Below are 41951 nucleotides of genomic sequence, written 5' to 3' on the forward strand. Positions count from 1 at the left end.
GCTGGTATTGTACGCCGTGCGAATCGTTTTACACTGAGCGGCAGCTTGTGGACGGCAACTGTCCGGACTGCGGCCGGCCTGTTGAGAAAGTGAAAGAAGAGTCCTATTTCTTCCGGATGAGCAAATATGTCGACCGCTTGTTGCAATATTACGAAGAAAATCCCGATTTTATCCAACCGGAATCGCGGAAAAATGAGATGATCAACAACTTCATTAAGCCGGGGCTTGAGGATTTGGCTGTGTCCCGGACGACGTTCGATTGGGGCATTAAAGTGCCAGGCAATCCGAAGCATGTCATCTATGTCTGGATCGACGCGCTTGCCAACTATATCACAGCGCTCGGCTACGGCACGGACAACGATGAAAAGTTCCGCAAATATTGGCCGGCGGACGTCCATTTGGTCGGCAAAGAAATCGTCCGTTTCCATACGATTTATTGGCCGATTATATTGATGGCGCTCGGCTTGCCGTTGCCGAAAAAAGTATTCGGCCATGGCTGGTTGCTGATGAAGGATGGAAAAATGTCCAAATCGAAAGGCAATGTCGTCGACCCAGTGACGCTCATCGACCGGTATGGGCTTGATGCGCTCCGCTATTATTTGCTGCGGGAAGTGCCGTTCGGCGCTGATGGCGTGTTTACGCCGGAAGGATTTATTGAGCGCATCAACTATGACTTGGCCAACGACTTAGGCAACTTGTTGCACCGTACCGTGGCGATGATCGAGAAATATTTCGACGGCGTTATTCCGCCATACCGCGGGCCGAAAACACCGTTTGACCAAGAGTTGGTGCAAACGGCGCGCGAAGTGGTGCGTCAATATGAAGAAGCGATGGAGGGAATGGAGTTTTCCGTCGCGCTCGCCGCTGTTTGGCAGTTGATTAGCCGGACGAACAAATATATCGATGAAACGCAGCCATGGGTATTGGCGAAAGACGAACAGAAACGGGATGAGCTTGCCGCCGTCATGACCCACTTGGCTGAATCGCTTCGCCATACGGCAGTGCTGCTCCAGCCGTTTTTGACGCGCACGCCGGAGCGCATGTTCGCTCAGCTCGGCATCACGGATCATTCATTAAAAGAATGGGATAGCTTGTACGATTTCGGCCTCATTCCGGAAGGGACAAAAGTGCAAAAGGGAGAACCGCTCTTCCCGCGCCTCGACATCGAAGCGGAAGTGGAGTACATTAAGGCGCATATGCAAGGGGGCAAACCGGCCGCCGAACCGGTAAAAGAGGAAAAAAAAAGCAGCGGAGGCGGCGGAAATTTCGATTGACGAGTTCGCCAAAGTCGATTTGCGCGTCGCTGAAGTCATCCATGCGGAACGTATGAAAAACGCCGATAAGCTGTTGAAGCTTCAGCTTGACCTTGGCGGCGAGAAGCGGCAAGTGATCTCCGGCATTGCTGAGTTTTACAAACCAGAAGAACTCGTCGGCAAAAAAGTCATTTGCGTCGCCAATTTAAAACCAGCCAAGCTTCGCGGCGAATGGTCGGAAGGCATGATTCTAGCCGGAGGCAGCGGCGGGGAATTTTCGCTGGCGACGGTTGATCAACACGTGCCGAATGGAACGAAAATCAAATAACGGTTTGCTTGGCAGGGGGGTGTTGCGCTTGACACCTCCTTGTCGCTATTTTGTAATGGAAATGTTAACGAAATGTGACGTATGTAACCAATTTCTATGCTACACTTAACATCAAGGTGGAAAAGAGGGCATTCGTATGCTGTTTGATACGCACGCACATTTGAATGCAGTCCAATACGAAGAAGATTTGGAACAAGTCATTGAACGCGCCCGCGATGAAGGGGTTTCACACATTGTCGTCGTCGGGTTTGACCGTCCGACGATCGATCGGGCGATCGAGCTGGCCGAGCGGTATCCGTTTATTTATGCGGCGGTTGGCTGGCATCCGGTTGATGCGATCGAGATGACGGACGATGATTTGCAGATGATTGAACAGCTCGCCGCTCACCCGAAAGTCGTGGCGCTCGGCGAGATGGGGCTTGACTACCATTGGGATAAATCGCCGAAAGACGTGCAACAAGAGGTGTTCCGGCAGCAAATCCGGCTGGCTAAAAAGGTGAAGTTGCCGATCATTATTCATAACCGTGAGGCGACGGCAGATATTTTAAAAATTTTGCAAGAGGAAAACGCCGCCGAAATCGGCGGGATTATGCATTGTTTCAGCGGCAGCGTCGAGGTGGCCAAACAGTGCATGGACATGAATTTTCTCATTTCCCTTGGCGGACCGGTCACGTTTAAAAATGCGAAAAAACCGAAGGAAGTGGCGAAGGAGATTCCACTCAGCCATTTATTGATCGAAACCGACTGTCCATATTTAACGCCTCACCCTTTCCGCGGCAAACGAAACGAGCCGAGCTATGTCAAATACGTTGCCGAAGCGATCGCACAGATCAAAAACATTTCTTTTGCCGAAGTAGCGGAAACAACGGCGGAAAATGCCAAAAAATTGTTCGCCATCGACCGCTAAAATTAGGCGTCGAACAGCGGGGAAGCTTGTCGAAGGTGCGGCGAAGACGATAAAATTCTACAAATTCAGCCGATATGAGCCAACCGCGTGTCGACAAGTCTTCCTTCCTTTTTCACTGAATTTTCTGCATAATAGAGTATGCTCGTGCGTACATGTTAAAGGGAGAGGGGAATTCCGTAGAAAAAGGAGGCGTTCATCTGATGTTGCCGAATGGGAGGAAATGGCTGGACTTATGGAGGAAAAACGTGACCGTCACAGCGGGCGGGTTTCTCGCCATCTCCGCGACGACAGGGGTTGCTGGATATGAGATGGCCAAAGACGATGTGACGCTGATCAAAAACGGAAACAAACAAGAAATTCGCACTCATGCGAAAACGGTGAAAGAGCTGCTTGCGGAGCAAAACATTCAGCCGCGCAAAGAAGATTATGTTTATCCGTCCTTGCATTCGCCGATCACCGACGATCTCCATATTGTTTGGGAAGCAAGCAAAGAAGTGACGCTGACAGTCAATGGAAAAAAGAAAAAGATATGGACGACAGCCGATACGGTCGCGGAGCTGCTCCGTTCGCAGCACGTGGCGGTCGGGGCGTATGACAAAGTGGCGCCGGCGCTTTCGGCGAAAATTCAAAAAGGCATGGACATCGGCGTTGAAAAGGCGTTTCCAGTCCACGTCAATGTCGGCGGTAAACAACAGCAGGTATGGACAACTTCGACTACGGTCGCTGACTTTTTGAAGCAGCAAGGGATTCAGCTAGGTCAACTCGATCGGATAGAGCCCTCCTTGCATGAAACGGTCAAAGAACAGATGACCATTCGCGTGATCCGAGTAAAAAAAGTCACCGATGTAGTGGAAGAACCCGTCGACTTTGCCGTGGTGACAAAACGGGATGACTCATTGCCGAAAGGAGAGCGGCGCGTCATTCAGCCTGGAGAAAAAGGGATGGTTCAAAAAACGTATGAGGTGACATTGGAAAACGGCAAAGAAACGGCGCGCAAACTAATCGCTGTGAAAACGCTAAAAGAAAGCAAGGCGCGCATTGTCGCCATCGGCACGAAAACGGTGCGCCAAGCTGCCGCGCCCGACCGCCCGTCCTCGCGCGGCTCGGACCATGCCGCGAAGGAATTTTACGTCACCGCCACCGCCTACACTGCCTATTGTGCAGGCTGTTCAGGCATAACAAGCACGGGCATCAACTTGCGCAAAAATCCTTCCGCTAAAGTGATTGCGGTCGACCCGTCCATCATCCCCCTTGGGTCGAGAGTGTATGTGGAAGGATACGGATATGCCATTGCCGCTGACACCGGCTCAGGCATCCGCGGATATAAAATTGATGTGTTTTTCCCGGAACGGTCGGATGCGTTTCGTTGGGGCAGAAAGCGCGTGAAAATACGGGTATTGCCATAGAGATGCGATGGGAGAACGAAGCGGAGGGTTTTTTCCCTCTGCTTTTTTTCGCTATAATGGCATTGTGCCGCGACAATGCGCGCCGCTTCTGCTAAATTAGACGATGCAAACGGAAAAAAAGTTTCAGCGAAATTCAAAAAATAATAAGGGAATGAAGCGGCTTTCGGCGATGATTCGCCTTACTTTTGATTTTACCGGAAAGGAGGCATTGCAGAAATAGGAAAAAGGGACGATTCCGTTGTTTCTGCAATGGGAGGATGAAGATCAAAGAAGTGATCGTTGTGGAAGGAAAAGATGATACGGCGGCGATCCGGCGCGCCGTCGATGCCGATACAATCGAGACAAACGGAGCAGCAGTGGGCGCGGATGTCATTGAGCGGATCAAGCTGGCGAAAGAGCGCCGCGGCGTGATCATTTTTACCGATCCCGATTTTCCCGGCGAAAAAATTCGCCGCACGATTGCCGAACAGGTGCCGGGGTGCAAGCATGCCTTTTTGCCGCGCGAGGCGGCCAAAGCGAAAAACGGCAAGGGCATCGGGGTTGAGCACGCGTCCCCTGACGAAATCCGTCGGGCGCTCGCCAACGTGTATGAAGAGGCGTCGGATTGGAAGGAAGAAATTACGTTTGCTGAACTGATCGAGGCTGGGTTGATCGGCGGCGCGATGGCGCGCCGGCGGCGGCAGCGTCTTGGCGAGGAGCTGAAAATCGGCTATGCGAACGGTCGGCAGTTTCATAAGCGGCTGCAAGTGTTCCGCATTTCCCGTGATGCTTTTTATGCCGCGTTAGCGCACGTGATGCAGGAGGAGGCGGACGATGTATAAAGATATTGCAACACCGGGGCGGACGAAAGAAATTTTGGAGCGATATGGCTTTTCGTTTAAAAAGAGCCTTGGGCAAAACTTTTTGATCGATGCGAACATTTTGCGGAAAATCGTGGATGTTGCCGACATCTCCCCTGATACAGGAGCGATTGAAATCGGACCAGGCATCGGAGCGTTGACGGAACAATTGGCGCGGCGGGCGAAAAAAGTCGTCGCTTTCGAAATCGACGGCCGACTGTTGCCCATTTTGGCCGACACGCTGTCTCCTTATGACAATGTGCGCATCTTTCACCAAGATGTATTAAAGGCCGACTTGCATGCCGTCATCGCCGAGGAATTGGCTGATGTAAGCGACCGGATGGTCGTCGCCAACTTACCTTATTATGTGACGACACCGATCATTATGAAGCTGCTTACCGAGCGGTTGCCGATCCGCGGCATGGTCGTCATGCTGCAAAAAGAAGTCGCCGACCGTCTTGCCGCTAAGCCAGGGACGAAAGATTACGGCTCGCTGACGATCGCTGTGCAGTATTATACCGAAGCGGAAGTCATCATGACGGTGCCGCGCACCGTCTTTATGCCGCAGCCGAACGTTGATTCTGCTGTCATCCGGCTCGTAAAGCGGCAGCATCCGCCTGTTGTTGTCGACGATGAGGGCGTGTTTTTCCAAGTGGTGCGGGCAAGCTTCGCCCAGCGCCGCAAAACGCTGTTCAACAACTTAACAAACAATTTGCCGGGAGGAAAAGAGAACAAAGAGCAAATTGAACGAGTGCTCGTTGCTTTGGGCATTGACCCGCGCCGACGCGGAGAGACGCTTGACATCGCTGAGTTTGCTTCATTAAGCAACGCGTTGGCACCGCTTTTCGGCAAATGAAGGAGTCGTAAAGAAAGCGCTCCTCTGGGGGGCAGCGGTCTTTTCGTCAACCAAAGCCGTCCAAACAGGCGTCTATCACCTATTGTCCGCACGTGCATATCGTATGGATGACAACGATTATGCAATGGAGTGAGCGGTGATGGACGTCATTAAAATCGGCGATATTGTCGCCCGCAAGTCTTACCAATGTGATTTATTGTTCCGAGTGATTGATATGAAAGAAAAAAACGGCGAGTGGGAAGCGATTTTGTATGGTGAAGATGTGCGCCTCGTCGCGGACGCTCCGTGCAGCGATTTAGTCGTCATCGATGAGCAGGAGCAACAGGAACGGAAAAAGCGGGAAATCGAGCTGATCGAACAATCGTATCGGCTTTTTCGCCAAGATTATCAGGCGATCAAGCAAAAAGTCGAATATCGGGCGACCGGCGGATACCGGGTGGAGAAAGATTTTTTTCAAATTCCGGGGCGCGTCCTCCATTTGGATGGCGACCCGTTATATTTGCGCAAATGTATGGATTTGTATGAGCGGATCGGCGTGCCGGTGCACGGCATTTACTGCGAGGAAAGCGAAATGCCGGAAAAAGTTGGCTACTGGATCGAGCAGTTTCGCCTGATATTTTAGTCATCACCGGGCATGATTCGTATTCGAAGTCAAAAGGAAAGGTGCATGAGTTAAAAGCGTACCGCCATTCGCGCCATTTTGTGCAAACGGTGAAAGAGGCGCGCAAAAAAGTGCCCCATTTGGACCAACTGATCATTTTCGCCGGCGCCTGCCAGTCGCACTTTGAGTCGCTCATCCGCGCTGGGGCGAATTTTGCCAGTTCACCAGCGCGGGTGAACATTCATGCTCTGGACCCCGTCTATATCGTTTCGCGCCTCAGCTTCACCCCGTTCACCGAAACGGTCGACGTATGGGATGTGTTGCGCAACACGTTAACCGGGGAAAAGGGGCTTGGTGGGGTGGAAACGAAAGGCGTGCTCCGCACCGGGATGCCGTTTCGCCTCATTGAGGATCGAGAGGAAAACCGCCGCAGTTGATGGGCGGTTTTTTCTATACGTCCGTCGCATTTTTTTACAAAAAAGTTCCACATCACACATAAAAAGAAGGATATTGTAGAAAAATATACATTGACAGAAATAAAAATGCCCTGATATAATTTTTATTTTTTGACTTTAGACATCATCTTTGTTATAATTACAAATAGTGAGGTGGATGATGAATGCCAAAGACTTTATCCGATATTAAAAAAACGCTGGATTCCAATATCGGGAAACGGTTGACGCTGCGGGCCAACGGCGGACGCAGAAAAATGATTGAGCGTTGTGGTATTTTGGCGGAAACATATCCATCCGTATTTGTCATTGAGCTGGATCAAAAAGAGAATTCGTTTGAACGCGTATCGTTCAGCTACGCCGACGTATTGACAGAGACGGTAAAGTTGACGTTTTGGGATGATGAGCAAGCAGGGGGGCAGTAGACAGATTTGTTTGCTGCTTTTTTGCTTTTTGTTTTTTGTTTTGTCATAAATAGGTGACGTGAACGACTCCCACTTCGCTTTGCTTGAAGCGGGAGTTTTCTTTCGGAACTATGATAAAACCGCCCCCTTTATTTCATACTAAAACTGCCGCAGCCGCCTTTTGCCCGGCCAAATGCAAAGCCGGCTTGTTGATGCGCCGGCGGGTTGCCAAACGTTTCATGCCATAGCGCCAATGAACATGGAAAGGGGTTGCTGACATTGGGTCGACGCCGCGGGATTATGTCGCAACGCTTGAAAGAAGAGCTGGCGAAAGAGTTGGGCTTTTACGATGTCGTGCAACGTGAGGGGTGGGGCGCCATCCGCGCGAAAGACGCAGGAAACATGGTCAGATTGGCGATTGAACGGGCGGAGCGGCAGCTGGCCGGAACAACGGAATAGCGCCGGCAGCGGGGCGTGTTGCGGCGAGGGTGTCCCGCGAACGGGGCGCCCTTTTTTTGCATACATATATTGTTTGGCGTCGTCGCCAGAACATGGTAATATGATAAAATGGGTTGACGAAAGAAAGGCGGATGAGACGGGGCAAAGACGGCGGAGACGGAAAGCAGCCGATGGATGCCGATCCGCTTATTCATGATTGCGCGTGGAAGTAGGTGAGGATGAGTGAGGTTGTCGATAAAAGCGCCGGCGAAAATCAATTTGTCACTCGACGTTCTTTATAAGCGCCCGGATGGTTACCATGAAGTGAAAATGGTGATGACGACGATCGATTTGGCCGATCGCATTGAGCTTGTCGCGTTGCCGGAGGAAGATGCGATCCGCATCGTTTCGCAAAACCGCTTTGTGCCCGATGATTGCCGCAACTTGGCGTATCAGGCGGCGAAGCTTCTTAAAGAGACGTTTTCGATCCGCCAAGGGGTGGCCATTTCGATTACGAAGCATATTCCGGTGGCCGCCGGATTGGCGGGAGGAAGCAGCGATGCGGCGGCGACGCTGCGCGGGTTGAACAAGCTTTGGCAACTCGGATTGACGCTCGATGAACTGGCAGAGCTTGGGGCGAAAATCGGCTCGGATGTCGCTTTTTGCGTCTACGGCGGAACCGCCTTGGCGACGGGGCGCGGGGAAGTCATCACTCCGATCGCTTCACCGCCGCCGTGCTGGGTTGTGCTGGCCAAGCCCCCGATCGGTGTATCGACGGCGGAAGTGTACCGAAACTTGGAACTTGAGCGTGTCAGCCATCCGGACGTCGATGCGATGGTGAGAGCGATCGAGCGGCAAGATTATGCGGCGATCTGCCGGTTGGTCGGCAATGTTCTTGAGGAAGTGACGTTGAAAAAATATCCGGAAGTCGCGCATATTAAAGAACAAATGAAGCGGTTTGGCGCTGATGCGGTGCTGATGAGCGGCAGCGGGCCGACCGTGTTTGGACTGATCGAGCACGATTCCAGAATGCAGCGGGTATACAATGGGTTGCGCGGCTTTTGTGACCAAGTGTTTGCGGTGAGAATGTTAGGAGAACGACATTCTCTTGATTAAACACGTACATTTTTGTTAAAATATATTTATAATATTCGGTTTCAGGAGGTCGGCTATGAAGCTAAGGCGAAGCGGCCGTTTAGTTGATATGACGCATTATCTTCTTGAACGGCCACATCAGCTCATTCCGCTGACATTTTTTGCCGAGCGGTACGAATCGGCCAAATCGTCGATCAGCGAAGATTTGGCCATCATTAAGCAGACGTTCGAGCAGCAAGGAATCGGAACCGTTCGGACGCTGCCCGGCGCTGCCGGCGGCGTGCAATACATTCCAAAAATGGATGCTGAGGAAGCGGAAGAAGTGGTTGCGTATTTGTGTGAACAACTGTCGCGTCCGGATCGGCTTCTTCCCGGCGGATATTTGTATATGACCGACATTCTTGGCGATCCCCGCATTATGAACAAAATCGGCCGCCTTTATGCGTCGATGTTTGCCGACCGTCCGGTGGATGTCGTCATGACGATCGCCACCAATGGGATTCCGTTCGCGTATGCCATCGCCAACTTTTTGTATGTGCCCGTTGTCATCGTCCGCCATGACAATAAAGTGACAGAAGGACCGATGGTAAGCATCAATTACGTATCCGGCTCGTCCAAACGCATCCAAACGATGGTCCTATCGAAGCGCAGCTTAGCGGAAGGAGCCAATGTGCTCATCGTTGACGATTTTATGAAGGCGGGGGGTACAATCAACGGCATGATCAGTTTGCTTCAGGAGTTTAACGGCAATGTCTCCGGCATTGGCGTGCTCGTGGAGTCGGAAGAGGCAAAAGAGCGATTGGTCGATGAATACATTTCGCTCGTCAAACTGTCCGAGGTGGATGTAAAAGAAAAGAGGATCTCTGTTAAGGAAGGCAATTACAAAGCGTTTTTGTAGCAGCTTGCTGCTTGACATAAAAATCAAGAAAGGAGACTGGCTCATGAGAAAAGTAGAGACAACGAAGGCGCCGCAAGCGATCGGCCCGTATTCGCAAGGCATCATCGTCAACAACATGTTTTACAGCTCGGGGCAAATCCCGCTCACCCCAGAAGGGGAACTGGTGAAAGGCGACATTCAGGCGCAGACGCATCAAGTGTTCCAAAACTTGAAAGCCGTATTGGAAGCGGCCGGAGCTTCGCTCGATACAGTGGTGAAAACGACCGTATTTTTAAAAAATATGGATGATTTTGCGGCGATGAATGAAGTGTACAGCCAATACTTCCCGAACCATAAGCCGGCGCGCTCATGCGTGGAAGTAGCCCGGCTGCCGAAAGATGTCCTTGTCGAAATTGAAGTCGTTGCCCTCGTTCCGTAATGATTAGCCCCACTTTTTCCCTACATAAAAATTTATAAAAAATTTTTCGAAAAAAGAAGGAAATGACTCGAACACGTGGAATTCATTACATCGAGTCTCATATAGGGGAAAAGGTGGTGAGCAAAATGGAAGTGACAGACGTAAGATTACGCCGCGTCAATACCGAAGGACGGATGAAAGCGATCGCCTCCATTACGTTGGACAACGAGTTCGTCGTCCATGACATCCGCGTCATCGACGGAAACAATGGGCTGTTTGTCGCGATGCCGAGCAAGCGCACACCAGATGGGGAGTTCCGTGATATCGCTCATCCGATCAATTCCGCACGCGCGGGAAAATCCAGGAGGCGATCCTCGCTGAATATCACCGCCTCGGGAAGTTGGAAGAAGAACTTGAAGAAGCTGGCGCTTCGTAAACATATGAAAGGGAGCTTAGGTGAAATTCACCAAGCTCTCTATTTTTTTGAAAGCCGTATTGTTTCCTTGAAAAGTGCCACTGATTCATATATATTCAATTATGGATAAAAGGGTAATTGGAGGCCTTTCACATGAAACGATATGCGGTCATTTTGGCGGCCGGACAAGGGACGAGGATGAAATCGAAGCGGTATAAAGTGCTTCATCCCATTTGCGGCAAGCCAATGGTTCAGCACGTCATCGACCAAGTGTCAAAGCTTGGGGTGGAAAAAGCGATTGCGGTAGTGGGATTTGGAGCGGAACAAGTGAAAGAACAGCTCGGCTCCCAGTGTGAATATGCCCTGCAGGAGGAGCAACTCGGGACGGCGCATGCAGTCATGCAGGCGGCTCCGCATTTGCGCGGTCTTGAAGGAGTGACGATTGTCGTCTGTGGGGATACGCCGCTCATCACCGCTGAGACGATGGAGATGCTCATCGAGCATCATATGGCCGCCAAGGCGAAGGCGACCGTGTTGACGGCCATCGCTGATGATCCGTCCGGATATGGCCGCATTGTCCGCAACGAGGCTGGCCATGTCGAGAAAATTGTCGAACATAAAGATGCGAGCGAGCAAGAGCGGAACATCCGCGAGATTAACACAGGAACGTACTGTTTTGACAATGAGACACTGTTTCAAGCGCTTACAAAGGTGACGAATCAAAACGCTCAAGGCGAATATTATTTAACGGATGTGATTGAAATTATCAAAGCGGACGGCGGCGTTGTATCCGCCTATCAGGCGCCGTCGTTTGAAGAAACGATCGGTGTAAACGACCGCATCGCTCTCGCTGAAGCGGAGCGGATCATGCGTGCTCGCATTTGCCGTCAACATATGAAAAACGGAGTCACGATCATCGATCCGGCTTCCACTTATATTTCCGCCGAGGCGGTGATCGGGCGTGACACAGTCATTTACCCCGGCACGGTGATTGAAGGCGAGACAGTGATCGGTGAGGATTGCGTCATTGGGCCCAATTCGGAAATTAAAAATTGCTATATCGGCCATCGCACATCGATTCGCCATTCGGTCGCCCATGACAGCGAGATTGGTTCGGATGTGACGATCGGCCCGTTCGCCCATATTCGTCCGCTGTCAAAAATCGACGATGAGGTGCGGATCGGCAATTTCGTCGAGGTGAAAAAATCGACGTTTGGCAAAGGAAGCAAGGCGTCGCACTTGAGTTATATCGGCGATGCTGAAGTCGGCGCCGATGTCAATCTTGGCTGCGGGTCGATTACGGTCAACTACGACGGCGTGAATAAGCATATGACCAAAATCGAAGACGGGGCGTTTATCGGTTGCAACGTCAATTTGATCGCCCCTGTTACGGTCGGTCAAGGCGCTTACGTCGCCGCGGGATCGACGATTACAGACGACGTTCCCGGCCGCGCACTTGCCATTGCCCGCGCCCGGCAAGTCAATAAAGAACATTATGTTGATCGCCTGCCAGGCAAGAAAAAATCTTAGCGGAGGTCTATCATGTCTGACTGTCAGCATCAATTAAAATTGTTCGCTCTGAACTCGAACATGAAGTTGGCGAAGGAAATTGCAGAAGTCATGGGAATCGAGCTCGGCAAATGTTCCGTTTCCCGTTTCAGCGACGGGGAAATTCAAATCAACATTGAAGAAAGCATCCGCGGCGACGATGTGTTCGTCATTCAATCGACGAGCGTGCCGGTCAATGAGCATTTGATGGAGCTGCTTATCATGATCGACGCGTTAAAGCGCGCCTCGGCCCGCACGATCAATATCGTGATGCCGTATTACGGCTATGCCCGTCAAGACCGGAAAGCGCGTTCGCGCGAACCGATTACAGCGAAGCTGGTCGCCAACTTGCTCGAGACGGCCGGGGCGTCGCGCGTCATCACGCTTGATTTGCATGCCCCTCAAATTCAAGGATTTTTCGATATTCCAATCGATCATTTGATGGGTGTGCCCATTTTGGCGGATTATTTCAAAAGCAAACAATTGGAGGATATTGTCGTCGTCTCTCCGGACCATGGCGGTGTCACAAGGGCGCGCAAGCTCGCTGACCGTTTGAAAGCACCGATCGCCATTATTGATAAGCGCCGGCCGAAGCCGAACGTGGCGGAAGTGATGAACATTGTCGGGCAAGTGGCGGGGAAAACGGCTATTTTGATTGATGACATTATCGATACGGCCGGCACGATTACCCTTGCAGCCAACGCCCTCGCCGAGAATGGGGCGAAAGAAGTGTATGCATGTTGCACCCATCCGGTGCTGTCCGGTCCGGCGATTGAGCGCATCCAAAATTCCAGAATCAAGGAGCTTGTCGTCACCAATTCAATTGCCTTGCCAGAAGAGAAAAAAATTGATAAAATTGTAGAGCTGTCGGTGGCGCCGCTCATTGCCGAGGCCATTAGCCGCGTGTATGAAATGAAGTCTGTCAGCGTCCTGTTCGACTAACGCAGGAAAACATGTTTAGCCCTTCTTGTTTTAGGATAAAGTAGACAATAGATTCTAATTCAGGAAGGTGAGGAAACATGGCGATTGTGTTGGAAGCGAAGGAACGCGCAGACAAAAAACGTTCAACATTGCACCGCATTCGTTCACAAGGCGGCATTCCAGCGATTTTGTACGGCAAAAAAGTCGAAAACAAAATGATTTTCGTCAGCACTGCAGAGCTGGAGAAAGCGCTTCGTGAGGGCGGGCGCACAAGCTTGCTGACGCTGAAAGTCGGCGGTGAGGAACATTCCGTGTTGTTGCGCGAACTGCAGCGCGACCCGTTGCGCGGTCATCTTCTTCACGCTGATTTTCAAGCGGTTGACATGTCAACGGAGGTCGATATTGATGTGGAAGTCCGCTTGGTGGGTGAAGCGCCTGGCGTGAAAGACGGCGGTGTGCTGCAGCAAAACTTGCATGAGCTGTCGATCCGCGTCTTGCCGGCGAACATCCCGCCAGTGATTGAAGTGGACATTTCCGGCCTGCAAGTGGGCGATACCGTCACCGTGGGCGATGTGAAAACGGACGGCAAATTTGAAATCAATCATGAACCTTCCGAGGTGATCGCCACGATCTTGCCGCCGCAACAAGAGGAAGAAATCGATAGCGGCGAACAGCAAGAGGTAGGACAGCCTGACGCTGCGGAAGGAAGAGAAACGACGCCAGAAGAGTGACAGACGTAACCGTTTCGGTTACGTCTTTTGTAGTATCATGCAAAGAGAGGAGCGCGAGGATTGAAGCTGTTTGTCGGGCTCGGCAATCCGGGCAAGGAGTATGAGCAAACAAGGCACAATGTCGGCTTTTTCGTCATCGACGAACTGGCGAAGCGCTGGAATGTATCGTTAAAAACCGCTAAATTTCGCGGCTTGTTTGGAACGGCGTCCGTTTCTGGCGAAAAAGTAGCATTATGCAAGCCGTTGACATATATGAATTTATCAGGAGAATGTGTTCGCCCACTTATGGATTACTACGACATTGCCATCGATGATGTCATCGTCATTTACGATGACCTCGATCTCCCGCCAGGGAAAATCCGCCTTCGCTTAAAAGGGAGTTCCGGCGGCCATAACGGCGTCAAATCGCTCATTCACCACCTTGGCACCGAGCAGTTTAAGCGCATCCGCATCGGCATCGGCCGGCCGGCCGGCGGTCAGCCGGTCACGGACTACGTGCTAGGCCGATTTACAGAAGAGGAGAAACCGGCGGTGGACAAAGCGGTGCTGCGGGCGGCCGATGCGTGTGAACAGGCGGTGAAGGCGCCATTTATTCAAGTGATGAATGATTTTAACGAGTGAATATTTTCCTCTGAACTGGTGCACAATGTGAGTACGGGAGGCGGCCGAAGCGTCGGCTTTTCCTGCCTTGTGGACGGAACAGCAGGTGCCCAGTGAGGAGGTTGGCTTGAATGGCGCTACATTACTATTGCCGCCATTGCGGTGCAAAAGTCGGAACGATTGAGCAAATGCCGATATACAGCGAGAAACTGGGATTCCACCACTTAACGGAAGAGGAACGGCTCGAGATGATTTCGTATGAACCGAACGGTGACATTCATGTGAAAACGATTTGCGAAGACTGTCAAGAGGCGTTGGCGCGAAACCCGGAATGGCATCAATACGAAAAATTCATCCATTAAGGGCGGCTTTGGGCGACCAAAGCGTTTTTGCGTTTGCGAAAGAATAGTGAGACGGAAAGAAACTGGCGTTGAGAGGAGGGAGAATAGGGGTGCTTTCGTTGCATCGCTATTTAGCTGAAAACCAAGATGTCCGTACGATCATTGAAGGGCTCCATGTCCGTTTGAAGGAACAGCTTGTCGCCGGGCTGTCCGGATCGGCCCGGTCTGTTTTTATTTCCACGCTTTACAAGGAGACAGGCCGGCCGCTGTTAGTCGTGTCTCACAATTTGTTTCAGGCGCAAAAAATGTATGACGATCTCGTTTCGTTGCTCGGGCCGGAAGACGTGTTCCTTTATTCAGTGAACGAAGTGATCGCCGCTGAGATGGCGGTCGCCAGCCCGGAGCTGAAGGCACAGCGCTTAGAGATTATGAACCATTGGGTGCAAGGCGGAAAAGGAGTCGTCGTCTGCCCGGTCGCCGGCTTGCGGCGTTTGTTGCCGCCGCCGTCGCTTTGGAAGCAGTATTTGTTCACCTTCTCCGTTGGACAAGAGTTCGATGTAGAACGTTGTAAACAGAAGTTTGTGCAAATGGGGTACAAACGGGTCGGCACCGTTTCCGCCCCCGGAGAGTTCAGCGTCCGCGGCGGCATCATCGACATTTATCCATTGACCGCTGAGCTTCCGTACCGCATCGAGCTGTTTGATACGGAAATCGAATCGATTCGGACGTTCACTCCTGACGACCAACGTTCGCAAGGGCAAATCGAGCGCATCATGATCGGGCCGGCCGATGAAATCATTCTCGATGGTGAGACGCGGCGCCGAGGAATCGAGCGGATTGAAGCGGGACTTGCGTCGAGTTTGGAGACGATGAAAGATGAGGCCGCCAAACAGCGGATGTATGAACATATTCACGCTGAGCTTGAGCAATTGCGCGAGGGGCAGGAAATCGAGCAACAATATAAATATATGTCCCTTTTTTATGAAAAGGTTGCGAGTTTGCTAGATTACCTGCCAGAAGACGGCGTGCTGCTCATGGATGAAATGAGCCGGCTGCAAGAGGCGGCGGAACGGTTGGACCGCGAAGAGGCGGAATGGTATACGAGTTTGCTTGACGGCGGGAAAATGATTCATGGCGTGCCGCTTTCGCATTCGTTTTCTGAATTATTGCAAAAACATCGATTCCAGCGGGTATACTTATCGTTGTTTTTGCGCCATGTTCCGTATGCCCACCCACAAAACGTCGTCAATATTACGTGCAAACAGATGCAAAACTTCCATGGGCAAATGGCGCTTCTTCAATCCGAAGTCGAGCGATGGACAAAGGCAAACTATGCGGTCGTGTTTTTGGCGCCAAATGCAGAGCGGGTGAAAAAGCTGCAATCATTGCTTCAAGATTATGAGATTGACGCGCTGCCGCTCGCGCGCGATGCGGCTTTGCTGCATGGCAAATGCCAGCTCCTTGAAGGAGATTTAAATACCGGGTTTGAATTGCCGTTGCAAAAAATTGCCGTCATCACAGAAGAAGAGCTGTTCAAAAAACGGGTCAAACGCCCGGTGCGCCGGCAAAAGCTGTCCAACGCCGAGCGGATCAAAAGCTACGCCGAATTGCAAGTCGGCGACTACGTCGTCCATGTCAACCATGGCATCGGGAAATATTTAGGCATCGAGACGTTAGAAATCAACGGGGTGCATAAAGACTATATTCATATCCAGTACCAAGGCGGCGATACGCTGTATGTTCCGGTCGACCAAATCGATCAAGTGCAAAAATACGTCGGCTCGGAAGGAAAAGAGCCAAAAATTTACAAACTCGGCGGTTCGGAATGGAAAAAGGTCAAAAGGAAAGTGGAATCATCCGTCCAGGATATTGCTGAAGATTTAATCAAGCTGTACGCCGAGCGTGAGGCAAGCAAAGGATATGCGTTTTCGCCGGACACCGAGATGCAGCGCGAATTTGAAGCGGCGTTTCCGTATCAAGAGACGGAAGATCAGCTTCGGTCGATTGAGGAAATTAAGCGTGATATGGAGAGCGACAAACCGATGGACCGCCTCCTTTGCGGCGATGTCGGCTACGGGAAGACGGAAGTGGCGTTGCGGGCGGCGTTTAAAGCCATTATGGACGGCAAACAAGTGGCCTTTCTTGTGCCGACGACGATCCTAGCCCAACAGCATTACGAAACGGTGCGCGAACGGTTTCAAGGGTTTCCGATCAAGGTTGGTCTGTTAAACCGATTTCGCACGAAAAAACAGCAAGCCGAGACAATCAAAGGGTTGAAGGACGGCACGATCGATATGGTCATCGGCACGCATCGGCTGCTGTCGAAAGACGTGAAGTTTAAAGATTTAGGCTTGCTCATTATCGACGAGGAGCAACGGTTTGGCGTGGCGCATAAAGAAAAAATCAAGCAGCTGAAGGCGAACATCGACGTGCTCACCTTAACGGCGACGCCGATTCCGCGTACGTTGCATATGTCGATGATCGGCGTGCGCGATTTGTCGATCATCGAGACGCCGCCTGAAAACCGATTCCCGGTGCAAACGTATGTCATGGAATATACGCCCGAACTCGTCAAAGAGACGATTGAACGTGAGCTCGCCCGCGACGGGCAGGTGTTTTTCCTTTACAACCATATTGAAGACATCGATTTGAAAGCGGAAGAAATCGCACAGCTTGTCCCGGAAGCGCGCGTCACTTACGTGCATGGCCGCATGTCGGAAACGGAGCTCGAATCGACCATTTTGGCGTTTTTGGAAGGGCAATACGATGTGCTGGTGACGACGACGATCATTGAAACGGGCATCGATATTCCGAATGTCAACACGCTCATCGTCTATGACGCCGACCGGATGGGATTGTCGCAGCTGTACCAGCTGCGCGGGCGCGTCGGCCGCTCCAACCGCGTCGCTTATGCGTATTTCACCTATCGGAAAGATAAAGTGCTCAATGAAGCGGCAGAAAAGCGGCTGCAAGCCATTAAAGAGTTTACCGAGCTCGGCTCTGGTTTTAAAATTGCCATGCGCGATTTGTCGATCCGCGGCGCGGGCAACATTCTCGGCGCCGAACAGCATGGCTTTATCGACTCGGTCGGATTCGATTTGTATTCGCAAATGTTGAAAGAAGCGATCGAGAAACGGCGCGGCATCAAGCGAGAAGACGAGCAGCCGGATGTCGTCATCGATGTCGAAGTCGACGCCTATATTCCGAGCACATACATTGCAGACGAATTGCAAAAGATCGAGATGTACAAGCGATTTAAGGCAGTGGAGACGCTCGAAGACATTGAGGAGCTGCGTGAGGAAATGGTCGACCGCTTCGGCGATTATCCAGATGAAGTTGCGTATTTGTTCCAAATTGCGGAGTTGAAGGTGTTGGCCAAGCAGCTTGGCGTCGAATCGATGAAGCAACATAAGCAGCAAATTGACATCTTGTTTACTGAACCGGCATCGAAAACGGTGGAAATCCAGCGTCTATCTGACATTGGACGCCGGCATGGCCGCTTATTCGGGTTTGGCATGGACGGAGCGAAGTTGAAAATTGTGCTCTATATCAAGGAAATGAAGCCGCACGAGTGGCTGATGATTTTAGAAGAGACGCTGCGGCGGCTGTCTGGGGTGGAAAAAGAGAAGTCGGTGACGGCATAATCAAGAAAAAGTTTTATGATGTTTATCGTTTCCTGCATGTGGCGATAATGAAGGATGGGCAATTTTATCTAAAATGGCCAAAATCACTTTCATCACGTATAGAACGTGGATTGTGAAGGATACTAATGACAACAATGGTGAATTCCCCATTGCAAGGGTTCATCGGAGTATCCTTCAAATCCTAGATGAAAGTGAGGGTATACAAGGCATGAAAGCAACCGGTATTGTTCGTCGCATTGATGATTTAGGGAGAGTTGTTATTCCGAAGGAAATTCGCAGAACGTTGCGCATTCGCGAAGGAGATCCGCTCGAAATATTTGTTGACCGCGATGGAGAAGTCATTTTGAAAAAATATTCGCCGATCAGTGAATTAGGCGACTTTGCCAAAGAGTACGCCGAAGCGCTGTTTGACAGCCTCGGCCAGCCTGTGCTCATTTGCGACCGCGATGTATACATCGCTGTCGCCGGCGTTTCGAAAAAAGAGTATATGAACAAAAGCGTCAGCCCGTTGGTGGAAAAAGCCATGGAAGACCGCAATTCCATCCTCCATACGGAGGAAGGGGAAGTCGAGCTCGTTGACGGGATGACGGAAACGTTGAAATCGTATACGATCGGCCCGATTGTCGCCAACGGCGATCCGATCGGAGCCGTCATCATTTTATCGCGGGAGAAAACGCTTGGTGAAGTGGAGCATAAAGCAGTAGAAACAGCCGCCAGCTTTTTGGCTCGACAAATGGAACAATAGGCGAAACAACAAGGCAGCTTCACAGGCTGCCTTTTTTTCCGCCCGGCAAATGGGGGCGAGATGCCTTGAATCCCGGAATCGCTTCCACATCCTGCTTTTTTCGTCCGCCTGGCTTGCGGAACAGCGCATGAAGCCGTGCGAGTTGACCATCACCTTTGTCCAACAGGCGGAAGTTGCGCTATAATATCGAGCGTAGCCATCATGGCGCTTGGCGGCTTCTATTGCCCTCCGGCGTCTAGGTTTGAGTGGGTTGTCTATGCGAGGGGAGAAACTGGATGGGAAACGTATGGAAAGGGGCGGCGATCTTAACGGCCGCCGCTTTGGCCGCAAAACTATTAAGCGCTTTGTACCGTGTTCCGTATCAAAATATGGTCGGGGACATTGGTTTTTATATTTACCAACAAGTATACCCGATTTATGGCATCGTCGTCGCACTCTCGCTGACCGGCTACCCGGTTGCCGTCTCGAAGCTTGTCGCCGAGCGGTTGGCGGGACAGGATGAAGCGGGCGCTGCCGCTAGTGTGCGCGTCGCCTTGTTGGTGTTAAGCGTCCTTGGCGTCATCCTGTTTGCTTCGCTGTATCTAGGGGCGGGGGTGATTGCCTCGGCGATGGGCGATGGACGGCTTACGCCGCTCGTGCGCTTGCTTTCATTTTCGTTTTTGCTGTTTCCGCCCATCGCGTTGTTGCGTGGCTATTTCCAAGGGCGGCATGATATGACGCCGACGGCGGCGTCCCAAGTTGGCGAGCAATTCGTGCGGGTGGCGGCGATTTTAGGGCTGTCGTATGGAGCGGTGCAGCGCGGCGCCGACGTCTATGCTTGCGGCATGGCAGCGGTCGCAGGGACGCTAATAGGCATGGCGGCGGCGCTTTTCATTTTGCTTTTCTTCCTGTCCCGGCGTCGGCGCCTAAAAACGTCGGGCCGCACGCCGCCAGCTTGGGATCGACAGGTGGGCCGGCGTTTATTGACGGCGGGGACGGTCATTTGCTTGACGAATATGGCGTTGACGCTGATTCCACTCGTCGATTCATTTTTATTCGTTCCGCTTCTACAGGAAGCGGGGGCAAGGCTCGATGAGGTGCAGCGGCTAAAAGGAGTGTACGACCGCGGTCAGCCGCTCATTCAGCTCGGCACGGTCGTCGGCACGTCGTTTTCATTGGCGCTTGTTCCACTTCTTTCCGGAGCGCGCCGCCAAGGTGCCGTTTTCGCCTATGGAGCGCTGTCCATCCGGCTTGCCGTTGTCATTGGGCTTGGTGCTTCGTTAGGGCTCATTTGCCTCATTCGACCGATCAATGCGATGTTGTTCGAGAATGACTACGGTTCGTCGGTTCTCGCCGTCTTGTCCTCCTCTGTCTTTTTTACTACGATCGCGTTGACCGCCTCTGCATTATTGCAAGGAATGGGGAGGGAATGGACGGCCGCTGCCGGCGTGGCGTTGGCAGTGGCGGGGAAGGCCGCGCTTATGCATTGGCTTGCTCCGCGGTTTGGAGCGCTTGGCGCCGCCGCGGCGACGACGGGTGCTTATGCGCTCATGGCAGGCTTTTTATGCGCCTTTTTGCCGCGTGAATATCGGACGGCGGGCCGGAAATACATGTACCCAACCGTGAAAGCGGCCGCTATGATGGCCGTCGTCTTGCATGGGTATAGGTGGCTGATGGACAGCTCGAGCGAGGGGCGGCTATGGGCGGCTGCCGAGGCGCTTGGCGGCGTTGCCATCGGTGCTGTCGTTTACCTTGCGTGTATTGTGAAAGGACATGTTTTTTCTGAACAGGAGTTGGCAGCTTTCCCATTGGCTAATAAATTCCGTCTACGATTAGGAGGCAGGTGATCGGCGATGAATACGATTTATGTGTTCGGCCTCGGCGCCGGAGATGTAAAACAGCTGCCGATCGGTGTGTACCGAAAGCTAAAGCGGGCGCATCCGCTCTTTTTGCGGACGAAAGAACACCCGGTGGTCAAATGGCTTACGGAGGAAGGGATTGCGTTTACGTCATTTGATGAAGTGTATGAAAAACACGAGCAGTTTGCTGATGTGTACGCTGACATCGTCGATCAATTGACGGAACAGGCGAAGCGCGGCGATGTGTTTTACGCTGTTCCCGGCCATCCGCTTGTTGCCGAGCGGACGGTGCAGCTTCTTTTCGAAGCTGAGCGGCGCGGCGTCTGCCGAATCGTGATCGAAGGTGGTCAAAGCTTTTTGGATGCGCTGTTTACGGCGGTGCGCATCGATCCAATTGAAGGGTTTCAATTGCTTGATGCGACGACTTTTCGAGGAGAAGAATGGTCGCCTTCACTGCATGCTGTTTTTTGTCAAGTGTACGATTCGTTTGTGGCCTCGAACGTGAAGCTTTCTTTGATGGAGCAGCTTCCCGACGATTACCCGATCTACATTGTCACCGCGGCAGGCACGAAGGACGAGCAAGTAAAGCGCGTGCCGCTTTATGAGTTGGACCGCGAGACGGAGCTTGACAACTTGACAAGCGTCTACGTGCCGCCGGTGAAGGACGAGCCGTTGCTTTACCACCGGTTTGAGACGCTGCGCCGCGTCATCGCCACGCTGAGAGGGCCGAACGGCTGTCCATGGGATCGGAAGCAGACGCATGCGTCGCTGAAGCGCTATTTGCTTGAGGAGGCGTATGAGCTGCTCGAGGCGATTGACGAGGGTGACGATGATCATATGGTCGAGGAGCTCGGCGACGTATTGCTGCAAGTGATGCTCCATGCGCAAATCGGCGCCGACCGAGGGTTGTTTTCGATCGACGACGTCATCCGCACGCTGACGGCGAAAATGATCCGACGCCACCCGCATGTGTTTGGCGATGTCACGGCCGAGACGGCCGAACAAGTCGTTGCCAACTGGGAGAAGATCAAGGAGAAAGAAAAAGGGGGCGGGCTTTCGGAATCGATTCTTGCCGACATTCCGAAAAGTCTGCCGGGGACGATGCGGGCGTACGAGCTGCAGAAACGAGCGGCGAAAGTCGGGTTTGACTGGGATGATGCCGCGCCGATATGGCAAAAAGTCGAAGAAGAAATGGCCGAGTTTCGAGCCGAAACGTCCGGCGGCCGTCGCGATCGGCTTGTCGGCGAGTTTGGCGATCTATTGTTCGCGCTCATCAACCTTGCCCGTTATTACGGGATTCAACCAGAAGAAGCGTTGCAAATGGCCAATGACAAATTTGCCCGCCGTTTCGCTTATATCGAGGAACAAGTGCGAAAAAGCGGCCGATCGATCACCTCGTTTTCGCTTGCCGAACTCGATCGTTTTTGGGAAGAAGCCAAAGAAAACGAACGGTAAGGGGGATCATGCAATGCGCCTTGATAAATTTTTAAAAGTGTCCCGCCTCATCAAACGCCGCACGTTGGCGAAGGAAATCGCCGATCAAGGGAGAGTGTGGATCAACGGCCATGTCGCCAAAGCGAGCTCTGATGTGAAAGTCGGCGATGAATTGACGATTCAATTTGGGCAAAAGCGGGTAACGGTAAAAGTGACGGATCTAAAAGAAACAACGAAAAAAGAGGAGGCAACCGGGCTGTACGAATTGATCCGCGAAGAACGGACCACCCCGGCGCCGGAACAAGACGACGTCTAATTTGTCCTGCAGGCTTGTTCTAAACCATCCCCCGCTGACATACATATGGTACAAACAACGGATGAGAAAAGGCGGTTGGCCTTGCCGGCTTTCTATACTAAATGGAAATGCGGGGGATGAACATGAGTCGACACGATGAATTTGGCGGAAGCACGAACAAAGGTCCGGTCCAGGAACATGATGTGATCATGCGCGGCCGGCGCCTTCTTGACATCACCGGGGTGAAACAAGTCGAGAGCTTTGACAACGAGGAGTTTTTGCTTGAGACGGTCATGGGCTTTTTGGCCATCCGCGGGCAAAACTTGCAGATGAAAAACTTAGATGTCGACAAAGGCGTTGTTTCGATTAAAGGGCGCATTTTCGACCTCGTTTATTTAGATGACCATCAGGAGAAGGCTAAAGGATTCTTTAGCAAGTTGTTCAAATGAATGTCAGCATACAGCTGTACACCATGCTGGCGATGATTGGCATGGGCGGCTGGCTTGGCCTGGCGTGGGATACGTACAGTCGGATGTTGAAACGGCATGAGCGGGCGCACTGGCTCGTCTTTGTGAATGACGTGCTGTTTTGGGCGGTGCAGGCGCTCATCGTGTTTTATGTGCTTCTTTTCGTCAATGAAGGCGAGCTTCGCTTTTATTTGTTTCTCGCGCTTTTATGCGGATATGCCGCTTATCAAAGCTTGCTCCGCTCCTTTTATGTTCGGGTGCTCGAGTGGTTCATTGGGCTTGCGGTAAGACTCGGACAGACGCTCGTTCAGCTGTTCCGCCTCATGGTCATGCGCCCGCTCATCCTCCTTGGGCAAATGGCGCTGGCACTTCTATTGTTCGCTTGGCGGCTTTTGTTGTGGATCGTTCGGTTTGTGCTGCTGGCTGTTTGGAAGATGATCCGCCTTTTGCTTGCTCCGCTGCGTTGGACGGGCATCATGATTTGGCGGCGGGTGCCGCCGCAAAGACGAGCCGGGGTGGAAAAATTTTTTCGACGTTTAAAAGGATTTGCTGGACAAATCAAGAATACAAAAGAGAAAATAAGCATGTGGTTTGCGAAATGGCGCGAGTAAAAGAGGTGTAAACGCGATGAACGTGCCCCGGAGAACGAATGTGACGAAGCTGTCGTCGACGTACATAGCTGAGCATGAGGAGAAAAAGCAGAAGGCGGCGAGAAGACGGCGGGCTGTCGCTGTCCGTTTGGTTGTCTGGTCGTTGTTGTTTGCGATGTTCGCCTCCGCTCTTGTCTACACCTTGCACTCGCAAGCGAAGGCGATCGATGCAAAAACGGCGGAACAGCAAAAGCTGAAAGAGCAGCTTGCGGAGCTTAAACGGAAGGAAAAGCAACTGAAAGAGGAAATGAAAAAGTTGCATGATGATGACTATATCGCCGAGCTGGCGCGGAAAAAATATTACTTATCGAAAGATGGAGAAATTATTTTCGTCTTGCCGGAAAAATAATTTTGCCTGCGAATGCCCGTTTTCTATGGGCATTCGTCATATTGACACGCATTTTTTTCATTCGCTATAATAAAAAAAAACACCATCTTTAAAGCGTTTTAAGGAGGAGCACTTTTTTTTATGTCGATTGAAGTAGGCAGCAAGTTACAAGGCAAGGTCACGGGCATTACGAAATTTGGGGCGTTTGTGGAGCTGCCGGAGGGGGTCACAGGACTCGTTCACATTAGCGAGGTAGCCGATAACTATGTCAAAGACATCAACGATCATCTGAAAGTCGGCGATATGGTGTATGTCAAAGTCATCAACGTCGGTCAAGATGGAAAAATTGGCCTGTCCATTCGCAAAGCAAAAGACACGCCTTCTTCGCAGCGGCCGCGCCATCGGACAAACGACCGCTCCGCGGCGGACAGCTTAGAACAAAAAATCAGCCGATTCTTAAAAGAGAGTGAAGACCGATTGGCATCGTTGCGCCGTCATACGGAGTCGAAGCGGGGAGGTCGTGGAGCGAGACGAGGGTAACTTGCTGCTGAAAGATTGTTTGAAGGATGACAAATTAGGAAACAAGCATCCGTCGCTATGGATGCTTTTTTGTTTCTGTATGGAATAAGAGGATATATTTCCCCTCTGCATTTTCCGCCTATATGTATTGACAATCGTCATCTCCTCCGTTATGATATAAACTGTTGTCACACGGCGGTGTAGCTCAGCTGGCTAGAGCGTACGGTTCATACCCGTGAGGTCGGGGGTTCGATCCCCTCCACCGCCACCAACAATCAAACATGGCCCGTTGGTCAAGTGGTTAAGACACCGCCCTTTCACGGCGGTAACACGGGTTCGAATCCCGTACGGGTCATCGCAAACGAGCATGCGCCATCAAGCGACATGCTCGTTTTTCTTTTTTGTCTCTTTCTGTCGGAACAAGCCTGTTGACCGCGTTTTGCCGTGGAAAACGTCGAACGATTTTTTATTTTTCTCTGTGGTTTTGACAAATTTCTGACAATTCAAGCTATATAATAGGGGGTAATAGAAAGGTAAAGGAGAGGATCGGGAATGGAAAGAGTAGAAAGAGGGACGGTGCGCCGCAGCATTTCGGAAGTGCCGATTCATGACACGCAAGCAACGGTGTCGCGCTGGATGCGCCATGTGAAGCTGCGCCTTGGTCATCTGTTCATCCATCAAGGCTTTTTGCTTCTTCTTGTCGGCTTTTTGCTTGGACGAGCGTTGATTTTATCGAAGCTGACCCCGTTCGCTTTGCCATTTTTCGTTTCGGTCTATATGCTGCGCCGCGACAAGGCCGCTTTTGCGTTGATCTCGCTGTTGGCCGGTGCTTTGACGCTGTCGCTTGATGTGGCGCTGTTTGTCGGCATTTCCATTTTTGGTTTTCTCTTTATTTACGGATGGGTGCGGAGGGTGATCAGTGAGTCACTGAAAATCGTTCCATTTGTTGTGTTTGTGCTGTCTCTTTCCGCCAAATGGCTGATCTCCTATTATTGGCTCGGAGAGCGATCGGTCTACGGCGCCGCCATGGCGGTCGTCGAAGCCGGGCTGTCGCTTGTATTGACCTTGATTTTTATGCAAAGCATCCCGTTGTTGACAGTGCAGAAGCATAAACATGCGTTGCGAGCGGAAGAGATCATTTCGTTGATCATTTTGCTCGCCTCGATGTTGACCGGGATGATCGGTTGGGCTGTGTACGGTTTGTCGCTTGAGCATGTGATGTCGCGCTACCTCGTTTTGTTGTTCGCGTTTGTCGCCGGGGCGGCGACCGGCTCCACCGTCGGCGTTGTCACCGGGCTTGTACTGAGCTTGGCAAATGTCGGCAACTTGTCGGAAATGAGTTTGCTTGCTTTCGCCGGGCTGCTTGGCGGGTTGCTGAGGGAAGGGAAAAAACTTGGGGTGGCGTTCGGCCTCCTCGTCGCGACGCTGTTGCTTGGTTTATACGGCGAAGGGAAGAGTGAGCTTGTGCCGACGTTGCTTGAATCCGGCATCGCAATTATGCTGTTTTTTGGTACATCCCGTTCACTGACGGAGAAAATCGCCAAATACATTCCCGGCACGGCAGAATATATCAATGAGCAACAACAATACGTCCGGAAAATCCGCGATATGACGGTGCAACGCGTCTCGCAGTTTTCCAACGTCTTTCAGGCGCTGGCGGAAAGCTTTTCGCCCGAACCGCTTCCGGATGCCAATGAATACAGCGACCGTGAAGTCGACTATTTTTTGAGCGACATCACGGAAAAAACGTGCCAAACGTGCTTTAAGAAGACGCAATGCTGGGCGGACAACTTTCGTACAACCTATGCGTACATGAAGCAAATGATGGGCGAGGCGGACGAAAAAACATTGTCGCAAAACCATCAGTTGCTGCGCGAGTGGGAGCGGTATTGCGTCAAGGCCGGCAAAGTCGTCGACGCGATTGAAAAAGAGATGGTTGCTTATCAAGCAAACCGCAAGCTCAAACGGCAAATCCACGAAAGCCGGAAGCTTGTCGCTGAACAGCTGTTGGGCGTTTCGCAAGTGATGGACGATTTCGCCAAAGAAATGCAGAAAGAACAGGAAAACCATTATTTGCAGGAAGAACAAATTTACCATGCGCTGCAAGAGTTTGGCATCGAAGTGGGCCATGTCGACATTTACAGTTTGGAAAAAGGAAATATCGATATTGAAATGAGCATTCCTTACTGCGAAGGGCGGGGTGAGTGCGAAAAACTGATCGCGCCGATGCTGTCAGATATTTTAGGAGAGACGATCGTCGTCAAGCGCGAAGAGTGCGCCGCCTACCCGAACGGCTACTGCCGCGTCGCCTTCGGCTCGACGAAAGCGTTCGTCGTCGAAACGGGCGTCGCGTTTGCCGCCAAAGGAGGGGGGTTCATTTCTGGCGACAGTTATGCAACGATTGAACTTGCTACCGGCAAGTACGCCGTTGCCATCAGCGATGGCATGGGCAATGGGGAGCGGGCGCATGACGAAAGCCGCGAGACGCTGCGCCTGTTGCAAAAGATTTTGCAGACGGGAATGGACGAGTCGATTGCCATCAAATCGATCAATTCGATTTTGGCATTGCGGACGACAGAAGACATGTATGCGACGCTCGATTTGGCCATCATCGACTTGCAAAACGCGGTGACGAAGTTTTTGAAAATCGGATCGACGCCAAGCTTTATTAAGCGCGGTGACAAGGTGATGAAAGTGGAAGCGAGCAACTTGCCGATGGGCATCATTAAAGAAGTGGAATTTGACGTTGTCACCGAGCAGCTGAAATCGGGCGACTTGCTCATTATGATGAGCGATGGTGTGTTTGAAGGGCCGATGAACGTCGAAAACCATGATGTTTGGATGAAGCGGAAAATTCAAGAATTAAAGACGAACGACCCGCAGGAAGTCGCCGATTTGATCATGGAAGAAGTGATTCGCCAATGCGGCGGCGAGATTGAAGACGATATGACCGTCGTTGTCGCCAAAGTTCGGCACAATACGCCGAAATGGGCGACGATTCCGGCATACATGTATATGAAAAAGGCGCAATAGCTAGCGTATAAAAACGTTCCCCTGCGGCGATGATGGTAATACATTCGCCAAGGAGGGGAACGAACGTGCGAAAGGGAACGTTGCGGCAAATTTTGCTCATTACCGATGGCTGCTCCAACCATGGTGAGGACCCAGCCGCCATGGCGGCGCTAGCCCGTGAGCAAGGCATTACGGTGAACGTGATCGGCATCTTGGATCAAGGTGCGATGGATGAAAACGGACGGCGGGAAATTGAAGCGATCGCCGCGGCTGGCGGCGGGATGAGCCAAGTCGTGTACGCGAAACAGCTGTCGCAAACCGTGCAAATGGTGACGCGCCAAGCGATGACTCAGACGTTGCAAGGGCTCGTCAATCGCGAGTTGAAACAAATCTTTGGTTCTGACGTTTCGCTTGAGGACTTGCCGCCGGACAAGCGCGGCCAAGTGATGGAAGTCGTCGATGAACTCGGGGAAACGGTTGCCCTTGATGTGCTCATTTTGATCGATACGAGCGGGAGCATGAAAACAAAACTGCCGACCGTCAAAGAGGCGCTCATCGATTTATCGCTCAGCTTAAATGCGCGCATGGGCGAAAACCGCTTTTCGGTGTTCATCTTCCCGGGAAAACGGGCGCACGCCGAAAAAATGATCGACTGGACGCCAAGGATTGAAGAGTTGTCCACCATCTTTCCGAAATTGGCGTCGGGCGGGCTGACGCCGACCGGACCGGCGCTGCGTGAGGCAATCGCCTATTTTGAGCGTAAACGGTCGTTAAGGAGCTGGATCGGCGATGGCGATGAGCCATACATCGAAGAATCGTCTTTGTAATTTGCCGCCTGGTACGGTCATCACTGGGAAATGGCATGGCCGTTCCTACCGGCTGCTGCGGCGGCTTGGCAGCGGGGCGAACGGCGTCGTCTATTTGGCGGAGAACGGCCGGACTCGCGTCGCCGTCAAGTTGAGCGATGACTATGCGTCATTGGCATCGGAAATGAATATATTGCGCCGTTTTGCTAAGGTCCAGGGAGCCGCCCTCGGGCCTTCTTTGCTGGAAGCCGATGACTGGCAAAGCCCGTTTGCGCGGGAGACGATCCCGTTTTATGTGATGGAGTATATTGAAGGGGAGAATTTCGCTGCTTTCATCCGCCGCCGTGGAAAAGAATGGGCGCCCGTGCTCATGATGCAGCTGTTGTCGGTGCTTGATCGGCTTCATCAAGAAGGATGGGTATTTGGGGATTTAAAGCCGGATAATTTGATCGTTACCGGGTCGCCGCCGTCGGTTCGGTTGCTTGATGTGGGCGGGACGACGCTGCAAGGAAGGGCGGTAAAAGAGTTTACTGAGCTGTATGACCGCGGCTATTGGGGGCTTGGATCGCGCAAAGCGGAGCCATCTTACGACTTGTTTGCGGCGGCGATGGTGATGATTTCTTCTTGCTGCCCGGGGCCGATTGAGAAAAAGGGTGACGGTCGGGCGCAGCTGTTGTCCATCATCGAAACGGACCGCTTTTTAACCCGATACAAGGAGGTGCTGCAAAAGGCGCTTGACGGCCGATATCGAAAGGCGGCCGATATGCGTCGCGACTTATTGGCCGCCTCTTCCCGCCATACATCGGCGGAAAACGAAAGAAAGGCAGTGCCAAGCCGTCGGTCGGGGCGGCAGGTGAAACGGCGCCGCCAAGCGAGAGGGATTGTCGAAACGGTGGTCATCGCCGCCGCATTGCTGGGCGCCTATGCCTTTTATATATATTGGCAGCTGGCGATGTAATTGTTTTGAGAAAACAGGGCGGACGTGTTACGATGAAGCTGAACGAAACGCAAAGAGGTTGGCTCGGATGATCGACAAAGTGCGCGCCTTTATCCACAGGCATCAACTGCTTTCAGAAGGAGCGGCCGTCATCGTTGGCGTCTCCGGAGGCCCGGATTCGCTTGCGTTGCTGCACGTTTTTTTTGTCGCTGCGCGACGAATGGAAGCTTCAGGTCATAGCGGCCCATGTTGACCATATGTTTCGTGGGCGGGAGTCAGAAGAAGAGATGGAGTTTGTGAAACGTTTTTGCGTGGAGCGCCGTATTTTATGTGAGACTGCGCAAATCGACGTCCCGGCCTTTCAGCGCAGCGCAGGTCTCGGCGCCCAAGAGGCGGCGCGGATCTGCCGCTACCGCTTTTTTGCCGAACTAATGGAAAAGCATCAAGCGGGGTACGTCGCCGTAGGCCATCATGGCGACGATCAAGTCGAGACGATTTTAATGCGGCTTGTGCGCGGCAGCACAAGCAAAGGATACGCTGGTATCCCCGTCAAACGGCCGTTTCACGGCGGCTATCTCATCCGTCCGTTTTTGGCTGTCAGCCGGGCGGAGATTGAAGCGTATTGCCGGCAGATGGAGCTGTCTCCACGCCGCGATCCGAGCAATGAAAAAGACGATTATACGCGCAACCGGTTCCGCCATCATATTGTCCCGTTGCTGCGGCAGGAAAATCCGCGCCTGCACGAGCGGTTTCAGCAATACAGCGAAATGATGGCGGAAGATGAGCAATTTTTGGAGGAATTAGCCGCGGACGCGCTGAATAAAGTAATGGAAAAACAACATCGCGATGCGGCGCTTTCCATCGGACCATTTTTGGCGCTGCCGCGACCGCTGCAGCGCCGGGTGCTGCAGCTGTTGCTTCTCCGTCTTTATGACGGCGTTCCGCCGACATTGACTTCCGTACATATCGGCCATATACTGATGCTTTGTGAGCGCGGCCGCCCTTCCGGAATGATCGATTTGCCAAAAGGGCTCAAAGTGATTCGCTCGTACGACCGCTGTTTGTTTACGTTTGACGCAGAAAGCGGCGAGAAAGGCTATTGGTTTGAACTGCCGGTTCCGGCGCTATTGCCCCTCCCAAACGGCTATGCAATCATCAGTGAATTTGGGGAACACTATCCAAGAAAGCAGGCCGGGAATGATTGGTTCGTCGTGGATCCTGCTTCCGTCTCCTTGCCGCTTCGCGTGCGGACGCGTCGGCGCGGCGACCGGATGGTGCTCAAGGGGACGGGAGGCACAAAAAAATTGAAAGAAATTTTCATTGAAGCAAAAATTCCGCGGATGGAAAGGGATCGCTGGCCGATTGTCGAAGATGCCGACGGTCGCATCCTTTGGGTGCCTGGCTTGAAAAAATCGGCTTTCGAAGCGCAAAACCTTGGGCAAGCTCGCTATATTTTGCTGCAATATCAGGCGATGAACAGCTAGGAGGAAAAAAGATGGGGATGAAAGACGATATTCAAAAAGTGTTGATCACGGAAGAGGAAATTCAGGCAAAAGTCAAAGAACTCGGCGGTTTGTTAACGAAAGAATATGAAGGCCGTTTTCCGCTCGCTGTCGGCGTTCTCAAAGGGGCGATGCCGTTTATGGCCGACTTGCTCAAACATATTGATACATATTTAGAAATGGATTTTATGGACGTATCAAGCTATGGCAATGCGACCGTTTCATCCGGCGAAGTGAAAATCGTCAAAGACTTGAACACATCCGTCGAAGGACGGGATATTTTGATCATTGAGGATATTATTGACAGCGGGCTGACGCTCAGCTATTTGGTCGACTTGTTTCGCTACCGGAAGGCGAATTCGATCAAAATCGTCACGCTTCTTGACAAGCCGTCTGGACGGAAGGCGGACATTCAAGCCGATTACACCGGATTTACCGTCCCCGATGAATTCGTCGTCGGCTATGGGCTCGATTACGCGGAAAAATACCGCAACCTCCCGTTTATCGGCGTCTTAAAGCCGGAAGTGTACCAAAAGTAGAACGGTTGCTGGGCGACGGCCGAATTGTTTGTATTGAAACAAATTTCTATGATAGTATTGAGTATAGTGTGTTTCATATGGGAGGAGGCAAGAAATGAACCGGATTTTCCGCAATACCATCTTTTATTTGCTGATTTTCCTCGTCGTGATCGGCGTCGTCAGCTTTTTTAACGGCACGAACCAGCGAACGGAGCCGATGACGTACGATGCGTTCATCACTCATCTGGAAAACGGGGATGTCAAGTCGTTTTCCATTAAGCCGGAACGCGGCGTATATGAAATCAAAGGCCAGTTGAAAACATATAGCGAAGGGCAGTACTTTTCCACCTACGTCATGAACAGTGACAAAGTGCTTGACCGCATCGATGCGGCGGCGGCGCGGACGCGGGTGGAAGTCGTGCCAGCGGACGAAACGAGCGGATGGGTGACGTTTTTCACTTCCATCATCCCATTTGTGATTATTTTTATTTTGTTCTTCTTCATTTTGAACCAGGCACAGGGCGGCGGCAGCCGGGTGATGAATTTCGGCAAAAGCCGGGCGCGGCTGTATACGGATGACAAGCGGAAAGTCCGCTTCCGCGATGTGGCTGGGGCAGATGAGGAAAAGGAAGAGTTGGTGGAAATCGTCGAGTTTTTAAAAGATCCGCGCAAGTTTGCGGAACTTGGCGCCCGCATTCCGAAAGGGGTATTGCTCGTTGGGCCGCCCGGAACCGGGAAAACGCTGTTGGCGCGCGCGGTTGCCGGAGAAGCGGGCGTGCCGTTTTTCTCGATCAGCGGGTCGGATTTCGTGGAAATGTTCGTCGGGGTCGGGGCATCGCGGGTGCGCGACTTGTTTGAAACGGCGAAAAAAAAATGCCCCGTGCATCATCTTCATTGATGAGATCGACGCCGTCGGCCGCCAGCGCGGCGCCGGCCTTGGCGGCGGCCATGACGAGCGTGAGCAGACGCTCAACCAACTGCTTGTCGAAATGGACGGCTTTAACGGCAACGAAGGGATCATTATTATCGCGGCCACCAACCGGCCGGACATTTTAGACCCGGCGCTGTTGCGCCCGGGGCGCTTCGACCGGCAGATTACCGTCGACCGCCCGGACGTCAAAGGGCGCGAAGCGGTGCTGCGCGTGCATGCCCGCAACAAGCCGCTCGATGAATCGGTTGACTTGAAGACGATCGCGATGCGGACGCCTGGATTTTCCGGCGCCGACTTGGAAAACTTGCTGAATGAGGCGGCGCTCGTTGCAGCGCGCCGCAACAAAAAGAAAATTGATATGAGCGACATCGACGAGGCGACGGACCGGGTGATTGCCGGACCGGCGAAAAAAAGCCGCGTCATTTCGGAAAAAGAACGGCGCATCGTCGCGTTTCACGAAGCTGGGCATACGGTCATCGGCATGGTGCTCGCCGATGCGGAAATGGTGCATAAAGTGACGATTGTGCCGCGCGGCCAAGCCGGAGGCTATGCGGTCATGCTGCCGAAAGAAGACCGCTACTTTATGACGAAAGCCGAACTGATGGATAAAATCACCGGACTGCTCGGCGGGCGCGTTGCCGAGGAAATCGTGTTCAATGAAGTGAGTACAGGGGCCCATAACGATTTTCAGCGGGCGACAAACATCGCGCGCCGGATGGTGACGGAGTTTGGCATGAGCGAAAAGCTTGGTCCGCTTCAATTCGGCCAACCGAGCGGGCAAGTGTTTTTAGGACGTGACTTACACAACGAGCAAAACTACAGCGACAAAATCGCCTATGAAATTGACTTAGAGATTCAGCGCATCATTAAAGAGTGCTATGAAAAAGCGAAACAAATTTTGACCCAACATCGGGACAAATTGGATTTGATCGCCAACACGCTGTTAGAAGTCGAGACGCTCGATGCGGAGCAAATTAAACATTTGTTCGAACATGGCACGCTGCCCAAAGACCGGAACGGGCGCGAGGAGTCCGGCAAAAGCGACGGCGATGTGAAAATCAACATCCAAAAGAAAGAGGAGTAATCGATGTCTCTGTTCGGAGGCATCTTTTTTTTTGCCGGCGGCCCAGGGAAAGAAGGACAGTTTTTTTCCCGTAAGTATGATATGATAAAGAATGGGAATTTATCGAGGAAAAGCGAGGAATGAAGCGATGATTTTTGTATTGGACGTCGGCAATACAAACACGGTGTTAGGGGTGTATGACGGGGACGAACTGAAACATCATTGGCGCATTGAAACAAGCCGCTCGAAAACGGAAGACGAATACGGCATGATGATCAAAGCGCTCTTGAACCATGTCGGCTTGCAGTTTTCCGACATTCGAGGCATCATCATTTCCTCGGTCGTGCCGCCGATTATGTTTGCTCTTGAACGCATGTGTCTAAAATATTTCCATATCAAACCGCTCATCGTCGGTCCGGGCATTAAAACCGGGCTCGACATCAAATATGACAATCCGCGTGAGGTGGGCGCCGACCGGATTGTCAACGCGGTCGCCGGCATCCATTTGTACGGCAGTCCGCTGATTATCGTCGATTTTGGCACGGCGACGACGTATTGTTATATTAATGAACATAAACAATATATGGGAGGGGCCATTGCCCCGGGAATTATGATCTCGACAGAGGCTCTGTTTGCGCGGGCGGCGAAATTGCCGCGCATTGAAATCGCCCGCCCGGATGATATCATCGGCAAAAATACGGTCAGCGCCATGCAAGCCGGTATTTTATACGGTTATGTCGGACAAGTGGAAGGCATCGTGTCGCGAATGAAGGCGAAAAGCAAAATCCCGCCGAAGGTGATTGCTACTGGCGGTTTGGCTCCGCTCATTGCCAGCGAATCGGACATCATCGATGTCGTTGATCCGTTTTTGACGCTGACTGGCTTAAAATTGTTGTACGAGAAAAACACCGAGAAAAAAGGATGAAAGGCTTGATGAAGATGGGAGACTACTTAGTCAAAGCACTCGCTTACAATGGACAAGTGAGAGCGTATGCCGCAAGAACGACGGAAACGGTCGCCGAGGCGCAACGCCGCCACCAAACATGGCCGACCGCCTCAGCGGCCCTTGGTCGAGCGTTGACCGCTGGTGTTATGATGGGAGCGATGCTGAAAGGCGAGGAAACGTTGACGATTAAAATTGACGGCGGCGGCCCGATCGGCGTCATTTTGGTCGACAGCAACGCCAGAGGGGAAGTGCGTGGCTATGTAACGAATCCGCATGTGCATTTTGAGCTGAACGAGCACGGGAAACTTGATGTGGCACGGGCGGTCGGAAAAAATGGGATGTTGACGGTTGTGAAGGATCTTGGGCTGCGCGACTTTTTCACCGGACAAGTGCCGCTTATCTCCGGGGAGCTTGGCGATGATTTTACGTATTATTTTGCTTCGTCCGAACAAATTCCGTCATCGGTTGGCGTCGGGGTGCTCGTCAATCCCGACCATACCATCCGAGCCGCCGGAGGATTTATGATCCAGTTGATGCCCGGGACGGAGGAGAACACGATCACTCGCATTGAAGAGCGGCTGAAACAAATTCCGCCCGTGTCGCGCATGATCGAAAGAGGGCTCAGCCCGGAACAGCTGCTCGAACAACTGTTGGGAGATGGAGGCGTCCGTGTGCTCGAGACGATGCCGGTGTCATTCGTCTGCCGCTGTTCGCGCGAGCGGATCGCTGATGCCCTTATCAGCCTAGGGCCCGAGGAAATCCAAGACATCATCGACAAAGAAGGGCAGGCGGAAGCTTCGTGCCATTTTTGCAATGAAACGTACCATTTCGACAAAGCGGAGCTGGAACAGTTGAAACAACTCGCAAAAAAAGAATGAAAACAGTAAAATGATTGACAATTACGCCAATAGTTGATACATTGGAGACAAAGTCGATAAAATTAATGGGGATTAGAGGTGGAACAATGGCACGCACAGTCAACTCGATAACCGAATTGATCGGCGATACGCCGGCCGTGAAACTGAACCGCATCGTTGATGAAGACAGCGCGGATGTGTATTTGAAACTGGAATTTATGAACCCGGGCAGCAGCGTCAAAGACCGGATTGCGTTGGCGATGATTGAAGCGGCGGAAAAAGCGGGCAAGCTGAAGCCGGGCGACACGATCGTTGAGCGACAAGCGGCAACACTGGGATCGGATTGGCGATGGTCGCGGCGGCGAAAGGATATAAGGCTGTATTGGTCATGCCGGATACGATGAGCTTGGAGCGCCGCAACCTGCTGCGGGCGTATGGAGCCGAGCTTGTGCTCACACCGGGTGCACAAGGGATGCGCGGAGCAATCGCAAAGGCGGAAGAGCTCGTCCGCGAGCACGGCTACTTTATGCCGCAGCAATTTAAAAACGAGGCGAACCCGGAAATCCATCGCTTGACGACCGGGAAAGAGATCGTGGAGCAAATGGGCGACCAGCTTGATGCGTTTGTTGCCGGCGTTGGCACGGGCGGAACGATCACCGGAGCAGGCAAAGTGTTGCGCGAAGCTTACCCAAACATTAAAATTTACGCCGTTGAACCGGCCGATTCCCCAGTCTTGTCGGGAGGAAAACCGGGCCCGCACAAAATCCAAGGGATCGGCGCTGGCTTTGTTCCAGATATTTTGGATACGAGCATTTACGATGGGGTTATTACGGTAACGACGGAAGAAGCGTTTGCGGCGGCCCGCCGCGCGGCTCGCGAGGAAGGCATTCTCGGCGGCATTTCGTCCGGCGCTGCGATTCATGCGGCATTGAAAGTGGCGAAAGAGCTCGGCAAAGGGAAAAAAGTGCTCGCCATCATCCCGAGCAACGGCGAACGTTATTTGAGCACGCCTCTTTACCAATTTGAAGACTAAGCAGACTTTTTCGGCAGGGGCAACCCTGTCGAATTTTTTTTACGAGGATGGTGACCCAGACGGACAATCATTGTACAATAAAAGTAACTATGGACATCGTAAGGAGCTGACGAGGATGGAACAGCGGCGCAGGCGACTGAAACGAACTATCGATTATCGCGGACGGGATTGGTTCCGCCAGTACGAACAGCTGGCCTATAGCCGGCCTCATCATGTGTTGCTTGAGAGCGGCCAAGGGGGAAGGTACAGCATGATCGGCCTTGACCCGATCGGAGTGATCCGCGCTGACGAGCGGCGGCTCATCATCAAGCAGCGCGGGGTTGAAACGGTGCTGGATGGCTCGCCGCTCGAAGGGCTCCGGCAATGGCTTCGGTGTTTCGCCGTGCCGGATGAGGGGGAGTCGTTGCCTTGCCAAGGCGGCTGATCGGTTTCATTAGCTATGATGCGGTTCGCTATCTGGAACGGCTCCCGGTGCTCGCGCAAGATGATTTGCGGCTGCCGCTCATGTATTTTTTCCTCTTTGACGACGTAGCGATTTATGATCACCAAACTGAACAGCTTCATTTGCTTGCCTACGCGAATGAAGGGGAGGAAAGCGAAGCAAACCGGCGGCTTGCGCGGCAAGCACGGATGTGGCTCGAGGATCGGAATGAAGCGCTGGTCTGGCCGCTTGCTGCCTCGACAGCTGCGCCGTCTGTTTCCATGACAAAAGAGAGGTTTATGGATGCGGTTCGCCGCGTGCAACGCTATATTGCGGCGGGCGATGTGTTTCAAGTCAACTTATCGGTGCGTCAGTCGCAGCCGCTGGTGACGCATCCATTTGCCGTCTACAAGCAGTTGCGGATGCTGAACCCGTCCCCTTACATGGCGTATTTGCATACCCCGGAATTTCAAGTCGTCAGCGGCTCGCCGGAGTTGCTCGTCCGCAAGCGGGGATGGCGTCTTGAGACGCGGCCGATTGCCGGCACACGTTCGCGCGGTCGGACGGCGGCAGAGGATGAACAAATTGCTCGCAAGTTGCTTGCGAGTGAAAAGGAGCGGGCCGAGCACGCCATGCTCGTTGATCTTGAACGGAATGACCTTGGGCGCGTCTGTGCATACGGGACGGTTCGAGTTGACGAATGGATGACCGTCGAAAAGTATTCTCATGTGATGCATATCGTTTCTCACGTATCCGGCACCATGACGACGGAGCACGATGCGTTTTCCGTCATTCGCGCCATGTTTCCCGGCGGGACGATCACCGGCGCTCCGAAAGTGCGAACAATGGAGATTATTGAAGAGTTGGAACCGGTCCGCCGCGGCTTGTACACGGGCTCGATCGGTTGGATCGATTTTCAAGGAAACATGGAGCTAAACATCGCCATTCGAACGATGGTCGTCAAAGACGGATTGGCGCATGTACAGGCAGGAGCGGGCATCGTCATCGATTCCAACCCAGAGCATGAGTACAAGGAATGTTTAAAGAAAGCGGCTGCCCTTTGGAAAGCGAAAGAGCTGAGCGAAGCAGAGGCATTATTTCCGAGCATGAGGTGAGAATGATGATCGTCATGATTGATAACTACGATTCATTTACGTACAATTTGGTGCAATATTTGGGCGTGTTGGGAGAAGAGCTGATTGTCAAACGGAATGATGAAATTACGGTGGCTGAAATCGAACGACTCCGCCCTGATTTTATTATGATTTCCCCCGGTCCATGCACACCGAATGAGGCAGGGGTCAGCCTGGAAGTCATCGATCGCTTTGCCGGCCAAATTCCGATTTTCGGCGTCTGCCTCGGACATCAAGCCATCGCCCAGGCGTTCGGCGGCCGCGTTGTCCGCGCTCCAAGGCTGATGCACGGGAAAACATCGTCCGTCTACCATGATGGGGAGACGATTTTCCGCGGCGTGCCGAACCCGTTTACGGCAACGCGCTACCATTCCCTTATCGTCGAGAAAGAGACGCTTCCGGACTGTTTCGTCGTGTCGGCTTGGACGGAAGAGGGTGAAGTGATGGCGATTCGCCATAAAACGCTGCCGGTGGAAGGCGTGCAGTTTCACCCGGAATCGATTATGACAAGCCATGGGATGCAGCTGTTGAAAAACTTTATCAACACGTATAAAAAGGCGTGACAGTCATGTACGTGTATATCAACGGCGCGGTCGTTCCGCGCGAAGAAGCGCAGTTATCAGCGTTTGATCACGGCTTTTTATATGGGCTCGGCTTATTTGAAACATTCCGCACGTATAGCGGCCACCCTTTTTTGCTTGACGATCATTTGGCCCGATTGAACAAAGGGCTGTCTGAGCTTCACATCGAAAGGCAGTTCGGCCGCGCCGAAGTGGTGGCGATCATCGAGCAGTTGCTCGAGGCCAATGGCTTGCGCGACGCTTATGTGCGCTTCAATGTATCGGCCGGGGTCGGCGATCTCGGCTTGCCGATCGAACGTTACCGAAACCCGACCGTCATCGTCTATATGAAGCCGCTTCCGCCGTCCGTCCCTCCGGAAGGAAAAGAAGGGGTGGTGCTCGCGGCAAGGCGAAACAGCCCGGAAGGCAATGAGCGACTAAAGTCGCACCATTATTTAAACAATATGATTGGGAAATGGGAGCTCGGACATCGACCTCATGCGGAAGGAATTTTTTTGAATTCAGATGGTGCGGTAGCGGAGGGGATCGTTTCCAATATTTTTTGGGTGAAAGACGGCATCGTCTACACGCCAGCGCCGGCTGTCGGCATATTAAACGGCATCACAAGACAATTCATCATTGCTTTGCTCAAGCAGTTGCGCATCCCAGTTGAAGAAGGGGTATATCCGCTGTCCCATTTGTTGCAGGCTGATGAAGCATTTATCACCAACTCTGTGCAGGAAATTGTACCCCTTTGCCGCATTGGCCATTGCGTTTACCAAGGAAAAAATGGTCCGGTGGTCCGGGCCTTGCAGCACCATTACCGACGCTTGACCCATCGGCTATGGACGAGGAACGAATTGGCAGAAAGGATGAACGACTGATGACAACATCGATGCGCCCTCTTCGGCTTCAATGCCGCGGGCATGAGCTTGACTTAAACAAAAAAACGTTGATCATGGGCATTGTCAACGTCACGCCCGATTCGTTTTCCGACGGCGGCCGGTTTTACGACGTGGAAAACGCGGTCAAGCACGCGAAGCGGCTCGTGGCGGAAGGAGCAGACATCATTGACATCGGCGGTGAATCAACTCGTCCGGGGGCGGATCCAGTGCCGCTTGATGAAGAATTGCGCCGCGTCATTCCGGCGGTAAAAGCGATTGCTAAGGCGGTGAGTGTGCCGATCTCAATTGACACGTACAAAGCGGAAGTGGCGCGGCAAGCCATGGAGCTGGGGCGCACATCATCAACGACGTTTGGGGAGCCAAGGCGGACCCTGATATGGCCGGTGTTGCCGCCACGTACGGCGCGCCGATCATTTTAATGCACAACCGCCGCGATATGGCCTATCGCGATTTGATTTCCGACATGATCGCCGATTTGAAAGAAAGCATTCGCATTGTCAAAGAGGCGGGTGTGAAAGATGAGAACATTATTTTAGATCCAGGGATCGGCTTCGCCAAGACGGTCGAGCATAACTTGGAGGTGATGCGGCGCCTTGATGAATTTGCCGCTCTCGGCTATCCGCTTTTGCTTGGCACGTCGCGCAAACGATTTATCGGCCATGTGCTCGGCGTGCCTGTCGAGGAGCGGGTCGAAGGAACAGGAGCGACCGTTTGTCTCGGCATCATGAAAGGGGTGCACATCGTCCGAGTCCATGATGTATTGCCGATTGCCCGCATGGCCAAAATGATGGATGCTATGCTTGGGAAGGGAGAGAGCGGTCATCGATAAAATTTATGTGCAAGGCATGGAGTTTTACGGCTACCACGGGGTGTTTCGCGAAGAAAACATCCTTGGCCAGCGATTTTTGGTCGATGTGACGTTGGAGCTCGACTTGCAGCCCGCCGGGCGGAGCGATTGTCTTGAGTATACCGTCAACTACGCCGATGTGTACGAGCGCTGCCGGGCGATCGTTGAGGAGCGGACGTTCGCCTTGATCGAGGCGGTCGCTGAAGCGATCGCCGCCGACTTGCTCGCTGCCTTTCCTGTTGTCGAGCGCTGCATTGTCAAAGTGACGAAGCCGAATCCGCCGATTCGCGGCCATTATCAACATGTCGCAGTCGAAATTGATAGGGGTCGTTAAATGGAAAACATCGCATATCTCGCTTTAGGCTCCAACCTCGGAGATCGTGTTTCCTATTTGCGTTCTGCCATTGAAGCGCTCCATCATCATCAGGAAATTTTGATCACATCGAGCTCATCGATTTATGAAACCGATCCGGTCGGCTATGTCAACCAAGGCAAGTTTTTAAACATGGTGATCGAGGTGGCGACGACGTTGTCGCCGTTTGCCTTGCTTGACGTGACCCAGCAAATCGAACGACGTCTTGGAAGAAAAAGGGAAATTCGCTGGGGACCACGGACGTTAGACCTTGACATTTTGCTGTATAATCATGAAAATATTGAAACAGAGCAGCTGACGATCCCGCATCCGCGCATGGCGGAGCGGGCGTTCGTGCTCATCCCGTTGTTTGAAGTCAACTCCCACGTGGCAATACCGAACCTTTCCGAGCCGTTAATCGACATCATTGGCCGACTACCTGACAAAAAAGGAGTTCATGTATGGAAGCGGAAAGATGGGGAAGACGTATTCGCGCTTTTCGAAAGTTGAAAGGATATACGCAAGAAAGACTGGCGAAAGAACTAGGCATTTCCGTATCGATCCTTGGTGAAATTGAACGGGGGAACCGGATGCCGTCCGATTCGCTCGTTGGACAAATCGCCGAACGGCTGAATATATCGGTGGAAGAACTGGCGCCGCCGAAACTCGAATCGAACAAGTAGAAAGGAGGCATCTGCGATGTTTCGCATTGGCGATGTCGAAATTAAAAACCGCGTCGTGCTCGCTCCGATGGCAGGCGTATGCAACTCCGCGTTCCGCCTGACCGTCAAAGAATTCGGCGCCGGGCTTGTATGCGCCGAGATGGTAAGCGACAAAGGAATCGTATACAACAACGAAAAGACGTTAAACATGTTATATATTGATGAACGGGAAAAGCCGATCAGCTTGCAAATTTTCGGCGGCGAGAAAGAAACGCTCGTCAAAGCGGCGAAATTTGTCGATAAAAATACGAATGCAGATATCATCGACATCAACATGGGTTGCCCAGTGCCGAAAATTACGAATTGCGACGCTGGAGCGAAATGGCTGCTTGACCCGAATAAAATTTATGATGTCGTTGCCGCGATCGTCGATGCCGTTGAAAAACCGGTCACGGTGAAAATGCGGATCGGTTGGGATGAAAAGCACATTTACGCCGTCGAAAACGCTCAAGCCGTTGAGCGCGCCGGCGGGAAGGCCGTCGCCGTCCACGGACGGACAAGGGTGCAAATGTATGAAGGAAAAGCGGACTGGAACATCATCAAGCAAGTGAAAGAAGCCGTCAACATCCCGGTTATCGGCAACGGAGATGTCAAAACGCCTCAAGATGCAAAGCGGATGCTTGAAGAAACAGGGGTCGACGGCGTCATGATCGGACGGGCGGCGCTTGGAAACCCTTGGATGATCTATCGCACTGTCCGTTATTTAGAAACTGGAGAGCTCATCCCGGAACCGACGCGAGGGAAAAAATCGATGTCTGCCTGCTGCATTTAGACCGATTAATTGCCTTAAAAGGCGAGTATATCGCCGTCAAAGAAATGCGTAAACACGCTGCTTGGTATTTAAAAGGCATTCGCGGCGCAGCGAAAATCCGGAACGCCATCAATGAATGTGAAACGCGGGACGAACTGGCCGCACTGTTGCTTCGCGTGGCGGAGGAAGCGGAAGTCCAAGCAGCGGCGAACGCCGAAGCCGTTTAACGGATTTCCGAAAGAAGTCTCCCACCTCAAGGAACGCGAAGGGTGTAACCCAGTGAGTAGGTGGGAGATGAATGTCGG

At 52.4% G+C, this 41951-nt stretch carries 34 protein-coding genes, 2 tRNA genes and 9 pseudogenes; all 45 read left to right on the plus strand.

Annotated elements, in window-relative coordinates:
- Positions 1-1581 (plus strand): annotated as a pseudogene (metG, locus tag I656_RS0114750) (methionine--tRNA ligase); the annotation flags it as partial.
- A 136-nt stretch (positions 1582-1717) separates the two neighbouring features.
- Positions 1718-2488, plus strand: a complete 771-nt coding sequence (locus I656_RS12765) for a TatD family hydrolase (protein ID WP_011229548.1) — start codon at positions 1718-1720, stop codon at positions 2486-2488.
- A gap of 200 nt (positions 2489-2688) precedes the next feature.
- Positions 2689-3894, plus strand: coding sequence for a G5 and 3D domain-containing protein (locus I656_RS12760; RefSeq protein ID WP_015373700.1), 1206 nt, complete (start codon positions 2689-2691; stop codon positions 3892-3894).
- Between the two features lie 257 nt (positions 3895-4151).
- Entirely contained in the window at positions 4152-4715 is a 564-nt protein-coding gene (gene rnmV / locus I656_RS12755) for a ribonuclease M5 (protein WP_014194568.1), read from the plus strand.
- Positions 4708-5589, plus strand: a complete 882-nt coding sequence (rsmA, locus tag I656_RS12750; protein ID WP_011229551.1) for a 16S rRNA (adenine(1518)-N(6)/adenine(1519)-N(6))-dimethyltransferase RsmA — start codon at positions 4708-4710, stop codon at positions 5587-5589. Before rnmV ends, rsmA begins: the two co-directional genes overlap by 8 nt.
- A gap of 139 nt (positions 5590-5728) precedes the next feature.
- Positions 5729-6627: pseudogene (gene yabG / locus I656_RS0114755) on the plus strand (sporulation peptidase YabG).
- 182 nt (positions 6628-6809) lie between these two features.
- Entirely contained in the window at positions 6810-7067 is a 258-nt protein-coding gene (gene veg, locus I656_RS12745; protein ID WP_011229553.1) for a biofilm formation stimulator Veg, read from the plus strand.
- Positions 7068-7325: 258 nt separating this feature from the next.
- Entirely contained in the window at positions 7326-7505 is a 180-nt protein-coding gene (locus tag I656_RS0114760) for a small, acid-soluble spore protein, alpha/beta type (RefSeq protein ID WP_013143961.1), read from the plus strand.
- A gap of 222 nt (positions 7506-7727) precedes the next feature.
- Positions 7728-8600, plus strand: a complete 873-nt coding sequence (gene ispE, locus I656_RS12740; RefSeq protein ID WP_015373701.1) for a 4-(cytidine 5'-diphospho)-2-C-methyl-D-erythritol kinase — start codon at positions 7728-7730, stop codon at positions 8598-8600.
- 55 nt (positions 8601-8655) lie between these two features.
- Positions 8656-9477: a pur operon repressor gene (gene purR, locus I656_RS12735; protein ID WP_015373702.1), complete on the plus strand. Its 822-nt coding sequence runs from the start codon at positions 8656-8658 to the stop codon at positions 9475-9477.
- A 43-nt stretch (positions 9478-9520) separates the two neighbouring features.
- Positions 9521-9895: a RidA family protein gene (locus tag I656_RS12730; RefSeq protein WP_011229557.1), complete on the plus strand. Its 375-nt coding sequence runs from the start codon at positions 9521-9523 to the stop codon at positions 9893-9895.
- A 125-nt stretch (positions 9896-10020) separates the two neighbouring features.
- Positions 10021-10310, plus strand: a pseudogene (gene spoVG, locus I656_RS0114770) (septation regulator SpoVG).
- Positions 10311-10442: 132 nt separating this feature from the next.
- Complete coding sequence (glmU, locus tag I656_RS12725; RefSeq protein ID WP_011229558.1) at positions 10443-11819, plus strand: bifunctional UDP-N-acetylglucosamine diphosphorylase/glucosamine-1-phosphate N-acetyltransferase GlmU; 1377 nt, start codon at positions 10443-10445, stop codon at positions 11817-11819.
- A gap of 12 nt (positions 11820-11831) precedes the next feature.
- Entirely contained in the window at positions 11832-12779 is a 948-nt protein-coding gene (locus tag I656_RS12720; RefSeq protein WP_011229559.1) for a ribose-phosphate diphosphokinase, read from the plus strand.
- Positions 12780-12856: 77 nt separating this feature from the next.
- On the plus strand, positions 12857-13489 hold the full coding sequence (locus I656_RS12715; RefSeq protein ID WP_020754006.1) for a 50S ribosomal protein L25/general stress protein Ctc: 633 nt from the start codon (positions 12857-12859) through the stop codon (positions 13487-13489).
- Positions 13490-13549: 60 nt separating this feature from the next.
- Positions 13550-14110, plus strand: coding sequence for an aminoacyl-tRNA hydrolase (gene pth / locus I656_RS12710; RefSeq protein WP_011229561.1), 561 nt, complete (start codon positions 13550-13552; stop codon positions 14108-14110).
- A gap of 110 nt (positions 14111-14220) precedes the next feature.
- Positions 14221-14451 carry an anti-sigma-F factor Fin family protein gene (locus I656_RS12705; RefSeq protein WP_011229562.1) on the plus strand — a complete coding sequence of 77 codons (231 nt, stop codon included), beginning with the start codon at positions 14221-14223 and terminating at the stop codon, positions 14449-14451.
- Positions 14452-14540: 89 nt separating this feature from the next.
- Positions 14541-18074, plus strand: a complete 3534-nt coding sequence (gene mfd, locus I656_RS12700) for a transcription-repair coupling factor (protein WP_033004798.1) — start codon at positions 14541-14543, stop codon at positions 18072-18074.
- 208 nt (positions 18075-18282) lie between these two features.
- A complete protein-coding gene (gene spoVT / locus I656_RS12695) occupies positions 18283-18819 on the plus strand; it encodes a stage V sporulation protein T (RefSeq protein WP_011229564.1) in 537 nt (178 codons plus the stop codon).
- A gap of 275 nt (positions 18820-19094) precedes the next feature.
- Positions 19095-20645, plus strand: a complete 1551-nt coding sequence (locus I656_RS12690; RefSeq protein WP_015373705.1) for an oligosaccharide flippase family protein — start codon at positions 19095-19097, stop codon at positions 20643-20645.
- 6 nt (positions 20646-20651) lie between these two features.
- Complete coding sequence (gene mazG / locus I656_RS12685) at positions 20652-22112, plus strand: nucleoside triphosphate pyrophosphohydrolase (protein WP_011229566.1); 1461 nt, start codon at positions 20652-20654, stop codon at positions 22110-22112.
- 13 nt (positions 22113-22125) lie between these two features.
- Positions 22126-22407, plus strand: a complete 282-nt coding sequence (locus I656_RS12680; protein WP_012820451.1) for an RNA-binding S4 domain-containing protein — start codon at positions 22126-22128, stop codon at positions 22405-22407.
- A gap of 122 nt (positions 22408-22529) precedes the next feature.
- The gene (gene yabP, locus I656_RS12675; RefSeq protein WP_012820452.1) at positions 22530-22835 is read left to right on the plus strand and encodes a sporulation protein YabP; all 306 of its coding nucleotides are present in this window, start codon (positions 22530-22532) and stop codon (positions 22833-22835) included.
- A complete protein-coding gene (gene yabQ, locus I656_RS12670) occupies positions 22832-23464 on the plus strand; it encodes a spore cortex biosynthesis protein YabQ (protein WP_012820453.1) in 633 nt (210 codons plus the stop codon). Before yabP ends, yabQ begins: the two co-directional genes overlap by 4 nt.
- 16 nt (positions 23465-23480) lie before the next feature.
- Complete coding sequence (locus I656_RS12665) at positions 23481-23852, plus strand: septum formation initiator family protein (protein ID WP_012820454.1); 372 nt, start codon at positions 23481-23483, stop codon at positions 23850-23852.
- A gap of 120 nt (positions 23853-23972) precedes the next feature.
- Positions 23973-24371 (plus strand): S1 domain-containing RNA-binding protein, encoded by a 399-nt coding sequence (locus I656_RS12660; RefSeq protein ID WP_011229571.1) that lies wholly within the window; start codon positions 23973-23975, stop codon positions 24369-24371.
- Positions 24372-24544: 173 nt separating this feature from the next.
- Positions 24545-24621 (plus strand) — tRNA-Met (locus I656_RS12655).
- A gap of 12 nt (positions 24622-24633) precedes the next feature.
- A tRNA-Glu gene (locus tag I656_RS12650) sits at positions 24634-24705 on the plus strand.
- A 197-nt stretch (positions 24706-24902) separates the two neighbouring features.
- Positions 24903-27383: a stage II sporulation protein E gene (gene spoIIE / locus I656_RS12645; RefSeq protein WP_020754012.1), complete on the plus strand. Its 2481-nt coding sequence runs from the start codon at positions 24903-24905 to the stop codon at positions 27381-27383.
- 29 nt (positions 27384-27412) lie between these two features.
- Positions 27413-28189 carry a VWA domain-containing protein gene (locus I656_RS12640; RefSeq protein ID WP_020754013.1) on the plus strand — a complete coding sequence of 259 codons (777 nt, stop codon included), beginning with the start codon at positions 27413-27415 and terminating at the stop codon, positions 28187-28189.
- Positions 28152-29126, plus strand: a complete 975-nt coding sequence (locus I656_RS12635) for a protein kinase domain-containing protein (RefSeq protein WP_015373707.1) — start codon at positions 28152-28154, stop codon at positions 29124-29126. Before I656_RS12640 ends, I656_RS12635 begins: the two co-directional genes overlap by 38 nt.
- Before the next feature lie 67 nt (positions 29127-29193).
- Positions 29194-30589, plus strand: a pseudogene (gene tilS / locus I656_RS12630) (tRNA lysidine(34) synthetase TilS).
- Positions 30590-30600: 11 nt separating this feature from the next.
- Complete coding sequence (gene hpt, locus I656_RS12625; RefSeq protein ID WP_012820458.1) at positions 30601-31146, plus strand: hypoxanthine phosphoribosyltransferase; 546 nt, start codon at positions 30601-30603, stop codon at positions 31144-31146.
- Between the two features lie 94 nt (positions 31147-31240).
- Positions 31241-33140: pseudogene (gene ftsH / locus I656_RS19680) on the plus strand (ATP-dependent zinc metalloprotease FtsH).
- A gap of 127 nt (positions 33141-33267) precedes the next feature.
- Positions 33268-34044, plus strand: a complete 777-nt coding sequence (locus tag I656_RS12620) for a type III pantothenate kinase (RefSeq protein WP_011229578.1) — start codon at positions 33268-33270, stop codon at positions 34042-34044.
- Between the two features lie 8 nt (positions 34045-34052).
- On the plus strand, positions 34053-34943 hold the full coding sequence (hslO, locus tag I656_RS12615) for an Hsp33 family molecular chaperone HslO (protein ID WP_015373710.1): 891 nt from the start codon (positions 34053-34055) through the stop codon (positions 34941-34943).
- An 86-nt stretch (positions 34944-35029) separates the two neighbouring features.
- Positions 35030-35955, plus strand: a pseudogene (cysK, locus tag I656_RS0114780) (cysteine synthase A).
- Positions 35956-36070: 115 nt separating this feature from the next.
- Positions 36071-37491 (plus strand): annotated as a pseudogene (gene pabB / locus I656_RS0114785) (aminodeoxychorismate synthase component I).
- A gap of 5 nt (positions 37492-37496) precedes the next feature.
- A complete protein-coding gene (gene pabA / locus I656_RS12610) occupies positions 37497-38072 on the plus strand; it encodes an aminodeoxychorismate/anthranilate synthase component II (RefSeq protein ID WP_015373712.1) in 576 nt (191 codons plus the stop codon).
- 5 nt (positions 38073-38077) lie between these two features.
- The gene (gene pabC / locus I656_RS12605; protein WP_015373713.1) at positions 38078-38953 is read left to right on the plus strand and encodes an aminodeoxychorismate lyase; all 876 of its coding nucleotides are present in this window, start codon (positions 38078-38080) and stop codon (positions 38951-38953) included.
- Positions 38953-39803: pseudogene (gene folP, locus I656_RS0114790) on the plus strand (dihydropteroate synthase). The gene pabC and the pseudogene folP overlap by 1 nt, the downstream one beginning before the upstream one ends.
- Positions 39766-40155: a dihydroneopterin aldolase gene (gene folB / locus I656_RS12600; protein ID WP_014194586.1), complete on the plus strand. Its 390-nt coding sequence runs from the start codon at positions 39766-39768 to the stop codon at positions 40153-40155. Before folP ends, folB begins: the two are co-directional and overlap by 38 nt.
- Positions 40156-40683: a 2-amino-4-hydroxy-6-hydroxymethyldihydropteridine diphosphokinase gene (folK, locus tag I656_RS12595; RefSeq protein ID WP_015373716.1), complete on the plus strand. Its 528-nt coding sequence runs from the start codon at positions 40156-40158 to the stop codon at positions 40681-40683.
- The gene (locus I656_RS0114795; RefSeq protein WP_011229587.1) at positions 40635-40856 is read left to right on the plus strand and encodes a helix-turn-helix domain-containing protein; all 222 of its coding nucleotides are present in this window, start codon (positions 40635-40637) and stop codon (positions 40854-40856) included. The genes folK and I656_RS0114795 overlap by 49 nt, the downstream gene beginning before the upstream one ends.
- 67 nt (positions 40857-40923) lie before the next feature.
- Positions 40924-41873, plus strand: a pseudogene (dusB, locus tag I656_RS0114800) (tRNA dihydrouridine synthase DusB).
- The last annotated feature ends 78 nt before the right edge of the window (positions 41874-41951 follow it).

The organism is Geobacillus sp. WSUCF1 (assembly GCF_000422025.1).
In the GTDB taxonomy this organism is placed as follows: domain Bacteria; phylum Bacillota; class Bacilli; order Bacillales; family Anoxybacillaceae; genus Geobacillus; species Geobacillus zalihae.

Coding starts and splice junctions, on each gene's coding strand:
- I656_RS12620 (WP_011229578.1), top strand. CDS start 33,268: ATGATTTTTGTATTGGACGTCGGCAATACAAACACGGTGTTAGGGGTG.
- I656_RS12660 (WP_011229571.1), top strand. CDS start 23,973: ATGTCGATTGAAGTAGGCAGCAAGTTACAAGGCAAGGTCACGGGCATT.
- I656_RS12715 (WP_020754006.1), top strand. CDS start 12,857: ATGGCGATTGTGTTGGAAGCGAAGGAACGCGCAGACAAAAAACGTTCA.
- I656_RS12665 (WP_012820454.1), top strand. CDS start 23,481: ATGAACGTGCCCCGGAGAACGAATGTGACGAAGCTGTCGTCGACGTAC.
- I656_RS12760 (WP_015373700.1), top strand. CDS start 2,689: ATGTTGCCGAATGGGAGGAAATGGCTGGACTTATGGAGGAAAAACGTG.
- veg (WP_011229553.1), top strand. CDS start 6,810: ATGCCAAAGACTTTATCCGATATTAAAAAAACGCTGGATTCCAATATC.
- hslO (WP_015373710.1), top strand. CDS start 34,053: ATGAAGATGGGAGACTACTTAGTCAAAGCACTCGCTTACAATGGACAA.
- yabQ (WP_012820453.1), top strand. CDS start 22,832: ATGAATGTCAGCATACAGCTGTACACCATGCTGGCGATGATTGGCATG.
- rsmA (WP_011229551.1), top strand. CDS start 4,708: ATGTATAAAGATATTGCAACACCGGGGCGGACGAAAGAAATTTTGGAG.
- I656_RS12730 (WP_011229557.1), top strand. CDS start 9,521: ATGAGAAAAGTAGAGACAACGAAGGCGCCGCAAGCGATCGGCCCGTAT.
- yabP (WP_012820452.1), top strand. CDS start 22,530: ATGAGTCGACACGATGAATTTGGCGGAAGCACGAACAAAGGTCCGGTC.
- spoIIE (WP_020754012.1), top strand. CDS start 24,903: ATGGAAAGAGTAGAAAGAGGGACGGTGCGCCGCAGCATTTCGGAAGTG.
- pabC (WP_015373713.1), top strand. CDS start 38,078: ATGTACGTGTATATCAACGGCGCGGTCGTTCCGCGCGAAGAAGCGCAG.
- pabA (WP_015373712.1), top strand. CDS start 37,497: ATGATCGTCATGATTGATAACTACGATTCATTTACGTACAATTTGGTG.
- I656_RS12705 (WP_011229562.1), top strand. CDS start 14,221: ATGGCGCTACATTACTATTGCCGCCATTGCGGTGCAAAAGTCGGAACG.
- purR (WP_015373702.1), top strand. CDS start 8,656: ATGAAGCTAAGGCGAAGCGGCCGTTTAGTTGATATGACGCATTATCTT.
- I656_RS12690 (WP_015373705.1), top strand. CDS start 19,095: ATGGGAAACGTATGGAAAGGGGCGGCGATCTTAACGGCCGCCGCTTTG.
- rnmV (WP_014194568.1), top strand. CDS start 4,152: ATGAAGATCAAAGAAGTGATCGTTGTGGAAGGAAAAGATGATACGGCG.
- hpt (WP_012820458.1), top strand. CDS start 30,601: ATGGGGATGAAAGACGATATTCAAAAAGTGTTGATCACGGAAGAGGAA.
- folB (WP_014194586.1), top strand. CDS start 39,766: ATGCTATGCTTGGGAAGGGAGAGAGCGGTCATCGATAAAATTTATGTG.
- spoVT (WP_011229564.1), top strand. CDS start 18,283: ATGAAAGCAACCGGTATTGTTCGTCGCATTGATGATTTAGGGAGAGTT.
- mazG (WP_011229566.1), top strand. CDS start 20,652: ATGAATACGATTTATGTGTTCGGCCTCGGCGCCGGAGATGTAAAACAG.
- I656_RS12680 (WP_012820451.1), top strand. CDS start 22,126: ATGCGCCTTGATAAATTTTTAAAAGTGTCCCGCCTCATCAAACGCCGC.
- I656_RS12635 (WP_015373707.1), top strand. CDS start 28,152: ATGGCGATGAGCCATACATCGAAGAATCGTCTTTGTAATTTGCCGCCT.
- I656_RS12640 (WP_020754013.1), top strand. CDS start 27,413: ATGATGGTAATACATTCGCCAAGGAGGGGAACGAACGTGCGAAAGGGA.
- I656_RS0114795 (WP_011229587.1), top strand. CDS start 40,635: ATGGAAGCGGAAAGATGGGGAAGACGTATTCGCGCTTTTCGAAAGTTG.
- folK (WP_015373716.1), top strand. CDS start 40,156: ATGGAAAACATCGCATATCTCGCTTTAGGCTCCAACCTCGGAGATCGT.
- glmU (WP_011229558.1), top strand. CDS start 10,443: ATGAAACGATATGCGGTCATTTTGGCGGCCGGACAAGGGACGAGGATG.
- I656_RS12765 (WP_011229548.1), top strand. CDS start 1,718: ATGCTGTTTGATACGCACGCACATTTGAATGCAGTCCAATACGAAGAA.
- I656_RS12720 (WP_011229559.1), top strand. CDS start 11,832: ATGTCTGACTGTCAGCATCAATTAAAATTGTTCGCTCTGAACTCGAAC.